Genomic DNA, 57332 nt, shown 5'->3' with positions numbered 1-57332 from the left:
TGACGGCACCAGATCGCCACCCAGAATCTTCATGAAGGTGGATTTTCCGCTGCCGTTCGCACCGATTAAACCGTAACGATTACCGCCGCCAAATTTCACGGAGATATTTTCGAACAGTGGCTTGCTGCCAAACTGCATGGTGATATTGCTGCTAACTAACACGGCATTGACCTTTGTGAAGAGAGTGGATGAAAAAACGGCGGCTATTATGCCAGATGTGACGCAGCGCACGCCAGCGCCACTCCCGCATAAGTGGCGGGGTGCTTGATAACCCGACAGAAATAAAAAAGCCGGCAGGCCCTGACGGCCCCCGGCTCCCACTTACAAGGAATGTGTTGATCAATCGATCAGGAAGCTGTCCAGGCTTTTACCGGCGTCCAGCGCTTTTTTAATCGCTGCCGGGGTACGGCCCTGGCCGGTCCATGATTTCTGCTCACCGTTTTCGTCGGTGTAAGAATATTTAGCCGGACGCGGCGCACGCTTGGTGCGTTTTTTTCCGCTTTCCAGCGCACCTAATAATTCATTAGGATCGATACCGTCGGCCAGCAGCATTTCGCGATATTTAGAGAGCTTTTCTTCTTTTTCACGATTCTGTGTCTCTTCCGCTTCTGCTTCTTCACGGCGTTCAGTAACAACAACTGTTAATTTTTCCAGGATCTCTTCAAGATCGCTCAGTGGCAGTTCACGAGCCTGGGCACGTAATGTGCGAATATTGTTCAGTACCTTAAATGCGTCACTCATCACAATGTCCTTGATTAAGGGGGGTTAATAAAAACTGTAGCGGCAAGATTACCTAATTCAAATAAAAAAATAAATTATTTTTACTCTACAGACAATTCTTAAGTTTTAATTCACTAATAAATTCAGTTTTAAAACCGGGTCTCGCTGACGGTTTATTAACGCCAAATTAACAACAAAACGCACTTTCTCTCCACCGCTGAAAACGATTTCAGACCGCTAATAGCGACGGCCGGGGGGGAAAAGCCGCCCAACAAAGTTGACTCTGAGATACCTTATTCAGCTGCACAACGCCGCCCACGGCTGATTAAAAATCTTTTCAGATAGCGATCTCAGTCACAATAGCTTACAGATTAAGCGTAAAAATTTATCCTGCCCGCCGCGAAATAGCACAGGTGCATTAACAGCTCGCTGATTCATTTATTAAGTTACAGGATCGCATATAAACTTTTTTACATCTGTCCGGCGGCTAACGAGTCAGATAATTCGCAGGTCGTTTAATCCTTCAATAACCCTGCTGCGCTGCGCAGCAGAACGCAGAGCGCAAACCCACTTCTCCCGCGAGCGGACCGGAAAAAGAGTCAATAAAAATAACGCGATAAAGATGACGGCGCTCAAATCCCTTAACGCTAACCTAAAGTCATCGTTGCGAAAAAATAACCGCGCGCGTCAGGCTGATGGGGAAAAGCAGAGAGAAAGGAGATGGCGGTCATCCTGTAAAAACAGTGACCGCCATGAGGATTAATTAACCTGCGTGGCCGGACCAAATACCGGATATTGCGGCATCTCAACGTTCTGATAGGTTTCCCAGCCGCCGCCCAGCGCTTTATAGAGCGCCACTAAATCGAGCGCACTCTGCATCCGCGCCTGGGTCGCCTGCTCCTGTGCCTGCGCCAGCTGACGCTGCGCATCCAGCACCTCCAGGAAGGTTGAAAGTCCCTGGCGGTAACTGTCGCTGGCGAGATCGAAAGCACGCTGGAGCGCGCCGGTGGTCTCATCCAGCGCGGTGACACGCTGCTGATCGGCACGGTAGCTGACCAGCGCGTTCTCCACATCCTGCAACGCGGTCAGCACCGTCTGCCGGTAGTCGAGCGCGGCGCTGGCCTGCTGCGCCCGCGCCAGTTTCACGCTCGACACCAGCTGCCCGCCCTGAAAAATCGGAATCGAAAGCGACGGCCCGAAGCTATAGAAGTGACTGCTCCAGTTATCGAGATAACTGACATCGGTGTTGCGCACCCCCAGCTGGCCGGTCAGCGACAGGCTGGGGAAGAGCTGGGCGACAGAGACCCCGATCTCCGCGGTTTGCGCATGCAGCGTCGCTTCCGCCTGACGAATATCGGGGCGACGACGCGCCAGGGTTGAAGGGATGCCGACCGGCACAAACTGCGGCAGCGATGGCAGCGCTTTCGGCGCACTCAGTTCACCATCCAGCGCGCCCGGCGTTTTACCGAGCAGTACCGCCAGGCCATTCATCGCCTGACGCGCCTGCGACTGATACTGCGGCAGCTGCGCCCGCAGGCTGCTGAGCTGGGCGCGGGCATTTTCCACATCGGTCTGCGGTGCCAGCCCGTTACGCTGCTGGCTTTGAGTCAGCTCGGCGGTCTGCTGCGCCACGTCGATCTGCTGTTGCAGAGTCTGAATGGTGCTCTGCGCCCCGCGCAGTTGCAGCCAGGCGCGCGCCACTTCAGCCTCCAGAGAGACCAGCGCATCGTTGCGCTGCTCAATGGCCGCCTGCTGCTGGGCATTGGCCGCCTCAATCTGACGGCGCACTCTACCCCACAGGTCGAGTTCCCAGCTGGCGTCGAAGCTGCCCTGATAGAGATTAACCGGCTGAGTCAGTCCATTAAGCTGACTGGCTACGTTACTGTCGAGCTGGTCGGTCGCGCCGTTGGCTTTGAGCAATCCTTCCAGACCAAGCTGCTGGCGCGTCACCTTAGCCGAGCCGTTCAGGCTGGGGAACAGACCGCCCTGCGCCTGCGCCAGTTGCTCACGCGCACCGGCGATACGCAGCACCGTCTGTTGCAGCGTCAGGTTGCCCGCAATCGCCCGCTCAATCAGGCTGTCGAGCTGTGGGTCGTTAAAACTGCGCCACCAGCGCGAATTGATGGCGGCGCTCTGCGGCTTTGACGCCTCCTGCGAATCCAGCGTGTGATAGCCGCCTGGCACCGCAGGCTGCGGGGCCTGATAGTCCGGTCCGACCGCACAGCCCGCCAGCCCGATGGCCAGCAGCAGAGTCAGGGGTTTCAGGCGATGAGAAGAGAAAACCTTCATGTTAGTGTGCTCCTGCACTGCCTTCGCTCTTAATCGGCGACAGCAGCCAACAAAATGGAATCAAAATCAGGGCGACAATACTCAGGCCTGAAAAGACATCGATGTAAGCGAGAATGCGCGACTGCGCAATCATCTCCTGATAGAGCTGACCGGTCGCCAGCGTCACCGGATCGCCCACCGCCGAGGTGAAGTCACGTATCGCCTGCGCCCAGTGCTGAAGCGTGAGGGTAAACTGCTCGTTCAGCGGCGTCATATTGTGCACCATGTGCGCCGACCGGACCTGCTCGCGTTCAGTGATGGCCGCGGTCGAGAGCGAAATGCCAATCGAACCGGCGACGTTGCGGAACATCGTAAACAGCGCTGAGGCGTCAGCATTGAGCCGCTGCGGAATCGTGATAAAGGCGATGGTGGTCAGCGGCACAAACAGGAAACCGAGCCCGATTGACTGCGCGCTGCGCATCATCACCAGGGTGGTAAAATCGACATTCGGCGTGAGCGTCGAGGAGTAGAGGAAAGCCAGAGAGAGGCAGCTGAATCCAAAGGCGATAATGTAGCGCGTCTGCACAATCGGCATCAGTTTCAGCACCAGCGGAATGGTCAGCACAATCAGCACCGCACCGGGAGAGAGCACCAGACCAGACCAGGTGGCAGTGTAGCCCAGATCCTGCTGCGCCAGCTGCGGTAACACCACGGAGCTGCCATAGAGAATCATCGCCATGCCGGCCATCAGCAGCCCGGCGACCCAGAAGTTGCGGTCTTTCATCACCAGAATATCGACCACCGGCTTACGGGCATACATCAGCCAGTAGATGGCCCCCACAATGCCGACCAGCGCCAGAATCGCGAACAGCACAATAAAGTGCGAAGCGAACCAGTCCTCATCCTCACCGCGATCCAGCATCACCTGCAAGCAGCCGAGGCCGAGGGTAATCAAGCTGATGCCGATATAGTCGATCTTCAGCTTCCCTTTCGCCCACTTACGCTCCCACGGCGGATCTTCCAGCAGCTGATAGATCGCCAGCACCGTCAGCACGCCGACCGGGATATTGATAAAGAAGACCCAGCGCCAGCTGTAGTTATCCGTGATCCAGCCGCCCAGCGTCGGGCCAATGACCGGCGCGACGATAATCGCGATCGAGGAGAGGCCAAACGCCTTGCCGCGATCTTCCGCCTTAAAGTAGTCGAGCAGTACCGACTGCTGAACCGGCTGCAATCCACCGCCAAAAAAGCCCTGCAACACCCGGAACAGAATGATCTGCCACAGTTCAGTGGCAATTCCGCACAGGAAAGAGCAGATGGTGAACATCACGATGCAGATCAGGAAAAACTGTTTGCGGCCAAACAGCCGGCTGAAAAACGCAGAGATGGGCAGCACGATGCCGTTCGCCACCAGATAGGAAGTGAGCACCCAGGTGGACTCATCGTAGCTGGAGGAGAGCGAACCGGCGATATGCGGCAGCGCCACGTTAACAATGGTGGTGTCGAGGATCTCCATAAACACCGCCAGCGTGACGGTGATCGCCACTAACCACGGATTGCTGGCCGGTTTCCAGCTCTGCGCCGTACTCATTGTTCCACCGTGACCTTGGGTTCAACCGACAGCCCCAGCGGCAGCGGATGATTGGGGTCCAGTCCCTTGTCGATGACAATTTTCACCGGCACGCGCTGCACGATTTTGACGTAGTTACCGGTGGCATTTTCCGACGGGAAAGTCGAGAAGCGCGAACCGGAACCCATCTGAATACTGTCAACGTGCCCTTCCAGCTTCATATCGGGCCAGGCATCCACGCTGATTTCCACTCTGTCGCCCGGATTCATGCGTTCCAGCTGCGACTCTTTGAAGTTGGCGGTGATCCAGATGTCCGGCGAGACCAGGGAGAAAAGCGCCGAGCCCGCCTGCACCAGCGTACCCAGCTGCACATTACGCTTGGTGATAAACCCATCATAAGGCGCGCGGACCTGGGTATAAGAGAGATTAAGATCGGCGGTGCTCAGCTGCGCTTTCGCCTGTTCCACCTGTTGCTGACGCGCTTCAACATTGGTTTCCTGCTGGCGGATCTGCAACGCGACCTGGGAAGCGACTTCAACCTGCGCTTTAGCGCTCTGAAGTTGCGCCTGCGCTGAACGTAACTGGGCCGAGGCGCTGTCGATATTGCGCTGGCTGGTGGCGCGCGGGTCGACGCCACGCTGACGGCGATAGTCTGACTGGGCGTTCAGCAGGTTCGCTTCCGCCTTCGCCTGATCCGCCAGGGCCTGATCGCGCTGAGCGGGATATTGCACCCGGGAAAGCGCCAGCTGCGCCTGCGCCTGATGCAGTTGCGCAACCGCTAAGCCGAGCTGGGCCTTAGCCTGTTCGCGCTGGGCCTGATTGTCGCTGGGATCAATCTCCACCAGCAGATCGCCTTTCTTCACCCGCTGATTATCTTTGACCAGCAGTTTCACCACGTAACCGGACGCTTTCGGCGCGATAGTCACCGCGTCACCTTCGGTAAAGGCGTCATCGGTGGTTTCCTGATTACGGGTTGAAAACCAGAACCAGAATCCGACAATCAGCATGATCACCACCACCACCGCCAGGATAATCAGCGGCTTTTTACCGGGGCGTTTGCGTTCAGGCTGCTGGTCGTTATCCTGGCTATCGTCCGACTGCTGCGGGTTATCTGGCGCATCTTCTGCGTCATGCTGGTGTGGATCGCGTTGGTTATTCTCGCTCATAGTTCCCATCACTGGCTAAGGCCCTAATTCCCGGGCATAAAAGGTCCAGTTAACATTAGATCGGAAATTGACAAATTCCAGCGTAACTTTACGAAAGCTGAGAAATGGCGCACGTCCTGCCACCTGTGCGGGTGGCAGGCGAAATCAGCGCTAGCTGAGCCACCGCAGCAGCAGCCAGCCGCTGGCCATTGACCAGGCGAGCAGCGGAAGAGAGAAGAGATGGAAACGCCACCAGACGGCGCGATCTTTCGCCATACGCAGGGCGATCAGGTTGGCGAGTGAACCGGGCAGCAGACCAAATCCGCCGATATTAACCGCCCAGGCAATGACCTCAGAAGGCGGCACTTTTTGCAGCAGCAGAATCGTCGCGGGCACGTTACTGATGATCTGCGACAGACCAATCGCCAGCAGATAGAGCTGTCCCTGGCCGAAGTGGGTGATGGCATCGAAGTGCGCCTGCATCACCGGCAGGCGCGTCAGCAGCCAGACATCGATAAACATGGCGATAAACACCGCCAGCAGACTCCAGTCGATGCGCAGCAGCACCGGACGCGCCATCACCAGGAAGGTGGCGAAAATCAGCAGCAGCACCCAGCCGGTGATCTCCAGCTCCAGTCCGGCGATAAACAGCAGATAGAGGATCACGCTGACCACAAACAGCGGCTTCTGCCACTGCGGCTGCTCAGGATTGTCGTGCTTATCGATTGACCGCTTCGAAAAGCTGAACCAGGTCAGCGCCATCAGGCTGAGCAGCAGCCAGCCGGCCAGCGGCAGCATCTGCCCGATAAAGGCGACAACGCTCAGCTTGCCGTGGCTCCAGAGTAAAATATTTTGCGGGTTGCCGACCGGGGTCAGCAGCGATCCGGCATTGACCGCCAGCGCCTCGAAGATGATCAGGCGGGAGATCGGCAGATGGGAAAATTTCCGCAGCGTCAGCGTCAGCGGCACCAGGATAAACAGCGCCACGTCGTTAGTCAGAAAGGTTGAAAGCAGCGCGGCAGCCAGCACCATAAACAGCGCCAGGGCACGTTCATGACGGAAACGGGCAATCAGTCGGCCACCCAGCACATCAAAATAGCCACTGGTTTCCAGCCCCTTGGTCAGGATCAGCAAACCGGTCAGCGTAATAATGGTGTGCCAGTCTACTGCGCCAGGCAGATCGGGCCAGCGGAAATCCGCCAGAAACACCAGAACAACCCCAATAACGATTAATAAATGCAAAATCGAGTCATGCAAAAAAGATCGAAGCAGTTGCGGCATAATGGCGGTGCGCCTTAGTGGTTAGCGGGTTTCACAAAATTTCTTAAACACGGCCAGAGTTTCATCACTGACGTGATGCTCAATACCTTCAGAATCGCGCCGGGCGGTTTCCGGGCTGATGCCCAACGCCAGCAGGAAAGTTTCAACAATGTGATGCCGGGCGCGGCTCTCCTCAGCCAGCTTCTCCCCTTCTCCGGTGAGAAACACCCCGCGGTAAGGCACCTGCTCCACCAGCCCGGCGCTGCCGAGTCGTTTCAGCATCTTTGCCACCGTCGGTTGCGAAACGCCCAGCCGGGCCGCCATATCCACCTGGCGCGCTTCACCAAATTCACCAATTAAATCAGAGATTAACTCAACGTAGTCATCAATTAATTCCCGACGATGTGCTTCGCGCACCTGCCGAAAACCCTCGACATGCTCTTCTATATCTTTCAGTGGTCCTTGCGGGGCAGAAACCACGCTTTTAGCACGACGACTCATTCAGCTTCCTCATTATTATTTCCCGCACGCTCACTGCCATACGGATTTAGCTGCGCTTATTGTAAACCAGCCGCAAAGAAGCTCAAATTTTTCCTCGTTAGCCTTGGCTAAAGGATATAGCCAGTGCTATATTTGTTGATAATGTAAGCAGCACACAGCGGATTGTGATCGATCCCCCCGATCGGGGTGAGTGAGATGAGAAGGGATCAGAGGCTGCCTGCTACCGCGTCGTCAATGATTGGGAGGTGATTCTATGAGCACCCTGAAATGTTGCGTAGATTGCAACAAATGCTTCCAGGCTGAAAAGCAGACAACCACGGAGTTAAAATCATGGCTGTGCCTGCTGACACGTTCCCCTTTCACGCTGCGTCTGATGTTGATCGAAAAACTACTGGGCCATAAGCCTGAAGATCGTCGCTGCCAGAATCTGATCTGGCGCGGCTAATCCCGCTTTCTGCGCCTTTCAGCGATCCGCTGAGAGGCTCACTCTTCTGAATCTGCGCGTTTCTCTTTCCTGTTGCCCATCACTGAATTTCAGGCGTTAAAAAACCTGTAACGGGTCGAATCGACGCAGCGCGGAAAGCGGTAGAACGAGGGAGAGAGTCAGACGGGTTAGCTGAACGCAATAAAAAACGGCCCATAAAGGGCCGTTTTTTGGCAGGTCAGCTAAGCTAAGTAAACTTAGAAGCTGTAACCTACGCCAGCAATCCAGGTGCCAACGTCAACGTTACGGATACGGCTCTGCTCGTAGCCCACGTCCAGTGCAACGTTTTCGATTGGGTTGAACTGCATACCTGCGCCGTAAGAGAAGCCTACGTCACTGGAATCAGATTTTGCACGATCTGCGGTTTCGTTCTGCTGGAATTTACCGTAGCCGATACCGACAACACCGTAGATGCTCGCCCAGTCATTCAGACGGTAAGCAGGACCACCGGTGAAACCGTAGTACTGGCCTTTGTTGTAGACGCCAGCTTCGGTACGATCTTTTTCAGTGTAGGTGAATGAACCGATCCAACCCAGTGGGTTAGAACCGTCTTCGTAGCGGTATTTCAGGTTGAAGCCGTTAGCTTTGTTCGCTACGCCCTGATAATCGCTCTGAGCATAGCCACCAGTTACGGTGCTCTGTGCCATTGCTGAACCTGCAGATACTGCCAGTACACAGGCTAATGCTGAAAGACATGCAATTTTTTTCATAACCACCTCAAATGTGAAAATACTTCTCTCCTGACAACGCTGAAAATATAACAAAAAATAGCGAGAAACTCTGCCCGGATTTTGTTGTCTAACAGAATGTTTGGTGTAACAGGAAGTTAATGCAACATCCTATGTCATTCATTTTACTTATAAAATCCGTCATATTCCTGCAACAATCCTTTCGTGCACATTTCGTGCTTTAAGTTAAATCCTAAAAAATCCTGACATTTCTTTACCTGAATGGGACTGATTCTGCGCAAAATTCGCTCAGTTAACGCAAATTAAAAACGCAGATCTGCACTTTTTCACGCCCCATATCCTTTACACTGGCTCACTCTTCAGGTGAACGATCAGGAATGGTAAACAGGATGTCAGCCCCTTCAGCTTCAAAAAACCTTACTCCGATAGTGATGCCGATTGCGGTTCTGTTGATTGCGATGCTTTCGCTCCAGGGCGGCGCTTCTCTGGCGAAAACGCTGTTCCCTGCGGTGGGAGCGACCGGCATTACCGCATTGCGCCTCGGCTTTGCCACGCTGATGCTGTGTGCGATTTTCAAACCCTGGCGTCTGCGCTTCAGCCGGGAGCAGCGTCTGCCGCTGCTGATGTATGGCCTGGCGCTGGGAGCGATGAACTTCATGTTCTATCTGGCGATTCGCACCGTCCCGCTGGGCGTCGCGGTGGGACTGGAGTTTACCGGCCCGCTGGCACTGGCGCTGGCGGGATCGCGACGGCTGCTCGATTTCGTCTGGATCCTGCTGGCGGTCATGGGCCTGTGGTTTCTGCTGCCGTTTGGCAATGAGATGGCCGCTATCGATCCGCTGGGCGCGGCGCTGGCGGTAGGGGCGGGAGCCTGCTGGGCTATCTACATTCTGGCGGGTCAGCGGGCTGGCGCGGAACATGGCCCCGCGACGGTGGCGATGGGCTCGCTTATCGCATCCGTCATTTTCGTCCCGCTCGGCCTGACCTTTGCAGAAAGCGGCATCTGGCACTGGGCGGTGATACCGGTGGCGCTGCTGGTCGCCCTGCTCTCAAGCGCCATCCCCTATTCGCTGGAGATGATCGCCCTGACCCGCTTACCGGCGCGCATTTTTGGCACCCTGATGAGTATGGAGCCGGCGGTGGCCGCCTTTTCCGGCATGCTGTTTCTCGGCGAGACCTTGACGCTGTTGCAGTGGCTGGCGCTGCTGGCAATCATCACCGCCTCCGCCGGTTCAACCCTCACCATGCGGCCAAAAAGCAATCAGCTGAGCAGCGTGGAAATAGCGGATAGCGAGCTGAAATAAGCGTAAACGGCCCGCCAGCACGGCGGGTAAATAACAATCATGCGCAATATGAGAATTATTCTTAACCGAAGCCGCATCTCGCCGGGCCTATTTAGCAGCAGTGACTGAGCTTTTATTTAACCTGCTGTTTAAGCTATTGATTTTAATGCGTATTATTACAGAAATATATTTTAACACGATGTTAACCCTGCCGGATGAAAGCTACACCCTCGCGAGCTGCACGCTATTTCAGCCATCGGCAAAGCCATCACTGCAAAGTTGAAAAGCGCTGCTATACTTATTCGGTACTTGATTAGGACAACCATCAAAGAGAGGACTGAAACGATGAGTACCGCTAAATTGGTTAAAACGAAATCTTCCGACCTGATTTACACCCGCAACGACGTGGCAGATGACGAAAAGAAAGCCACCATTGCGGTGCTGAACCGTCTGGTCGTTGAATTTATTGATCTCTCATTGATCACCAAGCAGGCGCACTGGAACATGCGCGGCGCTAACTTTATTGGCGTCCATGAGATGCTGGATGGCTTCCGCACCGCCATTACCGACCATCAGGATACCATCGCCGAGCGTGTGGTCCAGCTGGGTGGCGTGGCGCTGGGCACCGCGCAGGTGGTGAACGACAAGACGCCACTGAAGAGCTATCCACTGAACATTCACAGCGTGCAGGATCATCTGAAAGCGCTGGCGGACCGCTACAGCGTGGTGGCAAATGACACCCGTAAAGCGATTACCGAAGTTAAAGACGAAGATACCGCTGACATCTTTACCGCGGCGTCGCGTGACCTCGATAAGTTCCTGTGGTTTATCGAAGCCAACATTGAATAACAGTCAGTGCAGCTTATCAGGCGGGGAAACCCGCCTTTTTTACGTCTGTGTTATCTCTTTTTTATGACTCTGTTAACAGTTCTTCCTTCCTTCGCTTCACAGCCTTAACTTCCAGGGCAAACTACCACTGCACCAAAATAGCCATCTGCACCACCATAGAGCACCAAAAAGGTGCAATAGCAGAATTAACTGCAAAATCGTGTCAGCTGTGTTATTTAAACCGCTGATTTGGCAGATTTTGCAAAGTTGGCATAATTCTTTCATATGACAAGCCGCAAACACAGGCCCCTGCCGCCTGGTCGTAAAAAGGAAAAAATGATGAAGTCACTGTTAAAAGTTTCTGTGGCCGCGCTGGCGCTGGCCTTCTCCCTCTCTTCCACCGCAGCAGAAAAGAAGCTGGTCGTCGCGACCGATACCGCCTTTGTTCCGTTTGAATTCAAACAGGGCGATAAGTATGTCGGCTTCGATGTGGATCTGTGGGATGCCATCGCCAAAGAGCTGAAGCTCGATTACACCCTGAAGCCAATGGACTTCAGTGGCATTATCCCGGCCCTGCAAACCCGCAACGTCGATCTGGCGCTGGCCGGTATCACCATTACTGAAGAGCGTAAAAAGGCGATCGAGTTCTCCGATGGCTATTACAAAAGCGGTTTACAGGTGATGGTGCGTAACAACGAAAACAACATCAAAGGCATTAGCGATCTGGACGGTAAAGTGGTGGCGGTGAAAAGCGGCACCGGTTCGGTGGAATATGCCAAAGCCCACATTAAATCCAAAGATCTGCGTCAGTTCCCGAACATCGACAGCGCCTATATGGAGCTGGGCACCAACCGTGCTGACGCGGTGCTGCACGACACGCCAAATATCCTTTACTTCATCCACACCGCCGGTAAAGGTCGCTTTAAAGCGGTAGGCGATTCAATCGAAGCGCAACAGTATGGTATCGCCTTCCCGAAAGGCAGCGACGATTTACGTGAGAAGGTGAACGGCGCGCTGAAAACGCTGAAAGAGAACGGCACCTACAACACGCTCTATAAAAAATGGTTTGGCACCGAACCTAAATAATAATCTGCCCGACCCCCACTTTTCAGCAGGGAAACTTTTTCCCTGCTTTTTTCCATCGCAACTATCTGGAGTGACACCATGGAGTTTGACTGGAGCGTCATCTGGCCCGCCATGCCAGCGCTGCTTGAAGGCGCCAAACTGACGTTAATCATCTCAATTATCGGCCTGATTGGCGGCCTGTTTATCGGTCTGATCGCCGGTTTTGCCCGTGCTTATGGTGGCTGGATCACCAATAATATCGCGCTGGTGTTTATCGAAATCATCCGTGGCACCCCTATCGTGGTGCAGGTGATGTTTATCTATTTTGCGCTGCCGATGGCGTTCCCCGATCTGCGTATTGACCCGTTCAGCGCCGCGGTGGTGACCATCATGATTAACTCCGGCGCGTATATTGCCGAGATCACTCGTGGTGCCGTGCTGTCGATCAACAAGGGATTCCGCGAAGCCGGACTGGCGCTTGGCCTGTCGGGTCGCGAGACGCTGCGCTACGTGATTATGCCGCTGGCGCTGCGCCGTATGCTGCCGCCGCTGGGCAACCAGTGGATTGTCAGCATCAAAGACACCTCGCTGTTTATCGTTATCGGTGTGGCTGAACTGACACGTCAGGGTCAGGAGATTATCGCCGGTAACTTCCGCGCTCTGGAGATCTGGAGCGCCGTCGCGATCATCTATCTGGTGATTACGCTGGTGCTGAGCTTTGTGCTGCGCCGCATTGAGAAAAGGGTGAAAATCCTGTGATTGAATTTAAGAACGTCTCCAAGCATTTTGGCCAGACCCAGGTGCTGCACGATATTGACCTGAAGATTAACCAGGGCGAAGTGGTAGTGATTATCGGCCCATCCGGTTCCGGTAAATCGACCCTGCTGCGCTGCATTAACAAGCTGGAAGAGATCACCAGCGGCGAGCTGATTGTCGATGGGCTGCGCGTGAACGATCCGAAAGTTGACGATCGCCTGATCCGTCAGGAAGCGGGGATGGTGTTTCAGCAGTTTCATCTGTTCCCGCAAATGAGTGCGCTGGATAACGTCGCCTTTGGTCCGATTCGGGTGCGCGGTGCCAGCAAAGAAGCAGCACGCCAGCTGGCGCGTGAGCTGCTGGGCAAAGTGGGCCTCGCCGAGCGGGCGCACCACTTCCCGTCTGAGCTGTCGGGCGGCCAGCAGCAGCGCGTGGCGATTGCCCGTGCGCTGGCGGTTAAGCCAAAAATGATGCTGTTCGATGAGCCGACCTCGGCGCTCGACCCGGAATTGCGTCACGAAGTGCTGAAAGTGATGCAGGATCTGGCGGAAGAAGGCATGACGATGGTGATTGTGACGCACGAAGTGGGCTTCGCGCAGAAGGTCGCCTCACGGCTGATCTTTATCGACAAAGGCCGGATTGCGGAAGATGGCGATCCCGACACGCTGATCAGCAATCCGCCCAGCGAACGGCTGCGCGAATTCCTGCAACACGTCTCCTGATCACAACGGGCCGCATATCGCGGCCCGTTCTTTATCCCCTTCGCCCAGTTCAGCTTACCTGCGCAGCGCGCTGCCTCAGTTGCCCGGACGACTCAGCAGTTTACTGCGCTGGGCGGCGGGCATAAAACTCCACGCCAGAAAACGGCTCTGCTTCTGCCCCTGCGCCATGTTGACCACCCGCAGCTCCGCGACCTCCTGCGCCTGCAACTGCTTCTCCAGCGCCGGCAGATTCTCTTTACGCGACACCAGCGAGGTAAACCAGACCACCTGGCGACCCAGCGCCACGCTCTCGTCGATCATCCTGCCGATAAAGGCTTTCTCCCCGCCGGGACACCACAGCTCATTATGCTGTCCGCCAAAGTTGAGCGGCGCGCTTTTATCCAGTCCGAGATTGCGCACTTTACGCTGCGACCCCGCCAGCGCCTCTTCGGCGGACGCATGGAACGGTGGATTACAGATCACCGCGTGGAAGCGTTCATTTTTACTGACCACGCCCGCCAGCACCGCATCGCGGTTTTTCTGGCGGCGCAGGCGGATCTGGCGGGCCAGGCCCGGATTGGCCGCCACAATGCGGTTGGCCGCTTTCAGCGCCGCCTCATCAATTTCAGTGCCGGTGAAGCGCCAGCCATATTCCGCCGCGCCAATCAGCGGATAGATGCAGTTGGCACCGCAGCCAATATCGAGCACGTCCGCCGCCGGGATCACGCCATGGTTATCGAGCGCCAGCAGGTCGGCGAGATAGTGCAGATAATCTGCCCGTCCCGGCACCGGCGGACAGAGCGATCCGGGCGCCAGCTGCCAGTCGATATGGTAAAACAGCTTGATCAGCGCCTGGTTCAGCAGCATCACCGCCTCCGGGTCCGCGAAATCCACCGACTGCACGCCATAGCCGTTGGGCCGCACTTTGGCCGCCAGCGGCGGATGAGCGGCGGTTAAGGCGGCGAAATCGTACTCGCCCTGATGGCGATTGCGGGCGTGGAAGGGCGACGAGCTGGCTGACTTTTTCATACGTTCTCTCTGTTATTCGGGCGCGCGTACAATACGCTGGTGGCGACGGAAAATAAACCCGCACCATCCGCTTACCTCTTTCCGGTTCCGCCGGGCGATGCTGTCGGGCTAAGATAAATAAAATTCCCCTGCCGGAGACGTTATGACTCAGAAACGCTATTCCTATCAACCCCGTGCTGGTCACGGCCTGCCGCACGATCCGCTGAACGCCATTATCGGACCGCGCCCCATCGGCTGGATCAGTTCGGTCAGCCTTAGCGGTCAGCGCAATCTGGCACCCTACAGCTTCTTTAACTGCTTCAACTACCATCCACCGATTATTGGTTTTGCCAGCAGCGGCTGGAAAGACAGCGTACAGAATATTGCCGACACCAAAGAGTTCGTCTGGAACCTGGCGACCCGCCCGCTGGCCGAGGCGATGAATGAAAGCTCGGCGTCGCTGCCCGCCGATCAGGATGAGTTCGCCTTTGCCGGTTTAACACCGCTGGCGGCGTCGCAGGTCCGCGCCAGCCTGGTGGCCGAAAGCCCGGTTAACTTTGAGTGCCGCCTGACGCAGCTGATCCAGTTGCAGGATGCCAACGAGGAGCTGATCGACAGCTGGCTGGTGCTGGGCGAGGCGGTGGCGATCCACATCAATGAAAACCTGCTGGAAGAGGGGATCTACCAGACCGCCAAAGCGGAGCCGATCCTGCGTGCCGGCGGCCCCAGCGCCTATTACGGCATCAGCGAAGCGCAACGCTTTGACCTGGTCCGCCCGGACGCGCGCCGCAAGTAGCCCTGCTGGTTAGTAGAGTTTAGCCTGCGCCAGCATAGCCTGGAGCAGCGCCTTCAGCAGCGTTTGCAGTTTTGCGGCACGCGCCTGCTGCCAGGCGTAAGGCGGGGTTTCATCCATATAGTTAAGCTGCGCCAGCTCCAGCTGCACCGCTTCCGTCTGCTGCTGCGGCTGGCCGTAAGCGCGGGTGATGTAGCCGCCTTTAAAACGTCCGTTGATCACCCAGCTATAGTCCTGCTGCGCGGCACAGACCGCCTCAATCGCCCCGCTCATCGCCGGGCTGCAACTCGCCCCGTCGTTGGTGCCGATATTGAGATCGGGCAGTCGCCCGTCAAACAGGCGGGGAATTTCACTGGCGATGGAGTGCGCGTCAAACAGCAGCGCGTAGCCGTGCTGCGCCCTGAGCCGCGCCAGCTCCCGCTGAATCTGCTGATGATAAGGCTGCCAGATCTGATCGATGTAACCCTGTCGCTGCGCGGCATCGGGCGTTTTACCGGGCACAAAGGTCGGGGTGCCGTCGAACAGGGTTTCAGGGAACAGGCCGGTAGTGGCGCTGCTATAGAGCGGCTGATTGTCGGGCGGCCGGTTGAGATCGACCACAAAGCGCGAGTAGCGACCAATCAGCACGCTGGCCCCGAGGTCGCGGACAAAATCATACAGCAGCGGAATGTGCCAGTCGGTATCGGGCAGCGCGCGCGCGGCCTCACTCAGCCCGGCGTCCACCTCCGGCGTCAGCGCAGTCCCGGCGTGCGGAATGCTGACCAGCAGTGGCAGGCTGCCCTGGGTAAAATGGAAAGGGTTCATTGTACTTCTCCACGATAGATAACGGTACAGGGCAGCTCACCACCCAGCCAGTAAACCAGTTCCGCCGGACGGGCCAGCGGCCAGTGAACGAAGTTTGCCACTTTGCCCGCCTCCAGCGAGCCATGACTCTCCGCCAGCCCCAGCGCTTTAGCTCCCCACAGCGTCACCCCGGCCAGCGCCTCTTCTGGCGTCATACCAAACAGGGTACAGCCCATATTGAGCATCAGCCGCAGCGACAGCGCGGGCGAAGTGCCGGGATTGGCATCGCTGGCCAGCGCCATCGGCACGCCGTGGCGACGGAAGAGTTCCACCGGCGGGCGCTGGGTTTCCCGCAGCAGATAAAACGCACCGGGCAGCAGCACCGCCACGGTGCCATGCTGCGCCATCGCGCGGGCATCCGCTTCGGTGGCGTATTCAAGGTGGTCGGCAGAGAGTGCGCCGTAGCGCGCCGCCAGTGCCGCGCCGCCCAGCGCCGAGAGCTGCTCCGCGTGCAGCTTCACCGGCATCCCCAGCGCCACCGCCTGGTCAAACACCCGCGCCACCTGCTGCGGTGAAAAGGCGAGATGTTCACAGAACGCATCCACCGCATCGGCCAGTCCCAGCGCCTGCACCTGCGGCAGCAGGCGCTGGCAGATAATCCCGACCCAGCTATCCGGGTCGTGCTTAAACTCTGGCGGAAAGGCGTGAGCCGCCAGACAGGTGGCGCGCACATCGGCGGGCACGCACTCTCCCAGCTGGCGAATCGCCCGCAGCATCCGCAGCTCACTCTCTTCATCCAGCCCGTAGCCAGACTTGATCTCCACGGTGGTGACGCCTTCCGCCAGCAGGCGGTTGAGCCGCCAGCGCGCCGAGGCCACCAGCTCCTCTTCGGTGGCGGCGCGGGTGGCGCGCACGGTCGAGAGGATGCCACCGCCCTGTGCGGCAATCTCCGCATAGCTGACGCCATTCAGACGCTGCTCAAACTCCTGGCTGCGATCTCCGCCAAACACCAGATGAGTATGGCAATCGACCAGCCCCGGCGTGACGATGCCGCCCGGCAGACGATGATGGTGATCGGCAACGAACGCGGGCATCTCCGCTTCGGGGCCAACCCACAGCAGTTTGCCCGCCCTGACCACCAGCGCGCCCCCCGCTATCAGATGGTACTTTCCGTCGCGCATGGTGACCAGGTCAGCCCCGGTCCACACCGCCTCTACCCGCATATCTTCTGCCATCGCTCTCGTGCCTCCGCCGTTTACACGCTGCGTTAAAGTATGTATATGTATATACAACCACATCCGTTGAGGATCAACCATGGCGACTTTTTTTGCCCCGCGCGCGCTGCTGGCGGAGGGCTGGCAACAGCAGGTACGCATTACCGTTAATCAGGCTGGTTTTATCGACTCCATTACCCCGGAGAGCCACGCGGAGCAGGCGGTCCGGCTCAACGGTGAGGTGATCCCGGCCATCGCTAACCTGCATTCGCACGCCTTCCAGCGCGCGATGGCGGGCCTGGCCGAAGTGGCGGGCGATCCTCAGGATAGCTTCTGGACCTGGCGCGATTTGATGTACCGCATGGTGCAGCGCCTGACCCCTGAACAGGTCGGTGACATCGCCGCCCTGCTCTACATTGAGATGCTGAAAGGCGGCTATACCCAGGTAGCGGAGTTTCACTATCTGCACCACGACCCCAGCGGCAACCCCTACCCTGACGACGCGATGCTGCAACAGCTGATCCAGGCGGCGGAGATTGCGGGCATCGGCCAGACGCTGCTGCCGGTGCTCTACAGCTACGGCGGCTTTGGCAGCCAGCCACCGGCGGCGGGTCAGAAGCGTTTTATCCAGCAGGCTGACCACTATCTGCAACAGCAGGCGCGACTGGAGGCGTGGCAGCGGCAGCGGCCCCTGCTGAACCGGGGTCTCTGTTTTCATTCGCTGCGTGCCGTCAGTGAAAGCCAGATGCAGGATGTACTGGCGGCCAGCGATCCCGCGCTGCCGGTGCATATCCACGTGGCGGAACAGCAGAAAGAGGTCAATGACTCGCTGGCGTGGAGCGGCGAGCGTCCGGTGGCCTGGCTGCTGAACCGTTTTGCGGTGGATGGGCGCTGGTGTCTGATCCACGCCACCCATCTGGATGATGATGAACGGACGCGGCTGGCGCGCAGCGGCGCGGTGGCGGGCTTGTGTCCCACCACCGAAGCCAATCTCGGTGACGGCATTTTTCCGGCGGTGGAGTACATCGCGCAGGGCGGACGCTGGGGCATCGGCTCCGACAGCCACGTCTCGCTGAGCGCGCAGGAGGAGTTACGCTGGCTGGAGTATGCTCAGCGGCTGCGCGACCAGCGTCGCAACCGGATTACCCTGCCCGGCCAGCCGTCGGTCGGCGATCTGCTGTGGCAGCAGGCCGCGGCGGGCGGTGCGCAGGCGTGTGGCATTCAGCAGGGAACGCTGGCGGTGGGACAACGCGCCGACTGGCTGGTGCTGCGTGATGCGGCGTGGCTCGGCAGTGTCAGCACGAACGCCGTGCTGAACCGCTGGCTGTTTGCCGGGCAGCGCGATCAGATTCGGGACGTCTATGTGGCGGGCAAGGCGGTGGTGGAGGATGGCGTTCATCCGGCGCAGACGGCCTGTGCCGCCCGCTTTGCTCAGGTGATGGCGGCGCTGCGATGATCGCCCGGTTTGCGTACGCCGATCTGGCGGTCAGCCGCTGGCGGAACGGCGGCGGTGAGACCCGCGAAATCATCAGCTTCCCGCCCGGCAGTGACCGCTTCGGCTGGCGTGCCAGCATCGCAACCCTGGCCCAGGCTGGCCCTTTCTCCGCCTTTCCGGGCGTTGATCGGATTATCACCCTGCTGCATGGCGACCCGGTGCAGCTCACGGGTCCGGCGGTGCAGCACCGTTTGTTGCCGGAGCAGCCCTGGGCGTTTGCCGGGGAGTGGCCTCTGGAGGCGCGGTTGCAGGGCGGGGTCAGCGAAGATTTTAATATCATGACGCGCCGCGGCGAATGGCAGGCGACGGTGACGATTGTCACCGCGCCGGTCAGCAGCCTGCACGGTGTCGCCTGGGTGTTAGCCGGAGAGTGGCAATGCACAGAAGGGCAACGGCTGACTGCGCAGCAGGGCGCGTGGTGGGTGGATCAGGCGACTGAGCTTCGCCCCTGCGGTCCCCCTGCCCGGCTGCTGTTTACCCGCCTTAGCCGTGTCCCCTGAAGCGGCCCAGCAGTTTGTAACGGGAACCGGGATAGAGCAGCCGCGCATAGGTCACGATTTTGTTGTCGCTCCAGGTCTGACGGCGGATCAGCAGACAGGGTTCGTGCTCATCCAGCGACAGATATTTACGCTGACGCGCATCGGGCAGCACCGCTTCCACAATGTGCTCGCCCGCCGTCAGCGGCGCAACGCGCATCAGGTAGGTGTAAGGCGTCATCTGCTGATAATCCTGCGTCAGGTAGTCAGGTGCCATCAGCGGATTGACCAGCCGATCTTCCAGCTGCACCGGCAGATCATTTTCGTAATGCACAATCAGCGAATGAAACAGCGTCTGTCCGGTGGTCAGCCCCAGCACCGCCGCCTGCTCGGGATCGGCTTTATTCTGGCCGATGGCCAGGATTTTACTGCTGTGCTGATGACCGCGCTGGGCAATCTCATCGGCGATGTTATGCACCTCCAGCATGGCGGTGTAGCCTTTCATCTCCGCGACAAAGGTGCCGACGCCCTGCATCCGCACCAGAAAACCTTCGCTGGTGAGTTCCCGCAGCGCACGGTTAATCGTCATGCGGCTGACGCCCAGTTCATTCACCAGCTCACTCTCCGACGGGACGCGCTGATTCGCTTTCCATAATCCTTCACGGATCTGACTGATGATGGCCTGCTTCACCCGCTGATAGATCGGGGCGGGCTCATCGCTCATCGCCGCCGCCAGTTGTGCCAGTGCCGTATGCTCGACCATTTGCTGTTCCTTATGCTGATAATGCCCTGAGTTTACTGTCTCACGCGGTGGATGTATATACATCCAGTCGGTTGCACCCTGCACCGCGAGTGCAATCCGCGCTTCCTGATGGTGCAGCGTCGTCACCCTGTTTCACCTCTGCCCCGCAGCGGGCGGGCGATCGATTTTTGTGATCGATCTGGCACGGCGTTTGCTGGTTGTATAGACAAGAATAGACACTTATGTTTCACTCGCACTATCCCGCTGAGCCAGGGCAAGGAAAGCAGCTTCGCCACGTCAGCACACTTGTATAGACAGGAGTAAAGTATGTCAGGTTCTTTTCAGGCGTTGCGCCTGGTGCCGGGCGAGGTGGACCTCGCCACCTTACGCGCTATCTATCAGGGTCACGTTACGATCTCGCTGGATGACAGCGCCCGTCAGGCGATAGCCGCAGCGCAGCAAACGGTGGAGGCGATTGTCGCCTCCGGCAAGGTGGTGTATGGCATCAATACCGGTTTTGGCAAACTGGCTCAGACCCAGATTCCGGCCAGCCGGCTGGCGGATCTGCAACGTAATCTGGTGCTGTCACACAGCGTCGGGCTGGGCGATCTGCTGCCCGACAACGTCACCCGTCTGGTGGTCGCCACCAAAATCATCAGCCTGGCGCGCGGCCACTCCGGGGTGCGCATCGAACTGATTGAGGCGCTGCTGGCGCTGTTCAACGCCGGGGTGATGCCCTGCATCCCGGAAAAAGGCTCGGTCGGCGCGTCCGGCGATCTCGCGCCGCTGGCGCACCTGTCGCTGATGCTGCTGGGCGAAGGCCAGGTGCGGCTTAATGACGAGCTGATCCCGGCGAGCGAGGGGCTGGCCAGCGTCGGCCTGTCACCCTTTGTGCTTGGCCCGAAAGAGGGGCTGGCGCTGCTTAACGGCACCCAGGTCTCGACGGCGCTGGCACTGCGCGGCCTGTTTGAAGGTGAAAATCTGTTTGCCGCCGGTCTGATGGCCGGTGCGCTGTCACTGGAGGCGATCAAAGGCTCGCTGAAACCCTTTGACGCCCGTATTCACCAGGCGCGCGGCCAGCAGGGGCAGATTGCGGTCGCCGCAGCCGTCAGCAGCCTGATTGCGGGCAGTGAAATTGTGCTCTCCCATGCGCAGTGCGGCCGCGTTCAGGACCCCTACTCCATCCGCTGCGTGCCGCAGGTGATGGGGGCCTGCCTGGATAATATCCGCCACGCGGCGCGGATTCTGGAAATCGAAGCCAATGCCGCCTCTGACAACCCGCTGGTGTTCAGCGACAGCGGCGATGTGATCTCCGGCGGTAACTTCCACGCCGAGCCGGTGGCCTTTGCCGCTGACATTCTGGCGCTGGCGATTGCCGAAGTGGGGGCGATCTCCGAACGGCGACTGGCGCTGCTGCTGGACAGCGGCTTATCGGGTCTGCCGCCCTTCCTGGTGCGCGACGGGGGACTCAACTCCGGCTTTATGATCGCCCAGGTCACGGCGGCGGCGCTCGCCTCTGAGAACAAATCGCTGGCTCATCCGGGCAGCGTGGACAGCCTGCCGACCTCCGCTAACCAGGAAGATCACGTCTCAATGGCGACCTATGCCGCCCGCCGTCTCGGCAGCATGTGCTTTAACAGCGCCGCAGTGGTCGGTATCGAAGCGATGGCGGCGGCGCAGGGGATTGAATTTAACCGGCCGCTGAAAAGCTCGGCGCTGATGGAGCAGGCCATCGACACCATTCGCGAGCAGGTCGCCTTCCTTGAGGAAGATCGCCTGCTGGCCCCTGATATTGAGGCCATGCGTCAGTGGGCAAGTCGCGCTGACTGGCCTCAGCCATTAACCGCGCTGCTGCCGAGCATGCGCTCTGCTTCCTGAATTAAGGACACTGTCATGAACAAAACTCTTTCTCAGGCCGTGGCGCGCGAAATCCGTGCGCCGCATGGCACCACGCTGCACTGCGCCAACTGGCTGATTGAAGCGGCTTACCGCATGATCCAGAACAACCTCGATCCTGACGTCGCAGAACGCCCGGAAGATCTGGTGGTGTATGGCGGCATCGGCAAAGCGGCGCGTAACCAAGAATGCTTCGAGCAGATCCTGCGCTCGCTGCGGCTGCTGCAACCGGATGAGACGCTGCTGATCCAGAGCGGCAAGCCGGTGGGCATCTTCCGCACCCACGCCGACGCACCGCGCGTGCTGCTGGCTAACTCCAATCTGGTGCCGCACTGGGCCACCTGGGATCACTTCCATGAGCTGGATAAAGCGGGCCTGATGATGTATGGCCAGATGACCGCCGGTTCCTGGATCTATATCGGCGCGCAGGGCATCGTGCAGGGCACCTACGAAACCTTTGTTGAAGCGGGCCGTCAGCACTATAACAACGACCTGAGCGGACGCTGGATCCTCACCGCCGGGCTGGGCGGCATGGGCGGCGCGCAGCCGCTGGCTGGGGTGCTGGCCGGGGCCTGCGTGCTAGCGATTGAGTGCCAGGAGTCGCGCATCGATTTCCGTCTGCGCACCCGCTATGTAGACCATAAAGCCACCTCGCTGGATGAGGCGCTGGCGCTGATCGCTGAGGCAACGGCAGCGAAAAAAGCGATTTCGGTCGGGCTGCTCGGCAATGCGGCGGAGATCCTGCCGGAGCTGGTAAAACGCGCCAGGGCGGGCGGGCCGAAGCCCGATATTGTGACCGATCAGACCTCGGCGCACGATCCGATCAACGGCTATCTGCCGATCGGCTGGGATCTGGCGCGCTGGCAGCAGGAGCGCGTCTCACAGCCCAAAGCGGTAGAGAAAGCGGCGCGTGCTTCGATGGCGGTTCACGTGCAGGCGATGCTCGACTTCTGCCATATGGGCATTCCGACCGTGGATTACGGCAACAATATCCGTCAGGTGGCGCTGGATGAGGGTGTCAGCAACGCCTTTGATTTCCCTGGCTTTGTGCCAGCCTATATCCGTCCGCTGTTCTGCGAAGGTAAAGGTCCGTTCCGCTGGGTGGCGCTGTCAGGCGACCCGGAGGATATTTATAAAACTGACGCGAAACTCAAAGCGCTGTTCCCGCACCATAAAACGCTGCACCGCTGGCTCGATATGGCGCAGGAGCGCATCGCCTTCCAGGGGTTGCCAGCGCGCATCTGCTGGCTGGGACTGGGCGAACGTCATCTGGCCGGACTGGCGTTTAATGAAATGGTGCGCAACGGCGAGCTGAAAGCGCCGGTGGTGATTGGCCGTGACCATCTCGACTGCGGCTCCGTGGCCTCACCTAACCGTGAAACTGAAGCGATGAAGGATGGCTCCGATGCCGTCTCCGACTGGCCGCTGCTCAACGCCCTGCTCAACACCGCGGGCGGAGCGACCTGGGTCAGCCTGCATCATGGCGGCGGTGTGGGAATGGGCTTCTCACAGCACGCTGGCGTGGTGATTGTCTGCGACGGCAGTAAAGAGGCTGACGCGCGGCTGGAGCGGGTGTTATGGAACGATCCGGCCACCGGGGTGATGCGTCACGCCGACGCGGGCTATGAGCTGGCGCAGCAGTGCGCCGCCCGACATGGCCTCAATCTGCCGATGCAGAAGTAGTTTGCTGTCGGGGTAAGCGATGGCTTACCCCGCGCTTTCCCCGCCTGCCACTGACCGCACTTCCTTATTACTTATTCCATTTTGATTTAGCCAGCGGGGAGATTTAGTCCTGACAGCGATAGACGCCACGCCAGCCGACCACTAAAGTGAAATCTTCTCATTCTGTATGGAGCGCGACTCTGCATGACCCTTTCCCCTGCCCTGCTTGAAGATGCCCTGCGCTGGCGCCATCAGTTTCATCGTCACCCTGAACTCGGCTACCAGGAACAGCAGACCAGCGAGCTTATCGCCACTGAATTAGCGCGGGCGGGCTTGCAGGTGTTTCGTGGCCTGGCGGGAACGGCGGTGATCGGCACGCTGGAAAATGGTCCCGGCCCGGTGATTGGGCTGCGCGCCGATATGGATGCGTTGCCGATCACCGAAAAAGGTGACGTGGAATGGCGCTCCGCCACGCCAGGGGTGATGCACGCCTGCGGCCACGATGGTCACAGCGCGATGCTGCTGGCCGCGGCGCGACAGCTGGCGGCGACGCGCCACTTCAGCGGCACGGTGCACTTTATTTTTCAGCCTGCCGAGGAGAATCTGGGCGGCGCGCGCAAAATGGTGGAAGAGGGACTGTTTCAGCGCTTCCCGATGGAGGCGATCTATGCGATGCATAACTGGCCGGGGCTGCCGCTGGGGTCACTGGCGGTCAATCCTGGCGCGATGATGGCGTCACTGGATTCGTTTGAAATTACCCTGCACGGTAAAAGCTGCCATGCGGCGATGCCGGAGAGCGGTGCCGATCCGATGGTGGTGGCCGCCGAGCTGATTCTGGCGCTGCAAACCATCCCGTCGCGCCGCCTCTCGCCACTCGCCTCGGCGGTGGTCAGCGTGACGCAGATCCACGGTGGCGAAGCGATTAACGTGATCCCCGAACAGATTGTGCTGCGCGGCACGGTACGCTGCCTGCAAACCAGCGTGCGCGATAAAGTGCGCGGCCTGATTGATGAGTTTGTCGCCACCCTGCCGCGTCCGTTTGGCGTCAGCGGTGAGATTGAGTGGTTGCCCGGCTATCCGGTGACTGCCAACCATGCCGCCCCGGCTGAGCAGGTGCGTGCGGTGGCACTGGCGACGCTGGGCGCAGAACAGCTTCACTGGCAGGTGAATCCCTCGATGGCGTCGGAAGATTTTGCCTGCATGCTGGAAGCCTGTCCCGGTGCCTACTTCTGGCTCGGGGCGGACGGCGCGACGCCCTCCGCCCCGCTGCACAACGCCCGCTATGACTTCAACGACGCGCTGCTGCCGATTGGCATTCGCTTCTGGCAGGATCTGGTTGAGCAGGCGCTGCCAGTCAATTGAGTCAGTAGCCGGCGGCGCGGATGCGCTGCTCCGCCGCCGCCAGTGAGTCACACTGCCCGCTGGCGCGCAGGCAGCAGGCGAGTTGCAGCCGCAGCGACTCCGGCACCGGACGCTGCTGATTCAGCACCTCTTCAATCCAGCGCGCGGTCACCGCCGCCGTCTTGTCGGCTGGCAGTTCCACCGCCACCTCAGGCTGACGTTCAACCCACACTTCTGCTTCCGATCCCGCCCCCTGAACCAGACTGATCGCCGGGCAGCGCTGCGGATTGGCATAGACCTCCCCTTCGGTGCCATTCAGCAGCAGCGCCGGTGCATCGATGTCGCTGAAGAATTTCGCCACGCGCGGCACATACTCCGGGTGCGACACGCTCGACAGCCGCAGCGCCGCTCGTTCGGCAAACGGCGTCGCCAGCTTTGCCAGGGTATGCGCGCTGTTACGCACCCCCATGCGCCAGCGCAATGAAAGCTGTTTCGCCATCGGCGGGCAGAGGTGATCGATGGTGATAAACGCCAGTTCGCCCCGATCGAGTTTCGCCTGCGCCGCTTCCGCCGTGGTGACAGGGGCGATGCCGAGAGCGGCAAACACCGCTTCGCTGGTGACGCGGGTGGCGTCGTCGCTGACGCCATGCACCAGCACCGGAAAGCCGAGTTTCACCAGCAGCAGCGCCAGCAGTGGCGTCAGGTTGCCCTGGCGGCGCGCCCCGTTATAGCTGGGGATAACGATTGGCATCGGCCGGTTTTCCGGCGCGCGCAACGACATCATCTGCGCCTGCATCGCCTGATAAAAGCCGCGCATCTCCGCTTCGCCTTCGCCTTTAATGCGCAGCGCAATCAGAATGCCGCCCAGCTCCAGATCGGGCACCTCGCCTGCCAGCATCGCGCCGTAAAGCGCCACCGCGCTGTCAAAATCGATGTCACGGGCATGATTTTTACCCCGGCCAATCTCTTTAATGATTTTATTCAGTTCCATCACTCGCTTCCGGTTAAGTGCGCGGCTTAACGCCGCGTGGGACGTCGTTTGCGCACGGTGTGCTTTGGCACCACGCTGGCCGGTATCGCGGCCGGCTCGGGCGTTGCGGGCTGCTCAATCGGGAAGATCGGCAGCGCCGCCAGCAGCCGGCTGCCGTAGGCTTTGCTCAGCAGACGGCGGTCGTAGATGACGATTTCGCCATAACATTGATGGCTGCGAATCAGGCGTCCGACCTGTTGAATCAGGGTAAACGAGGCGCTGGGTAAGCTCTGCACCTCAAACGGATAACGTTTCAGGCTTTTCAGCCATTCGCCTTCGGTCAAAATTACCGGACTGTCTACCGGGGGAAAAGCGATTTTATGAATATGCACCTGACTCAGCAGATCGCCTTTCAGATCCAGCCCTTCGGCAAACGACTGAAGGCCAATCAGAATGCTGGTTTCGCCTTTGACGACCCGCTGACGATGCAGATCGACCAGACGGCTGCGCGGCTGATCGCCCTGCACCAGCATCGACAGCCGCAGGTCGGGCAGACAGGCGACAAACTGTTGCATCGCCCGGTTGCTGGCAAACAGCACCAGCACCCCTTTGTGCTTTTTCTCCGCCATCTGCTGACGGAAAAAGCCGGCCATCTCGGCGATGTGCTCCACCTCATGACTCATCAGCGGCTCATAGCGCATCTGCGGGATCACCAGCTTGCCCTGCTCGACGTGGTTAAACGGCGAGTCGAGGGCGATAAAGCGGTCGCCCGCCTTTTCATTCAGGCCGGACATCTCCTGCAACCGGTTAAAGCTGTTGAGCGAGCGCAGGGTGGCGGAAGTGACCACCACATGGGGGATTTTACGCCACAGCATTTTTTCCAGCTGATCGCTGACCCGGATCCCGGCGCAATGGAACAGCAGATGCGCCTGGCCCTCGCGTAGCTCGCGGCTGATCCACTTCGACACCGGCGCGCCAGAGGCTTTCTCCATTGCCGCCAGCCGCCACAGTTTACTCACCGATTCAAACCAGCCGAACTGGCGATTGAGTTGCAGCAGATTGCGATGCAGCCGCACCACATCGACTTTGCCGGTCTGCTCGCTGAGCGCGTTGATCAGCCCTTCACTCAGCCCGCGCAGCGCGTCGCTGAGTTTAAACAGCCGGGCGCAGAGATCCAGCAGCTCCTGCGGCAGCGCGCCCAGTACAAAACGAAACTCTCCCGGCTGATTGTCGGGCGGCAGCAGCGGATTCAGCGCCTGGCTGGTGATGGTCAGCAGTTCACGCAGCTCGTCGCAGTGCGCTTTCAGACGCTCAGGGTTGGCCAGCGGCGGCGGCGATTTAGGCCGCATCTGCGTCATGATGCTCTCAACCAGCCGGATAAAGAGATCGAGTTGCAGGCTGCTCCAGCCTGGAGTGATGTCGGCGCTCATCTCCAGCGCGTCACGCGCCACTTCCGGCAGATGGTGCCCTTCATCCAGCACCAGCATCAGATTTTTCGCCGGTGGCAGCACCGATTCATTCTCCATCGCCGCCATCACCAGCGCGTGGTTGGCCACCACCACATCGACCTGCTCGATCTCACGCCGTGCCACAAAAAACGGGCATTCACGATACCAGCGACAGTGCGCCCCGAGGCAGCTGGCTTTATCGGTCGAGAGCCGCTGCCACAGGCTGTCGCTGACATTCTCCTCGCTGTGATCGCGCAGACCATCCCACTGATAGCGATCCAGTGACTTCTGCAACCGGCCGCACAGGGTCTGCTCCTCTTTGGTGCTGCTGACCGCCTCATCGTCCAGCCACATCAGCAGATCGCCCTGCTGATCGTCATCCGCCGCCAGCGCCGCCAGATTACGCGGACAGACATAGCGCCGACGACCAAAGGCGGCGGTAAAGGTAAGGTCGGGAATGATTTTCTTTAGCAGCGGCAGATCCTTGCTGAAGATTTGATCCTGCAACGCCACGTTGGCGGTACTGATCACCAGGCTCTTCTCCTGGGCGCGGCTGGCCGCGATGCCGGGGATCAGATAAGAGAGGGTTTTTCCCACGCCGGTCGGCGCTTCCACCGCCAGATGACGGGCATCGTCGCCCGCCAGACATTTCGCCACTTCGGCGATCATCTGGCGCTGCGGCGCGCGCGGGATAAAATCAGGCACCTGCTGCTGTAGCGCTTTATACCACTGCGCAATCTGGCTTTTTACTGCGGCTGTCAGGGCCATTGTTAGCGTTACCACACCGAAAAAACGACCTGTATTTTTACACAGTATCCCGGCGGCGTCAGCTTCCGGGCCGATTTTTTCGTGCCGCCTCGCGAATTTCCCGCGGCGAGCTGCGCGTCACGCCAGCACTTTATACAGAATGGTGGTGGCATCCAGCTCGCCCGTGGTGGATTCCGCATAAAAGGGGATCGAACCGGCGACCTGCCAGCCCAGCGCGCGATAGAGATCGCTGGCGACATCGCCGCGGCGGGTATCCAGCACCAGCAGGGTTTTGCCCAGCGCCGCGGCCCGCTGCTCGGCGCGCAGCATCAGCTGGCGGGCGATGCCCTGACGACGCGCCCGCGGATGCACCAGCAGTTTGGCGATCTCCGCCCGGTGGCGGCCATTGGGCATGGCGCTGCTGTGGATCAGCACCGTCGCCACAATGCTGCCCTGCCAGGCAGCGATCAGCAGTTCGCTGTCGCCACTCGCCAGATTGCCGATCTGCCGCTGCCAGAACTGAGTCATCGTCAGCCTGTCGGCCGGGTCGGTGAAGCCGACGCTGGCATGATCGGTGACGCAGGCCTGGAGCACGTCGGTGAGCCCGGTCAGCTGCTGTTGTGCCTCAGCCGCGCTGAGCTGTAAGTAATCGATCATGGTTTCGCCACCACCAGCAGATAGCGCGCGCCGTCGGTGAGGTGCGCCTCAAACGCGGATTTGCCGATCAGATGAAAGCGTAAACAGTCACCGGGTTGCAGGGTCCACTGCTGTGACGCCACGCTGACGGTCAGCCCGCCCTCCCGCAGCCAGATATGCTGCTCCAGCCCATGCACCGGCGGCGCCTCATAATCGATGCGCGCGCCAGGCCGTAATTTGCCCTCTACCAGTTCGCATCTAAAATGAGTAGCAGGCGGTGAAACATTGCGGCGCTGAAAGCCGCTGGCGTCATCCTGCCACACCGGCTGTTGATCGGCGCGAATCAGCAGGCTGGCCTCCTCTTCCACCTCGCTGAGCAGCCGGGACATGGTCAGGCCGTAGGCGACACACAGGCGATTAAGCAGTGCGGCCGTTGGGCTGGTCTCGCTTCGCTCAATGCGCGATAATGACGCGCGACTGATGCCGGTCGCGACGGATAATTCATCCAGCGACCAGCCGCGTTGCAGGCGTAATTCTGCAAGGCGGGCGGCCAGTCGTTGCTCGGTATTCAGATCCGGCATGGCGCTTTCTCATATGTGGGATTTAATCTCATAAATGAGATATAGCGCAGAAAAGAGGCAGCGGTCAACTTGTACATTGAAAAATCTATTGTACAACTTAGCCTGCCTGGTTATGGTGTTTGCACTCAGATCAATCGAAAGAGGAATTTATGACCTTATACAGTATCGGTGACGTCGCCGAGCGCTGTGGCATAAACCCAGTCACCTTGCGCGCCTGGCAGCGTCGTTATGGCTTGCTGAAGCCGCAACGTACTGAAGGCGGGCATCGTCAGTTTGATGAAGAAGATGTTCAGCGTATTGAAGAGATTATGCGCTGGATTGAAAGCGGCGTGCCGGTTGGCAAAGTTAAGGCGCTGCTGGAAGGGGGCGATGTTGACGCCCATGATGGCTGGACCACCCTCCAGGATGAACTGATCAGCGTTTTACGCCACGTCAGGCCCACCAAACTGCGTAACAAAATTGCGGCGATTGGCCGCGAACATCCGGTTGACGCACTGATCGACCACGTTTTCATGCCGGTACGTCAGAAGCTCAGTCTGGATCAGAACACCGCCCGCACCATGTGCAGCCTGCTGGATGGTCTGCTGATTGATTACGTGGCCTTCTGTCTGACCGGCAGCCGTAAAAAAGCGGGTAAAGATGCGCTGATTATTGGCTGGGGCATCGACGATCGCACCCGTATCTGGCTGGAAGGCTGGCGGTTGTCGCAGCACGGCTGGCGGATTGATGTGCTGGCGGAGCCGCTGGATGTGCCGCGCCCGGAACTGTTTCCCGGCATGAACATGTTTGTTTTTACCGGTAAAAAACTGACCCGTCGCCAGCAGGAACAGCTGTCACACTGGCAGGAGCAGGGCTACTCCGTGCGGTTGCACGAACCCGCCTGATAACAAAAACGCACGCCGGGCGCTTTGCCTGCTGCCTTGCGCGCGCTATTATCCCCGCCCGACTGTTCAACACGCTCAGGTTTTCTCATGAACTGGAAAAAAGCCTTTTTCGCCACGCTGTTTTTTATTATGGCTGCCGGCGGCACCAGCGGACTGATGCTGGTGGGATATTCACTCATCGTGCACTCACGCTAAGCCGCCGTTGCAGGCGCTCAAACAGGCGATCGCTGACGATGGCCAGCAGCGCCACCAGTAACGCCCCCTGAATTACATAGGCTGTGTTAAAGCCGCTTAAGCCGATAATCACCGGCGACCCCAGACTTTTCGCGCCAACCGTCGAGGCAATGGCCGCGGTACCGATATTAATAATCACCGAGGTGCGTATGCCGGCGATAATCACCGGCGCGGCCAGCGCCAGCTCAATCTGCCACAGACGCTGCCAGCGACTCATGCCGAGTCCGGTGGCGATCTCCCGGCTGCTGGCCGGCACGCTATCAATCCCGGCCAGCGTGCCCTGTAATATCGGCAACAGCCCGTAGAGCAGCAGCGCCACCACCGCGGGCCAGGCCCCAAACCCCATTACCGGCACCGCAATCGCCAGCACCGCCACCGGCGGAATGGTCTGTCCGGCGGCCACGATGGTCTCGATCAGCGGCCGGAAAGCCCGACCGGCCTGCCGCGTCACCAGCACGCCGCTGCCGATACCGATCACAATCGCCAGCAGGCTCGCGGTGATCACCAGAAACAGATGCGCCAGCGTCAGCTGCCAGAAGGTCTCCTGCTGATAGAGCGGCCGGGCCAGTTCGGGAAACCAGTGGTGAAACAGCGGCCCGCTCAGGGGCAGCAGCGTGAGCAGCGCGCCATAGAGCAGCACCAGCCAGAGCAGCGGATCTTTCAGCCAGCGCATGTCAGCTCCTCATCCAGCCGCAGCAGATCGCCGAAATGAAGCACCCCGAGCGGCTGCTGCCGATCGTCAATCACCGGCAGTCTGTCAGTGCGGCGGGTAATAAACTGCGACAGCGCATCACGCAGCGTCAGCGAGGCGGCAATCGGTTCCCCCGCCAGCCACTCACCGCGCCGCACGGCGTTGCCCACCTGCCCCAGCGACAGCAGTCGCACGCCCATTTCGCTGCGGCCAAAGAAGTCGCGGACAAACTCATTCTTCGGCTGGGTCAGCAGCTCCACCGGCCTGCCCTGCTGGACAATCTCGCCGTTATCCATCAGCACAATGCGGTCCGCCAGCATCAGGGCTTCGTCAATATCATGCGTCACCAACACGATGGTCCGCCCCGAGAGACGATGGATGCGCAGCATCTCCTGTTGCAGTACGTCACGGGTGACCGGGTCGAGCGCGCCAAAAGGTTCATCCATCAGCAGCACTTCCGGGTCGGCCGCCAGCGCCCGCGCCACGCCCACCCGCTGCTGTTGCCCGCCGGAGAGCTGATGCGGGTAACGCTCCAGCAGATCGGGGTCGAGGTTCAGCAGTGCCAGCAGCGCGGTGATGCGTTCAGCGACCTTCGCTCGCGGCCAGCCCAGCAGCGCCGGCACCGTGGCGATATTTTTGCGTACCGTCCAGTGCGGAAACAGACCAATCGACTGGATGGCGTAGCCCATGCGCCGCCGCAGGGTGCGGGCATCAAGCTGGCGAATCGACTCCCCGGCAAAGCGGATCTCCCCCTGGTCAAACTCCACCAGCCGGTTAATCATCTTCAGGGTGGTCGATTTGCCCGACCCGGAGGTGCCGAGCAGCACACAAAACTCCCCTTCCGCCACCCGGAGCGACAGATCGCTGACCGCCGCTTTGCCGTTAAAGGCGCGGGAAACGCGCTCAAACTCAATCATCTTTTCTCTCCAGCAGGGAGATCAGCAGGCGGAACAGCGCATCGACAGTGACCGCCAGCGCAATCACCGGGATCACCCCCAGCAGCACCAGATCCAGCGCACTGCTGAGCAGTCCCTGAAAAATAATCGCACCGAAGCCGCCCGCGCCAATCAGCGCCGCGACCACCGCCATGCCCAGCGTCTGTACCACCACCACCCGCAGGCCCGCCAGCCAGACCGGCAGCGCCAGCGGAATATCCACCGCGAAAAATTGCTGCCAGCCGCTCATGCCGACGCCCCTGGCGCTCTCCCGTACCTCCTGCGGCACCTGTTGCAGACCGACGACCACGCTGCGCACCAGCGGCAGCAAGGCGTAGAGCACCAGCGCGATCAGCGCGGGCGCCATGCCGATTCCGCTGACGCCCCAGTTCGCCAGCCACGGATAACGCTGCGCCAGCCCCGCCAGCGGCGCAATCAGCAGGCCAAACAGCGCCACCGACGGCACCGTCTGAATCACATTCAGCACGCTGAACACGCTGCTCTGCCAGCCCGGCCGCCGGAACAGCAGCATCCCCAGCGGCAGCGCGATGAGCAGCGCGGGCAGCACCGTACCGGCCAGCAGGGTGAGATGGCGGCTCAGCGCCGCGTCAAACACCGCCTGGCGGTTGGCATACTCTTTCAGCAGAGAGAGATCGTTGAGCTGACCGCTGAGCAGCAGCAGCCCCGGCAACAGCCAGACCTGCACGTTAAGCAGCAGCTGCGCCAGCCGGTGGCGGGTCAGCATACGCACCCGATCGGTGATCAGCAGCAGGATCAGTGCGCCGCTGCACCACAGACCGCTGGCAAAGCTGGTCCGCGCCAGCCGGCTGCCCTGCTGGCTGAGCAGCGTCGCCTGATGGCCGCTCAGCCAGAGGATCGCCGCCAGCAGCAGTTCCGCCAGCAGCAGCGCCAGCAGCAGCGTGACGCGCGTCGGCTGACGCCACAGCAGCAGCCACAGCGCCGCCAGCGGCAGCAACAGCACGCCGAACCCGCTGAGCTGCCAGCCCATCAGCGGCTCTCCCGCCACCAGCCGGTTAGGGGCGTAGTTCAGAAACGGCAGCGCCGTCAACGCCAGGCTCAGCAGCACCAGCAGCAGCAGTGCTACCGGCTGCTGGCCCGGACGGCGTATCGCGTCCCGCGATATTCCCATCGGTTACAGCAGCTTTTGCTGTTGCAGCCACTCTTTCGCCACGCTGCTGGCGTCCTGGCCATCCACCGCGATTCTGGCATTAAGCTGTTGCAGCGTCTTTTCATCAAGCGCGCTGAAGACCGGCTTCAGCCAGTCGGCAATCTGCGGATAGGCTTTCAGCACCGACGCCCGGATAACCGGCGCTGGTGCGTAAACAGGCTGCACGCCTTTGGGATCGCTCAGCGTTTTTAAGCCCAGCGCTGCCACCGGTCCGTCGGTGCCGTAGGCCATCGCGGCATTCACCCCGGAAGTCTGCTGTGCCGCCGCGCTGATGGTGACGGCGGTATCCCCGCCCGCCAGCGACAGCAGCTGATCCTGCTTGAGGTTAAAGCCATACGCCTTTTCAAAGGCGGGCAAGGCGTCGCTGCGTTCGATAAATTCCGCTGACGCCGCCAGTTTGAAGGTGCCGCCCTTTTTCAGCCAGGCGCTGAGATCGGCCAGCGAGCTGAGCTGATTTTTTTCGGCCAGATCGTTGCGTACCGCGATGGTCCAGGTGTTATTGGCGGGCGCAGGCGTCAGCCATACCAGCTGGTTTTTCTCCGCATCGAGTTTTTTCACTTTCTCGTAGCCTTCACGGGCATTCTTCCAGGCACTCTCTTTTTCATCGTTGAAGAAAAAAGCGCCGTTACCGGTATATTCCGGGTAAATATCCAGTTCGCCCGCGATGATCGCGCCGCGCACCACCTGCGTGGTGCCGAGCTGGATTTTGTTAACGGTTTTCACCCCGTGCTTCTCCAGCACCTGCATAATGACATTGCCCAGCAGTGAGCCTTCGGTATCAATTTTGGAGCCGACCCGCACCGGATCGGCGGCCTGTGCCATTCCCATACTGAGCAGCAAGGCGCTCGCGCCCACCCAACCCCGAATTCTGACCATGACCTTTTCCTTATCGCGTGTTCGCGTGTTGTTATTACGTCGTGTTTCGCGTGACGTCATCGCGGCGCCCGACTGTTCAGCTGACTGCCCGACCGGCTGACGGCAGCGTCAGGGCGATGCGCTCTGGTGATCTGCTTTAAAAGCGTAGCCTGGCGCAGCGGCGATGGCGCTGAGTTTCTCGCAGATTAATAACGTTTTAAGACAGGCAGATTATTTTATATAACCCAAATGAATTTACGTCTGGGCGTCTGAACGGCTATCCTTCCAGACCTGTTTTCATAAAAAAAAGAATCATAACATCATGACTGACCTGACCTCTTCCGCCCATGTGGCAACAGCAGGGAGTTCGCCGGGTGGCGAAACCGCGTGGATTCGTAGCGCGGCTGACGTCTCACGCCTGGTAAACAGCGGTGACAGCGCCCGCAACAACGCCCGCATCGTGGTGGCGATTGCGCTGGGTGGCGTATTCCTCGACGCCTACGATCTCGGCGCGCTGGCGTTTGGTATTAAAGATGTCACGCGCGAATTTAATCTCACCCCCACCGGCACCGGCATGGTCGCCTCCGCCATCACCTTTGGGGCAATCATCGGTGCGCTGCTGGGCGGCTACCTCACCGACAAAATTGGCCGTTATCGGGTCTTTATGGCCGATATGTTCTTTTTCGTGGTGGCGGCTATCGCCTGCGCCTTTGCACCAAATGAATATGTGTTAGGCGGCGCGCGGTTTGTGATGGGGCTGGGCGTGGGGATCGATCTGCCGGTGGCGATGGCGTTTCTGGCGGAGTTTTCGAAGCTGCGCGGCCAGGGGAATAAAGCGGCCAGCGTGGCGATGTGGTGTCCGACCTGGTACGCGGCGATCAGTATCTCCTATCTGCTGGTGCTGCTGCTCTACGCGGTATTGCCGGAGAGTCACACCGACTGGTTATGGCGGTTGATCCTCGGTTTTGGAGCGGTTCCGGCGATCATCATCATCGCCATCCGCAGCCGTTATATGAGTGAATCCCCGGTCTGGGCCGCGAATCAGGGGGATCTGAAGGGCGCCGCCGCGATTTTGCGCAGCGCGTGGAATATCAATGCGCAGGTCGCGCCCGACGCCGCGCTGACGCCCGCCACGCCGGTGCGCAAGGCGAGCTGGCGTAACTATGGCGCGCTGTTGCAGGGCGTCTATCGCCGCCGAACCCTGCTGGCGACCATCACCTCTATCGCCTCGTCGTTTGCCTACAACGCGGTGGCGTTTGGTCTGCCGGTGATCATCACCAGCTTTTTTGCCCAGTCGATGCTGACCACTATTCTGGTGTCGCTGGCGCTGAATCTGCTGTTCGCCTTTGTGGGCGGGATCCTGGCGGTGCGGCTGGTACCGCGCCTCGGGGCCTGGAAGATGTCGGTGGCGGGTTACGCCTGTCAGTGCGTGGCGCTGCTCGGGCTGGCACTGATTGGTCGCCCGGAAGGCGGTCAGGAAGCCGCGCTGGCGATTGCGATGCTGGCACTGTTCCTGTTTGGTCAGGGCTTCGGGCCGGGTTCGCATACCATGACCTTTGCCTCGCTGAGTTACCCGACCTCGCTGCGTGGGGTGGGCGTCGGCTTTAACCAGACCCTGATGCGCGGCAGCTCGACCCTGTCGCTGTTTCTGTTTCCGGTGCTGGTGGCGGCGCTGGGCACCGGCGTGTTCTGGGTGATCTTCCTGGCTCCGCTGGCGGGCCTGCTGGCCCTGCTGGCGATCCGCTGGGAACCTTCCGGGTATGACGTTGATGCGGAGGATTTTGCGGGGCGGGGGTAGGCAAAAGGCGATCACACGGCGCATCAAGCGGTTTTACAGTAAGGCGGCGCGCTTTGGGTTCCCGGTCTATATCCTGTGTTTCGCAGCTGATGGGCAGCCACCATCCGGCCCAATCGATTGACGATATGCTCAAATTTGAGTAATCTGAATTCAGAGCGAGAAGCCAACTGCATCAGGGTGCAATAGTTGGTGGAAGGACCCCATAGAATCCCTGAATTCTGTGTCAGGGTGAGACCTCTCACCTCCCGCCTGAAGGTGTAAAATAAACAGGCTCAAATGCTACACAGGCCGCCATTTCACAATGGCGGCTTTTTTAATGCCTTTTGTACACTATTTTGCCATGGCGATGTTTATTGAGGCTTTTGGCATCAGTGTGCATAAAATTCCAGAGCACCCTCCCTTTCCAGGGCGCAACCACTACCAGCATTTGACGTTTTTGGCTGTAAGTGCCGATAAAGAGATACCTTATCAGATCGTCGTCATACATGGCCTCCCATACTTCGTAGGGATTTTTTAGCGTATCGAGTGCAAGATGAATATAGCGTTCGCGGGCATCAAGGCGCTTTTCTACAATGTGTTTAAGGCTTTCACGCATAATATTGATTGTGCCAATCGGCGTGATCTTTGTAACAGTCAACATGTCGGCATCTAAAAAGCCTATATGTCTTTCCAGTAAGGCGATGGCATCTTCCAGACTATTTGCCTGCTCAATTTCAGGAATATTTTCACGCCGAAATTCGGCAGGCAGTTCCCTCAGGTCCGGCAACCCTAACTCCCTGAATTGAGTCAATCCCTGTATGACCTTTGCCACCATTTTGTCTGGTCCTTAACAGCAAACTGCGGAAGATTTTATCACATTGCATCGGATCCCATTATCCTGCTGAAGTGTTTGTGTCAGGTTCGCCAGGCATAACGTCAGTAATCACTTCTTATTAAGTGACCCTGCGCTATCTGACCGATGACTGTTTACCCGTTAAAGCAACATAATATGGAGACGTACCGTTCATGATCTTTTCACGGTATCGGCATTAGCTTTATTAAAAGCGATAATAGCCCCCCTCCGCACAGGTAAACCAAAATGTTAAAGGTCACCAGCAGTAAACCGGTGACCTTTATACTCTTTCCTGACTAAGCCGGTTTTTATGCCGGAAAAGCAAAATCATCAAGATAGTCGGGGATACGCGGGAACGTATGCAAAAACCACGGGGTAAATTGCTGCGGCTGCTGCTGCATCTGCTGTTCAATCAGCGCCATCGGGCGATAATCCCAGGCATCGGCCTCCTGTGGATTAAGCTGCGGCAGCGTGTCGGAGACGGCAAAAAAAACATGCCCATATTCATGCTCGGTCAGGCCATTGCTCAGCTTCAGGTTGTAACTCAGCTCAAACACCGGCGTGAGCGTCACATCCATCCCCATCTCTTCGCGCAGACGGCGTTCAGCGGCGTCGCGGGTCGACTCATGCGGATAGGGATGTCCGCAACAGGTATTACTCCATAAGCCACCGCAATGATACTTATCGCTGGCGCGCCGCTGTAACAGCAGTTCCTGCCGGGAATTGAAGATGTAGACCGTCACCGCACGGTGCAGTAATCCTTTTTCATGCACTTCCAGCTTTTCCATTTTGCCGGTGGGACGATCGAGGTGGTCAACGAGGATAACTTCAATAGCAGACATGGCGTTTCCTTGAGATTATTCCCAACTATTCTGGCACAAGATTGGTCATTTGGGCGGCTTAACAGGGATTTTTTGCCAGCGGACAGGCTGAGGCAGGAAGATGACGCCGGAGAAAATCAGGCCAGCGGTGCTGGCCTGATGCGGTATTACAGTCGGAAGCTCTGAACCACCCGCTCAAGCTGGGTGCTCTGTACCTCCATCGCCTGCGCAGCGGCAGAAACCTGCTCCACCAGCACGGCGTTCTGCTGTGTGGTGCCATCCAGCTGAGTAATCGCCACGTTAACCTGCTCAATGCCCATACTCTGCTCGCGGCTGGCTGACATGATTTCACTCATCAGAGTGGTGACGCTGCTGACGCCCTGCATCAGCTCATCCATCGTCTGCCCCGCCTGTTCTACCAGCGCGCTGCCGGTATCGATGTTCGCTACCGACTCTTCAATCAGCTTTTTAATCTCACGCGCGGAATTGGCGGAACGCTGCGCCAGGTTGCGCACCTCCGAGGCGACCACCGCAAAACCACGTCCCTGCTCGCCAGCGCGCGCCGCTTCTACCGCGGCGTTCAGTGCCAGGATGTTGGTCTGGAAGGCGATACTGTCGATCACGCTGATAATATCGACCACTTTGCGTGACGACTGATGAATCTCACCCATGGTGCTGACCACCTGACGCACCACTTCAGTTCCGCGTGCGGCAACCTGTGAAGCGTCACCCGCCAGCTGGTTGGCGTGGGTGGCGTTGTCGGCGTTCTGACGGACGGTGCCGGTCAGCTGCTCCATCGAGGCGGCGGTTTCCACAATCGAACTGGCCTGATCTTCGGTCCGGGAGGAGAGATTGGCGTTGCCGCTGGCGATTTCCCGCGACGCCGCGGTGATCGCCAGCGCGCTGTCGCCCACCTGCTGCATCAACCCTTGCAGGTAGCTGATAAACTGGTTAAAGCTCTGCGCCACCGCGTTGAATTCCGGGCTGTTGCTGGCAGGCAGACGTTGAGTCAGATCCGCACCGCCGGTCGACAGCGCTTCAATGTTGCTGTTGAGCAGCTTAAGGCGCTTCATCATGGCGCGGACAAAGCTCAGCGACACCAGCAGCAGGATCACCGCCAGTGGGATCTGGACCAGCCCGAGGCGGGTCAGCATGTTGTGTGACTGCGCTTTCAGCAGGCTGGTTGGCAGGCTGCTGGCGAGATACCACGGGCTGCCGGGGATCGCCTGCAACAACAGCGTCTGCTCACCGTCACCGCTGTCATAGGTAGTTTGCTGCGGCTGGCTGCCTGCGCTGCTCAGCAACGCCTTCAGCGGGGCCGCCATCGGCGTTTGCAGATCCGCCAGGTTCTCCAGCTTCGGTGCGGCGTTAACCAGCGCACCATTGCCGACCACTTTGCCGTCGGCCTCCACGATCAGTACGTTGCCATGAATGGCCTCGCCCATCTGCTTCGCCAGCTGGTTAAAGAATCCCAGGGTCACGTCGATAGTGGCCACGCCCCAGGCGGAGCCGTTGCGGTAGATCGCCATGGCACAGTTGGTACGCGGCTGCGGGCTGGCGGCATCCTGATAGGCTTTCGCCCAGGCACACTGACCTTTAGCGGCGGCCAGACCATCTTTGTACCAGGGCTGCTCCCAGTATTTGTCCGCGGCGTCGGAGTTCCAGTAGGTGTTGACCTGGAGTTCATTGCTGGCGTTACGGGCAAAAAAGCTGCTGTCTTTCTCTTTGGCGGGATCACGACGGTTCGGCAGTGGCCAGATACCGCCGCCAAAGACGTTGCTGTCCTGATACTGGTTAACCAGCGTCGGCAACAGGGTGTCGATGGTGGCGCTGTCCATCACCGAGGCGGCTTCGGTGATGGCGCGCTGCTGGGCCTGAACCCGGTTCATCTGTTCAACAATGCCGGAGGCCAGCGAATCCACCTGATACCGAACCAGTCGGCTCTCGCTGTCAACCAGTTGTGGCGCGACAAACTGGTTAATGACCCAGACAGTCACGAGTAAAAGCGCAACAAAGAACGCTATCAATGTTGCGGTAAAGCGGGATTGTGTTGTTTTAAACATCTTTGTTCCCCTGAACCTGGTGCGGCGCGATTGCCTGATCCGGGTTAACGGCGTGGTTAAGAGGAACTTGAGAGGATAAAGATCACATATTTGATAAATGTATAATTTATGTAAAAATTTAGTTCCGCAAGGGAACTATCACCGCCATGACGATGCCGCGAAGCGGTGCGCGACGGCAAAACTACTCTTCTGTATCAACCACCTGCTGGCGCGGACGGAAAATATGGCTGTTGCCTCCGGCGGTTAACAACTCACGTAAACGCTGGCCGCCATGCTCATCGGCCTGCGCAAATTGCCGCTCCGCTTCTGTTACCGGCGTGGTCCACAGCAGCGTCGGACGATCGCCATCGCGCTTTGGCAGCTTGAGCTGCGCCTGCTCTGTTGCCAGTTCGCTGGCCAGCAGGAAACTTTCAAAGCCCACCGGTGCCACTTCGGACGCCAGCGTATGGCCTTCGCCCAGCCAGGTGAGGCGCGCCCACGGCAGATGAACGAACTCCGCCAGCGCGCTGGCCATCTGCACCGCATTGCCTTCGGTCATCACCTCACCGTCAACCGCCATTCCCAGTTCGATGCGCCGATACTGCGGTGCCAGCTCATCAAACAGATAATCGACCTGCGGCATCGGACGGATGCTCATACCGATCGTCAGGAAGTACCAGACGCCCTGATGCCAGTGCTGAGAAATCGCCATCGGCGGCCAGCTGCCCTGATCGATGGCGTAATATTTCACCGACTCGCCAAAGCGGGCCTGATAGCAGGCCATCAGATCCTGCTGGACCTTATCCCACTCGCTGCCGTCGTGCCATTCACGCCAGAACTGCCGCTGGTGCTCCGCGCGCGCATAGTAATCATTGGTCGACGCCGAGCCAAGCGGCGCTGTCAGCCGGTTTTTCTTGATGCAGCCGGCAGAGAAGCTGACCTGTTTATCCTGATAGAGACTCCAGCCGGGGATCACCGCCAGCAGCTGGCCGTAATACCAGAGCGCCGCGCCATCATCGCTCGGTTCCCACAGGATTTGCAGCCCGGCAGGATCAAGCTCAGGCTCCGCTTCGAGGTTACGGCAATACTCCGCGCTGAGCAGCGGCGCAATGCCCTGCTCCATCGCCGCGCGATCTTCCTGCACCGGCGCGGGCAGCAGGTTGCGTAGCCAGCAGCCCCGCACCGCATACTGACTGCGGAACAGGTCGGTCGGCCAGATGTAAAAATAGGCAGTGCGCGCATCCTGCTCGACAATCGCGGTCAGGGTGCGCTGCTGATTGTGGACTTCAGCAATCAGGGATTTGTACGTCATAGTGCCTCGACAAAGCCTGGAGGAATCCATTTTCCCCGAGAATAGAGCAGGATCCTGGCTGGCGCACGCTGAGGCAAGGGTAATAGTCTCAAAGTCGATCGGAGCGACAGGAATTACGCCGCCATCGTGATGCCGTTTCGGCTCAGATCGCCCGGCTGTCGGCTCCTTAAGCAGCGGGTCGGGCGACGCTGACACGACCTTTCCTGGGAACAGCTAACCGTGAAGAGTTGAAATATCGATCAGAATCAGCTTTTAGCGAGGCAAGGTTATTTCCCTGTTATTTCTTTGGGAAAAAGAGCCCTACGCCTGGGGCGTAATGACTTTGCCCCGCCATAGCGCAGCTTATTTATTTTTCCACACCGAAATATATTTTTTGCGCTTTTCAGATAGGTCACCAGGAGATTCACCCAGCAGGATATGAATTTAATCCATTGATTTCATTATTATTAAAATAATTTTATTTACCTTATAAAAGCCTGCCGCTGAAAGAAAAGAAACCTGGAGAAACATATCTTTACACTCCTGAGATTAATTACTCAGCGTCAGAGTTAAGAAAATAATTCTATTTTGTGCGGCTTAATTCTGAAAAGGGTATCTGAATTTTATTCCTGGCAGACGAGAAATCCCGCCATATACTGAAAGCATATTCTTTACAGGAATATACTCATCATTAACAAAATTGACATAATGGCAGCCCAGCGGGCGCATGAATGATGTCTCAGCTCAGGAGAAATGAATATGGATAGAACCGCATTTATGATCGGGTTTTCGATCATGGCCATTGCGTCACTGGTTATTTACGCCACGGGTGGCAAAAAATTCCCCGCCCGCCACCATACGCTGATGCACGCATCAGTCCCTTTTATTGCCGCTACGGCTTATCTGGCCATGGCGTTTGGGTTTGGCAATCTGATACTGAATAATGGCGTTACAGTCTATCTGGCACGTTATGCTGACTGGTCAATCACTACCCCTATTTTGCTGGCCGGGCTGGTGATGCTGGCGTTTAGTGAAAACAGTAAACCGGGTGAAATGGGCGGTTTTCTGACCGCTATTATCGTGCTGGATGTGATGATGATTATCACCGGTCTGGTGTCGTCACTGGCTGAAAGCGTGACCGCAAAATGGGTCTGGTATCTCTGGTCCTGTGCAGCGTTTCTGGGGGTGGTTTACCTGCTATGGGGCCCGCTACGCACGATAGCAGCAGAGCGTGGCAACGCGCTGGCTGGTGCTTATAACAGGAATGTGGCATTGCTGACCGTCGTCTGGTTCATCTATCCGATTGTGTTTCTCGTCGGCCCTGAAGGATTGAAAATCATCACCGATCCGGTAACGATCTGGGCATTTTTAATTCTGGATGTTATTGCCAAAGTTTTCTATGCGTTTTACGCCGCGGCTAATCTCGAAAAAGCCCTCTCTCACACCCCACGTGTGGGTGCCGTCAGCAGATGATCCCGCGACAGCGCGTCGGATGGACAGGATTATGGGGGGCAGCGCTTGCTGCCTCATTTAGTCCGCTTCGCGTACAGTTGCTATTCGCGATAGTGGCGATTGGCATTATCGGTATGGCACATGGTGCCAGCGATCTGGAGGTGGTGAAGCGCGAGCGTCAGTTGCCGTTTCTTACATCTTATGGGCTGGTGATTATCGTATGCCTGATCTGGTGGCACTGCGATCCGACCCTGGCGCTGCCCGGCTTTTTGCTGGCGTCAGCTATACACTTTGCTGTTGAAGACGCACCACAGGGACACCTTGCCGAGCGTCTGGCGCGCGGTGTTAGCATGATAGCGGCCCCTGCCACCCTGCATCTGAGTGAGTTCAGAACGATTCTGCACCAGGCAGGGCTGTTCTCCGCGCTGCCCGACGCTGCCGCTTTGGCTATCGCCGTCGCCGGAGGCGTCTGTGCTATCAGCCTGATCATCGCCGGTGTTATCCGTCACGACCTGCGACTCACAGGCGGAATGCTGGCATTGCTGCTCCTTCCGGCTTTCGTGGGCTTTTCCATGGGATTCTTAATCATGCATGCGCTGCCACAAACCCGGCAGCGGCGCGATCGGCTGGGCTGCACAGGTTACATCGGTTATCTGCATGCCACCTGGCCAGTACTGACCGCTGCCATCATGCTGGCAGCGGTAACCACCTTTATGATGCTGCCCGCTGATAAAACAGGTATTCAGTCCCTGTTTGCGGCGCTGGCTGCGCTTGCAGTTCCGCATATGCTGATTACGCCCTGGTTTGAGTCACGGCATCACGAGTAAATATGCAGGCTGAATGACTCGTCCGCCTGGAGCCGACTATCAATGAGAAATGGGCATCCGCCTGGAATGCCCGAACCTGGAGCAACTAATCCGCAGCGAGTGGCCTACTCCTTCACCCGCCTTCCTGTTTCATCTGTCACTCTTTCCCCATCCTCTTTTGTAAAAGCGCCTTTCTGCTGTTCTGGCAGAATATCCAGCACGACTTCTGAAGGACGACAAAGGCGTGTGCCAAGCGGTGTCACCACTATCGGACGATTAATCAGGAGCGGATGCTCGAGCATATGATCGATCAACTGCTCATCCGTGAACCTGTCGTCAGCCAGCCCTAACAGCTCATAAGGCTCAACGTTCCTGCGCAGCAACGCCCGCACTGAAATGCCCATAGCAGCAATTAATTTTTTCAGTTCTTCACGGGCGGGAGGAGTATCAAGATAATAAATAATGTCAGGTTCATGACCGCTGTTACGGATCATCTCCAGCGTGTTACGCGAGGTGCCGCAGGCCGGGTTGTGATAAATAGTAATGTTGTTCATCTCAGTCTCTCATTACAAAGTGGCAGTCAGCCGCCATGCCAGCGCGGCCAGAGTGACAAACAGTACGGGCAGAGTCATGATAATGCCGGTACGGAAGTAATATCCCCAGCTGACGGTCATGTTTTTCCGGGCAATGACATGCAGCCACAGCAGGGTTGCCAGGCTGCCAATCGGCGTGATTTTCGGCCCTAAATCGCAGCCAATCACATTGGCATAGATCATCGCTTCTCTGACCACGCCGGTCGCATGGCTGCCATCAATCGACAATGCGCCAATCAGTACCGTCGGCATGTTGTTCATCACCGATGACATAAAAGCGGTAAGGAAGCCGGTGCCGAACGCCGCTGCCCATACGCCTTTATCTGCCAGCAGATTCAGCACCTCTGACAGATAATGAGTGAGACCAGCATTACGCAGGCCATAGACCGTCAGATACATGCCCAGCGAGAAAATAACGATCTGCCAGGGCGCGCCACGCAACACCTTTCCGGTGTTAATCACCTGACCTCTTTTCGCTACCGCCAGCAATAAAACGGCGCCCGCCGCGGCTATGGCGCTGACAGGGACCCCCAGTGGTTCCAGTATGAAAAAACCGATAAGCAGCAGCAACAGGACAATCCAGCCAGCCCGGAAGGTTGCCGGATCCTTTATCGCACTGGCAGGCTCGCTCAGCCGCGCGACGTCATACCTCGCCGGAATATCCCGGCGGAAGAACAGATGCAGCATCAACAGCGTGGCTGCAATAGCAGCCATATTCACCGGAACCATCACAGACGCATACTGCCTGAAGCTCAGATGGAAGAAATCAGCCGAGACGATATTCACCAGGTTAGAGACGATCAATGGCAGACTGGCGGTATCGGCAATAAAACCCGCCGCCATGACAAAGGCCAGCGTTGTCTCCCGGCTGAACCCCAGCGCCAGCAACATCGAAATCACAATCGGTGTCAGAATCAGCGCAGCGCCGTCGTTAGCAAAGAGCGCAGCGACCGCGGCACCGAGCAGAACTATCCAGCTAAACAGCAGGCGTCCACGTCCATTACCCCAGCGTGAGACATGTAGCGCGGCCCATTCAAAGAAACCTGACTCATCGAGCAGCAGGCTGATAATGATCACCGCAATAAAGGCGGTCGTCGCATTCCAGACCATGTCCCAGACGACAGGAATATCGCCGATATGAATCACGCCGCTACTCAGCGCCAGCACGGCCCCGATAGTAGCGCTCCAGCCGATACTGAGGCCTCCGGGTTGCCAGATCACCAGTATCAGAGTTAAAAGAAAAATAGCGCCAGCCAAAAGCATTCCCGCCCCCTTTACATATGTTTTTACGAATATATCAGACGTTTCAGCAGACGGTGCTGGCGGCCTTTTTCAGCCATGTCCGCACCTCCTCCCGCAGACACTGCCAGGAAGTGGTGATGGTTTCAGCGGCCCAGGCTGGCATGTGGGGTGACAGCCGATAGTAGATCCATTTGCCTTCCCGACGATCCAGCACCAGGCCAGATTGGCGTAAAATCGCCATGTGACGCGATATTTTAGGCTGTGAAGCAGCGGTGGCTGCGCAAAGATCACAGACGCAGAGTTCACCAGCCTCGCGGAGTAACATGACAATAGCGAGCCGGGTTTCATCCGACAGCACTTTGAAAAGCTGAACAGGTTGTCGCATTTTTTACCCCATTCCTTTTAGAATACACATATGTTAAATCATATTTGTTAAATTGAAAGTTATCCGCCTGTTTCGGAGGAAAAAATGGAGCAATTCCCAGCCCTGGACGCTGAATGTTTTGACCAGCACATCGGTCAGCGTCTCTCTTTGCAAACACCGCCACGAATTCTGATCCTCTATGGCTCAGTAAGAGAGCGCTCCTACAGTCGCTTTGCCGCGCAGGAGGCTGGCCGTCTGCTGACGGCGATGGGTGCAGAGGTAAGACTGTTTAACCCCTCGGGTTTGCCTCTGCCGGACGACGCCCCGGCTACCCACCCTAAAGTCGCCGAGCTGCGCGGTCTGGTCAGATGGTGTGACGGGATGGTGTGGAGCTCGCCGGAGCGGCATGGCGCAATGAGTGCAATTATGAAAGCGCAGATAGACTGGATACCACTGAGTGAAGGTGCGGTTCGCCCGACTCAGGGCAAAACGCTGGCGGTGATGCAGGTCTGTGGCGGGTCGCAATCCTTTAACGCGGTGAACCAGATGCGTATTCTGGGGCGCTGGATGCGGATGTTCACTATTCCCAATCAATCTTCAGTGGCAAAAGCCTGGCAGGAATTTGATGAGAGCGGACGGATGAAACCCTCTTCCTGGTACGATCGTATTGTCGATGTCGCTGAAGAACTGTTTAAAATCACCCTGCTGCTCAGGGGGCAAACCGATTATCTGGCCGATCGCTACAGTGAACGAAAAGAGAGTCATCAGGCGCTTTCAGCCCGCGTCAATCAGGAGAAAATATAACGCCGCATCGATTTATACTGCGGCTCTGTTCATCCGCGTCCGCGCCTGGCGGCAAGGGCTTTTACCCGCGGATGAACACCCTCACCCTACCTTCCTCCCCATCCTCACCATCGCCCGATACCAGGCCCCGCGCTGAATCGACCAGCGTAAGCCAACGGCGATGGTATTAATCTGTTGATCAATCACCGCCTGCTGCCAGCGGCCCATCGCCCCGCCCGACATCGCCTGCGCCCAGTCTGGCATCAGCCCGAATCCCGACTTCAGCATCACCTTCATTACCGGTTTCGCCTGCCAGCTCGGTGCGGGCGCATTCATCAGCAGGCGCGTCACTTCGGCGGTACGCTGATCAAAGCGCAGTTCGGCCCGCATCCGTTGCAGATAGGCCGCGACTTCGGTCACGCTTTTCGGCACCTGCTCCGCCCCCAGCGCTTCGGCAATCAGCGCCGCTTCCTGATAGTACTGATCCTGTTCGGCGCGGCTGAGCCGGGGGTTTTTGTAACGCAGATGGGCGGCGAGAAACCGGCTGGTCTCCGCCACATGCACCCAGGTCAGCAGATGCGGATCGCTGGCGGCATAGGGTTTACCTTCACTGTCCACACCGCTGACTTTAAGGTGAATACGCTTCACGCGGTCAATCAGCGTCTGCGCATCTTCACGGTTGCCGTAGGTGGTCACGGCGATGAACTGACTGGTACGCCGCAGGCGACCCATCATATCCTGGCGGAAATTGGAGTGATCCCAGACGCCCGCCAGCGCCGCCGGATGCAGCATCTGGAGCAGCAGCGCGCTGATCCCGCCGCACATCATTGAGGTGAAGTCACCGTGTACCCGCCAGATCACGCTGTCCGGGCCAAACAGGCCGGGATCGCCGGGCGGCTGAGAGAGGTCAAATTCATTCATAGACAGGCCATTAAGGCGGAAGACCTGCTGCTGAATGCGGTCACGCAGATTGATCATAGCGGCTCTGATAGTGAATATGATGCGCCGCGCCGCAGCAGGACGCTGACAGCGCGGCGCATCACCCTCCCCTGCATTCAGGGGAGAGAGTGGCGGTTAGAGATAATTAAACTGTGCATCCTGAGTACGGACCGAATCAAGCCCAATCATCACGTTGAACTTGCCGGGCTCTGCCACATGCTGCATCTGCTGGTTCCAGAACTTCAGGGCATCCACGTCGATTTTAAAGGTCACGGTCTGCGACTCGCCCGCTTTCAACATAATGCGCTTAAAGCCACGCAGCTCCTGCACCGGACGGCTGATGGAAGCGACCGGATCGTTCAGGTACATCTGCACCACGGTCGCACCGTCGCGCTGTCCGCTGTTGGTGACGGTGACGCTGGCCTCAACCGTGCCGTTACGCGGCATGGTGGGCGACGAAAGTTTTACCGGCGATACAGTGAACGTGGTGTAACTCAGGCCGTAACCAAACGGATAGAGCGGACCGTTAACCGCGTCGTAGTAGTGCGACGTGTACTTGTTCGGCTTCGCGAAGTTGTAAGGACGACCGGTTGGCAGATGGTTGTAGTAGATCGGAATCTGACCCACCGAACGCGGGAAGGAGACCGGCAGTTTGCCCGACGGGTTATAGTCACCAAACAGCACATCGGCAATCGCGTTACCGCCTTCAGTGCCGCTGAACCAGGTTTCCAGCATTGCGTCGGCCATGCGATCTTCATTTACCACCGCCAGCGGACGACCGTTCATCAGCACAATCACCAGCGGCTTACCGGTGGCTTTCAGTGCGGCTAACAGCTTCTGCTGGCTCGGTGGGATCACCAGGTCGCTGCGGCTGGAGGCTTCGTGCGCCATCCCCTGCGCTTCGCCGACGGCGGCCACTACCACATCAGCCTGTTTCGCTTTCGCCACGGCGTCATCGATCAGCTGCTGCGGTGAGCGTGGATCGACCGATACCGCCTGCTCATAGAGATTGAGGAAGTCCTGAATCCCTTTGTTGTCGGAAACGTTGGCCCCTTTCTCATACAGCACTGTCGCTTTGCCCTCGGTGGCATTGCGCATCCCCTGAAGCAGAGTGACCGATTGCTTCGCCACACCCGCCGCGGACCAGCTGCCCATGATGTCGCGCTGACTGTCGGCCAGCGGACCAATCAGGGCGATGGTGCCCGATTTTTTCAGCGGCAGCGTTTCCAGCCGGTTTTTCAGCAGTACGATACTTTTACGTGCCACATCGCGCGCTTCCGCCCGGTGCAGGCGGCTTTCCGCGTTGGTATCCTGCGGATCGCTCTCTTTCGGACCGAGATGGCTGTAGGGATCGTTAAACAGGCCCATGTCATATTTAACGTTGAGCACGTGGCGTGCCGCGTCATCGATTTCAGCCATGCTGACCTGGCCGCTCTTCACCAGATCGGGCAGGTATTTGCTGTAATATTCGTCGCTCATGCTCATATCGACGCCTGACTTCAGCGCGATACGCACCGCATCCTGCGGATCGCTGGCGACGCCATGTTTGATCAGCTCTTTAATCGCGCCGTGATCGCTGATGGTGATGCCTTTGAATTTCCACTTATCGCGCAGCAGATCTTTCAGCAGCCAGCTATCGGCGGTGGCCGGTACGCCATTAATGGAGTTGAGCGACACCATTACGCCGCCGCTGCCGGCATCCAGTGACGCCTTATAGGGCGGCAGATAATCCTGGAACATACGCTGCGGGCTCATGTCGACGGTGTTGTAATCGCGTCCGCCCTCTACCGCGCCATAGAGCGCGAAGTGCTTGACGCTGGTCATGATGTGGTAACGATCGGCAGCGCTTTTGCCCTGCATCGCCTGCACCATGCTGCGACCCATCTCGCCGGTGAGGTAAGTGTCTTCGCCAAAGCCTTCGGAGCCACGACCCCAGCGCGGTTCACGGCTGACATCCACCATCGGTGCCCAGGTCATATTCAGACCATCGTCAGCCGCTTCATAGGCGGAAACCCGTCCCACTTCCTTCACCGCATCCAGATCCCAGCTGGCTGCCAGGCCCAGGGGGATCGGAAAAATGGTGCGCTGGCCGTGGATCACGTCAAACGCAAAAAACAGTGGGATCTTCAGGCGGCTGAGCTGCATCGCCTGATCCTGCATGGCGCGAATATCCTGACGGGTCACGGTGTTAAAAATCGCGCCGACCTGACTTTTCTGGATCATATCGCGAATGGCTTCTTTCGGATTATCCGGTCCGACACTGATTAAACGCAGCTGGCCGATCTTCTCGTCCAGCGTCATTTTTTTAAGCAGTTGGTTAACGAAGGCATCCCGCGCCTGTTCGGTCATCGGGTGGTTACCTGACACTGACTCCGCCAATGCCGGTTGCATTGCAAGGGAGACAGCGAGACTAACAGAGTAAATCCATTTCATCAGTTTGGGTTCTCTTAAGTAACTGCGCAATATCGTATTAACAGGCGGCAGTGTGCCACAAGATGAGAATAGCAGGTAGCGTGACTGTGTCACACTGCGTTGCTGTGCGTTGACGTGCTACAGTTAGGGCGCATTGACAAGACAAGGGAATTGCCCATGACACAGACCTCTGCCCTGCTTTCTGATTTACGCCGCCTGGTCGGCCCCACCCATCTGCTGACTGAACCTGAACAGACCGCCCGCTACCGTAAAGGCTTTCGCTCCGGCGAAGGTGACGCGCTGGCGGTGGTGTTTCCCGGTACGCTGCTGGAATTATGGCGGGTACTGCAAACGCTGGTCAGCGCCGATGTCATTATTCTGATGCAGGCGGCGAATACCGGCCTGACCGAAGGCTCGACGCCGCACGGCAGCGATTACGATCGCCCGCTGGTGATCATCAGCACCCGGCGGCTGGATAAGCTCCAGCTGATCGATCAGGGCAGGCAGGTACTGGCGTTTCCTGGCAGCACGCTCTATCAGCTGGAGAAAGTGCTGAAGCCGCTGGGACGGGAGCCGCACTCGGTGATTGGCTCCTCATGTATTGGTGCCTCGGTGCTGGGCGGCGTCTGTAACAACTCTGGTGGATCGCTGATTAAGCGCGGTCCGGCCTACAGTGAGATGGCGCTGTATGCGCAGATCGATGCGCAGGGCAAACTGAAGCTGGTCAACCATCTCGGTATCGATCTGGGCGCGTCGCCGGAAGAGATTCTGGGACGGCTGGATGACGATCGCTGGCAGCCAGACGATGTGCAGCACGATGGCCGTCACGCCTCCGACCATGAATATGCCGATCGGGTTCGCGACGTGGACGCGGATACGCCCGCCCGCTATAACGCCGATGCGCGCCGTCTGTTTGAGGCCTCCGGCTGTGCCGGTAAGCTGGCGGTGTTTGCCGTCCGGCTCGATACCTTTGCCAGCGAACCGCAACAGCAGGTGTTCTATATCGGCACCAACGATCCCGCGGTGCTGAGCGATCTGCGCCGCCACATCCTGGCGCATTTCAACCATCTGCCGGTGGCCGGTGAATATATGCATCGCGACATCTACGACATCGCGGAGGTTTACGGTAAAGATACCTTCCTGATGATCGACAAACTCGGCACCGACAGGATGCCGCTGTTTTTCACCCTGAAGGGGCGGATAGATGCCTGGCTCGGCAAGCTCTCCTTTGTTAAACCGCACTTCAGCGATCGGCTGTTACAGCGCCTGAGCCGGTTGTTTCCGGCGCATCTGCCCAAACGGATGAAGCAGTACCGCGACAAATATGAACACCATCTGATGCTGAAGATGTCCGGTGAGGGCGTCGCGGAAGCGCGTGACTATCTGCGCGACTACTTCCGCGAAGGCGGCGGTGAATTCTTCGAGTGTGAAGGAAAAGAGGGCGCACACGCCTTTCTGCATCGCTTCGCGGCGGCGGGCGCGGCCGTGCGCTATCACGCGGTTCACGCCGATGAGGTCGAGGATATTCTGGCGCTGGATATTGCGCTGCGCCGCAACGATCCCGACTGGTTTGAAACCCTGCCTGACGCTCTTCAGGCGTCGCTGAGCCACCGTCTCTACTATGGACACTTCTTCTGTCATGTCTTTCATCAGGATTACATCGTCAGGAAAGGGGTCGATGTGCATGCGTTGAAAGCGGAGATGCTGGTGATTTTGCAGGCGCGGGGCGCGGAGTATCCCGCGGAGCACAATGTCGGCCATCTCTACCAGGCGAAACCGCAGCTGGCGGCGTTTTATCGCCAGCTCGATCCCACCAACAGTTTTAATCCGGGGATTGGCAAAACCAGTAAACAGAAGGGATGGGCGGTGAAGCAGATTTAAGCCTGACCGCGCTGTCATCTTCCCGCCTGCTTCCCGGAGCAGGCGGGCCACAGCGGGTTACAGCTCACCATCCTTTACAACAACCCACCCCACATCAGATAACATCTCTCCCAAAAACAATTCATCTACTTTCCCAAACTGCCATCTCTTAATTATTCACGCTCAGGTTCTGCGTAACCTCTCACAAATGATCGCGTTGCAGATTGATAATTCGCGTCGCGAAAAATAGATTAGCAGCAGAAAAATTCGGAGCAGTCATTTGCGCAATTCATTCAGGGAGGAGTGGTATGCGTCGCATTAATTATGCGTTAACGTTACTGGAAATCATCACGCTGACATCCGTGCCGTCGGCACTTAATTTATCGCCCGCTTATGCGGCTGGCTTTATCGACGACTCAACGCTTAGCGGCAATATATTTTACTGGCAACGCCAGCGCGACAGAAAAGAAACTGACCCGGCAAATGGTCAGTCAGGGAAATATCACGCCAATCTGCATCACGCCACGCTTAACAGTAATCTCGATTATCAGTCAGGCTATGCCGCCGAGTGGATTGGTCTGGATGTCGCGCTGTTTGGCGCGGCTGAACTCGCCCATAGCGGGCCGGCCGCCCCTAATGAAATAGGCTTCAGCAAGGCACGCACCCGCTGGGATGAAAAATGGAATGGTGACGCCAGCGGTGCCGCAATCTATAAAGCGGCGCTGAAAATGAAATACAGCGATTACTGGTTGCGGGCCGGATATATTCAGCCCAGCGGTCAGACTTTAATTGCCTCGCACTGGAGTTTTCTGCCAGGCACTTATCGCGGAGCCGAAGTGGGCGCGCTTTATGATTTTGACCAGGCCGGTGCATTATCTTTTTCCTGGCTGTGGAGTGATCGATATAAAGCGCCCTGGTATCGTGATCTCTATCGTTTCCGCCAGGCCGACGGCGAAACCCATATCCGCTACCTGCACTCCTTCGGCATGAAATATGACTTTAAAAATAATCTGGTGCTTGAAGGCGCTTTTGGTCAGGCCGCCAGTTATATGGACCAATATTTCGCTAAAGCCGCCTGGTCAGCCCGCGCGGACGGTGAAGGGCTGCGTACCAGCTATCAGTTTTACGGCGCGCACGACAACGTCACCGGGGGTGCCAGCAATGCGCGCGATGTCTACGATGGCCTGGCCTGGTTACAGGCGCTGACTTTCGGCTACACCCGCGGACCGGTTGATCTGCGGCTGGAGGGAACCTGGGTCAAAGCGGAAGGCAACCAGGGCTTCTTTCTGCAACGCATGACGCCAGGCTACGCCAGCTCCAATGGACGACTCGATATCTGGTGGGATGCCCGCTCTGACTGGAACGCCAATGGCGAGAAAGCGGTTTTTGCCGGTGCCATGCTCGACTTATCGCCGTGGCAGCTGGCGGGATGGAAAGTGGGCGCCTCTTACGTCTGGGGCTGGGATGCGAAACCCGCCACGCTCCCTACCGTTGACCAGAGTCAGCGGCTGAAAGAGTCCGCCTGGAACCTCGATCTGGCCTATCAAATCCAGCAGGGTCGCGCCAAAGATACCCTGTTCAAACTGCACTACACCCGCTACGACAATCACAGCAATCTGCCCAGCTACAGCGGCGGCTACGGCAACATTTTTCAGGATGAGAAGGACATTAAATTTATGGTCATTGCGCCCTTTACTCTGTTCTGACGCCGTGACGCGGCCCCGAAAATCTCTTCAGCAGCAAGGATGAACACTATGTCACGATTAAGCCTTATAGCGCTCAGCTTACTGGGCGCTGCCCTGTCAAGCCACGCCAGCCTCTCCGATCAGCAGCTGGTCGATCAAATCAGTCAGTTCGGCGTCACCTATCAGGTCACCGACAATCAGGCCGCGCTGCACGGCGTCGACTGCGCCGCGACAGGCGCCGACTATGCCGCCTGTAACCGCGCCACCATTACCCTGACCAACCACGGTCCGGCGCTGACCGACAGACACTGGGCGATCTACATGAGCAATGTCCACCAGACGCTGCGCGTGGATAACGATCAGTTTAAGATGACGCACGTGGTCGGCGACTTAACCCGGCTGGAGCCGACTGAAGAGTTCACCGGTATCGGCGCGGGTGAATCGGTAGAGATCCCGATTATCAACGAATACTGGCAGCTGTTTATCACCGATGTGATGCCGCGCTGGTATGTCACCGCCGGAGAGGCCGCGCCGCAGATTATCGCCGCGACCGATCACGAAGATCTCACCCGGTTTGTGCTGCCGCTGGGAGATAACTGGCGGCGCAGCGCCGACGATCAGAACATCCTGATGCAGCCCGTCAGCCGTTTTGACAAGAACAGCGATGTCGCCACCCTGCCCGCCTCCGCACTGCGCGGCCAGATCCTGCCGACGCCGCTGGAGGTGAAACTTCGCCCGCATGATGCCGACCTCAGCCGCGGCGTGACGCTGTCGCTTAGCGGGCTGACTGACGCCAGCCGTGACGCGGTGCAGCAGCGTCTGACCCTGCTCGGCCTGCCACAGCAGCCTGGCGGCTATGCCATCACCACAGAGGTGCGGCCAGGCCGCTTCAACGGCAAGCGGGCGCTCCCCGGGGCGTACGATCTCGACATTACCACCCGCGGCGCTAAGGTCGTCGGCTACGATGCCGCCGGAGCCTTTTATGGTCTGATGTCGCTTCTCTCACTGGTACCGGCAGAGGGAACGCCACGTATCGCTACGCTGGAGGCGCATGATGCGCCCCGCTTCGCCTGGCGCGGTGCCTTTCTCGATGTCGCCCGCAATTTCCACAGTAAACAGGCGATATTCCGGCTGCTCGACCAGATGGCCGCCTGGAAAATGAACCGCTTTCACTTCCACCTCAGCGATGATGAAGGGTGGCGGATTGAAATTCCGGGCTTACCGGAACTCACCGGAGTCGGCGGCAAGCGCTGCCACGATCTGACCGAACAGCGCTGTCTGCTGCCGCAGCTCGGTTCCGGCCCGTTCAGCGACAACAACGGCAGCGGCTACTTTAGTCGGGCCGACTACATTGAGATAGTGAAATACGCCCAGGCCCGTCACATTACGGTGGTGCCGGAAATCGACATGCCAGCGCATGCGCGTGCGGCGGTGATCTCGATGGAGGCGCGCTATCAGCGCCTGATGCAGGCGGGCCAGCCGGATGAGGCGAATCGCTATCGCCTGCTCGATCCCACCGACGATTCGAACACTACCTCGGTCCAGCTCTATGACCGCACCAGCTATCTCAATCCCTGCATTGAAAGCGCACCGCGTTTTGTCGACAAGGTAATCAGTGAGATCCAGGCGATGCATCAGGAGGCGGGACAGCCGCTGACGATCTGGCATTTTGGCGGCGACGAGGCAAAAAATATTCGTCTGGGGGCGGGCTACTCAGACCTGCGCGATCCGAAACCGGGCACCGGGCTGCGCGACTGGCGTAAAGAGGATCAGCCCTGGTCGAAATCACAGGTCTGTCAGGCGCTGGTGAAGAGCGGCAAGGTGCAGGATCTGTCGCATCTGCCGAGCTATTTTGCCCTGAAGGTAAGTGAGATTGTCCACCAGCATGGCATCCACAAAATGCAGGCATGGCAGGATGGGTTAAAAGAGGCAAAAGATGCGCAGGCTTTCGCCACGCCACGGGTCGGAGTCAATTTCTGGGACACCCTCTACTGGGGCGGGTTTGACAGCGCCAGCGACTGGACGCAGAAAGGCTACGATGTGGTGATCTCCAGCCCCGACTACCTCTATCTCGATTTCCCGTCGGAGGTTAACCCGCTGGAGCGCGGCTACTACTGGGGCACCCGCTTCAATGATGAACGCAAAATATTTGGCTTCGCCCCCGATAACCTGCCGCAGAATGCCGAAACCTCGGTGGATCGCGATGGCAAAAACTTCAGCGCCAAATCAGACAAGGTCTGGGGCGGCGCTTACGGCATATCGGCCCAGCTCTGGAGTGAAACCGTGCGCACCGACGCCCAGATGGAGCAGATGATCTACCCCCGGCTGCTGGCGGTCGCCGAACGCAGCTGGCACCGCGCCAGCTGGGAGCTGGATTACCGGGCAGGCCGGGAGTTCAGCGGCGGCGTGACCCACCATGTCGACCAGCAGGCGCGCCTGCGTGACTGGCAGCGATTCGCCAACCTGCTGGGCCAGCGCGAGCTGGCGAAGCTGGATAAGGCTGGCATCGCCTATCGCCTGCCGGTGCCTGGGGCAAAAGTGGTGGCTGGCGTGCTCTCCATGAACGCGGCGTTACCGGGTGTCGCGCTGGAGTACAGTCTGGATAACGGGGCGAGCTGGCAGCGCTACGACGCCAGCCAGCCGCCCCAGGTCAGCGGTGAGGTCGCGATCCGTGCAGTCAGCCGTGACGGCCAGCGCACCAGCCGGGTAGAAACCCTGTAAGCCGGGAGCCGCCTATCCGCTGTGGCGGCACGGACTCAGCCAAAAAAAAAGGCCGACATCTGTCGGCCTGTTATCGTTAAAGCGGTTTAAAGCGGTTTAAAGCGGTTTCTCTTCGGCGTCCGGCTCCATCGCCAGTTGCTGACGGCGCTCGATAATCATGGTCTGCGGCGTCGACAGCAGAATGCCCTCTTTGCGCAGGCGCGTCAGAATATCGAACAGCAGATCGCTTTTCGCGCCAGAAATCTGCCGCTGACCCGCCACGTTACCGGTGACGCTCAGCACAATCCCCTGCTGCGTCAGATCCTTAAACGAGACCGACGGCTCCGGCGTCTCCAGAATGCGTTCGTTCTCGTTATAGACCTCCAGCAGAATATCGCGCACTTTCACCGGGTCGATATTCAGCGGGAAGGTGAGCGTAATAGTGACGACGCCCTGGGCATTGCCCATGGTCGCATTGCGCACGTTCTGCGAGATAAACTGCGAGTTAGGCACTATCACGGTCGATTTGTCGCCCAGCTGGATCTCGGTGGCGCGCACATTGATGCGGCGAATATCCCCTTCAATGCCGCTGATGGTCACCAGATCGCCCACTTTCACCGGCCGTTCGGTCAGCAGGATCAGCCCCGAGATAAAGTTCTTCACAATCTCCTGCAAGCCAAAACCGATACCGACCGACAGGGCGCTGACAATCCAGGCCAGCTTATTCCACTGCAACCCCATAATCGACAGGGTCAGCAGGATAACCAGCACAAAACCGATGTTGCTGAACAGCGTCACCAGGGAGACCCGCATCCCCACATCCATGGTGGTTTTCGGCAGGAAATCGCTGTCCAGCCAGCGGCGTACCGTGCGCAGCACATAGATGCCCACAATCAGGCAGATCAGCGCATTCACCATGTGCGCCGGCACAATATTCAGTGACTCCAGTCCTTTACCGCCCCAGAACTCAATCACTTTTTGCAGCAGTTCAATCGGCGTTGAGGAGGCAAAAGTGCCGTTGAGCAGCGCCAGCACCACAAACAGCACCAGCACGGTTTTACCGAGCGCCGTCAGCAGCGTGGCGGTCTGTTGCAGATGACGCTCATTGATGTTGAGCGAACTCTGAATGCGCCGACCGGTGGCGTTACTGGTTGAGAAGAGGCTCTCACAGCCGTCACTGAGCAGATGGCTGAGGAAGTAGAACGAGCCAAACAGCAGGCCACACCAGATCACCTCATAACTCAGGAAGCGCGCCAGCGTGACATAGCCGATCAGCAGCGACACCAGGATGGCGATGGCCGTCAGGGTCAGGCCCATCTGAATCAGCCCGACCAGGGTCGAGCGGGCCTCCGGCGGCGTGCCCGCCTGGGTCAGTCGGCGGCGCACCCGGTTGGTCCGCATGCTGATCGCCAGCGCGGTGGAACCAATCAACAGAGCGGTCAGGCCGTTAGCAAAAATGGTGGTGTTAAGGCTGGTGCCCACGCTGTAGTTGAACGCTTCCACCGTCTGGAAAATAAACACCAGCACCGCAGTAATCGGTGGAAAGGGTTTCAGCGCCATCGCCACTTCATTGGAGATGGTCGGCAGGCGCCAGCTGGGACGACGGGTGGAGAGGAAAGCCCGCCCCAGGCCCGCAATCAGACCGCAGAAGACGCTGAGCTGCACCAGGCGATCAACGAAATCCTGAACGTTTTCAGAGACCTCATCGCGGCGGGTAAAGGCCAGCGAGATAAAGTTAAAGGTCAGCACCACCGCCGCCAGCGTGGTGAGCGCTATCGCCGCCGCCAGAAAACTGCGGCGTAACCGCCCTTCCGGCAGTTTGTGGATGCTGACCCAGGCGAGAAACTCCTCGCCGTAGCGAC

The 57332-nt window shown here is 58.5% G+C and carries 50 protein-coding genes (2 of these 50 cut by a window edge); 20 read left to right on the top strand and 30 right to left on the bottom strand.

The genetic code is table 11. From position 1 onward, the window contains the following. The 7 genes from ACCW71_RS00530 to mntR all read right to left on the bottom strand — a co-directional run. A protein-coding gene (locus tag ACCW71_RS00530; RefSeq protein WP_436368898.1) for an ABC-F family ATPase crosses the window boundary here: on the bottom strand, positions 1-162 show its 5' end (the start). It extends 1431 nt beyond the left edge of the window; 162 of the gene's 1593 nt are visible here — the first part of the coding sequence; the start codon lies at positions 160-162; its stop codon lies beyond the left edge, outside the window. Between the two features lie 177 nt (positions 163-339). Further along, positions 340-741 (bottom strand): H-NS family histone-like protein, encoded by a 402-nt coding sequence (locus ACCW71_RS00525; protein ID WP_436368896.1) that lies wholly within the window; start codon positions 739-741, stop codon positions 340-342. 738 nt (positions 742-1479) lie between these two features. Further along, positions 1480-3009 carry an efflux transporter outer membrane subunit gene (locus ACCW71_RS00520; protein WP_436368895.1) on the bottom strand — a complete coding sequence of 510 codons (1530 nt, stop codon included), beginning with the start codon at positions 3007-3009 and terminating at the stop codon, positions 1480-1482. A 1-nt stretch (position 3010) separates the two neighbouring features. Then, positions 3011-4579, bottom strand: a complete 1569-nt coding sequence (locus ACCW71_RS00515; RefSeq protein ID WP_436368893.1) for a DHA2 family efflux MFS transporter permease subunit — start codon at positions 4577-4579, stop codon at positions 3011-3013. Continuing rightward, positions 4576-5724, bottom strand: coding sequence for an HlyD family secretion protein (locus tag ACCW71_RS00510; protein WP_436368891.1), 1149 nt, complete (start codon positions 5722-5724; stop codon positions 4576-4578). Before ACCW71_RS00510 ends, ACCW71_RS00515 begins: the two co-directional genes overlap by 4 nt. A gap of 150 nt (positions 5725-5874) precedes the next feature. Beyond that, positions 5875-6984, bottom strand: a complete 1110-nt coding sequence (locus tag ACCW71_RS00505; protein WP_436368890.1) for an SLC13 family permease — start codon at positions 6982-6984, stop codon at positions 5875-5877. A gap of 21 nt (positions 6985-7005) precedes the next feature. Then, positions 7006-7464 carry a manganese-binding transcriptional regulator MntR gene (gene mntR / locus ACCW71_RS00500; protein WP_436368889.1) on the bottom strand — a complete coding sequence of 153 codons (459 nt, stop codon included), beginning with the start codon at positions 7462-7464 and terminating at the stop codon, positions 7006-7008. 253 nt (positions 7465-7717) lie between these two features. Here mntR and ACCW71_RS00495 point away from each other — a divergent pair, with 253 nt between their 5' ends. Beyond that, positions 7718-7909, top strand: coding sequence for a hypothetical protein (locus ACCW71_RS00495; protein ID WP_436368888.1), 192 nt, complete (start codon positions 7718-7720; stop codon positions 7907-7909). Positions 7910-8145: 236 nt separating this feature from the next. On the opposite strand, the gene ompX is transcribed toward ACCW71_RS00495, so the two are convergent. After that, on the bottom strand, positions 8146-8658 hold the full coding sequence (gene ompX / locus ACCW71_RS00490) for an outer membrane protein OmpX (RefSeq protein WP_436368887.1): 513 nt from the start codon (positions 8656-8658) through the stop codon (positions 8146-8148). A 368-nt stretch (positions 8659-9026) separates the two neighbouring features. On the opposite strand from ompX, the gene rhtA reads away from it, so the two are divergent. The 5 genes from rhtA to glnQ all read left to right on the top strand — a co-directional run bounded on the left by rhtA (position 9027) and on the right by glnQ (position 13291). Beyond that, the gene (rhtA, locus tag ACCW71_RS00485) at positions 9027-9941 is read left to right on the top strand and encodes a threonine/homoserine exporter RhtA (protein WP_436368885.1); all 915 of its coding nucleotides are present in this window, start codon (positions 9027-9029) and stop codon (positions 9939-9941) included. A gap of 324 nt (positions 9942-10265) precedes the next feature. Beyond that, entirely contained in the window at positions 10266-10769 is a 504-nt protein-coding gene (gene dps, locus ACCW71_RS00480) for a DNA starvation/stationary phase protection protein Dps (RefSeq protein WP_436368884.1), read from the top strand. A gap of 318 nt (positions 10770-11087) precedes the next feature. After that, positions 11088-11834, top strand: a complete 747-nt coding sequence (gene glnH, locus ACCW71_RS00475) for a glutamine ABC transporter substrate-binding protein GlnH (RefSeq protein WP_436368883.1) — start codon at positions 11088-11090, stop codon at positions 11832-11834. Between the two features lie 78 nt (positions 11835-11912). Beyond that, positions 11913-12572: a glutamine ABC transporter permease GlnP gene (gene glnP / locus ACCW71_RS00470; protein WP_436368882.1), complete on the top strand. Its 660-nt coding sequence runs from the start codon at positions 11913-11915 to the stop codon at positions 12570-12572. Beyond that, entirely contained in the window at positions 12569-13291 is a 723-nt protein-coding gene (glnQ, locus tag ACCW71_RS00465) for a glutamine ABC transporter ATP-binding protein GlnQ (protein WP_436368880.1), read from the top strand. Before glnP ends, glnQ begins: the two co-directional genes overlap by 4 nt. 75 nt (positions 13292-13366) lie before the next feature. Here the strand turns inward: glnQ and rlmF are convergent, their stop codons facing one another. Continuing rightward, positions 13367-14299, bottom strand: a complete 933-nt coding sequence (rlmF, locus tag ACCW71_RS00460; RefSeq protein ID WP_436368878.1) for a 23S rRNA (adenine(1618)-N(6))-methyltransferase RlmF — start codon at positions 14297-14299, stop codon at positions 13367-13369. Positions 14300-14441: 142 nt separating this feature from the next. Between rlmF and ACCW71_RS00455 the strand changes: the two genes are divergently transcribed. Further along, on the top strand, positions 14442-15074 hold the full coding sequence (locus ACCW71_RS00455) for a flavin reductase family protein (protein ID WP_436368877.1): 633 nt from the start codon (positions 14442-14444) through the stop codon (positions 15072-15074). A gap of 9 nt (positions 15075-15083) precedes the next feature. Here the strand turns inward: ACCW71_RS00455 and hutG are convergent, their stop codons facing one another. Together hutG and hutI are read right to left on the bottom strand one after the other, a co-directional pair. Next, the gene (gene hutG / locus ACCW71_RS00450; protein WP_436368875.1) at positions 15084-15875 is read right to left on the bottom strand and encodes an N-formylglutamate deformylase; all 792 of its coding nucleotides are present in this window, start codon (positions 15873-15875) and stop codon (positions 15084-15086) included. Further along, positions 15872-17089, bottom strand: a complete 1218-nt coding sequence (gene hutI, locus ACCW71_RS00445) for an imidazolonepropionase (RefSeq protein WP_436368874.1) — start codon at positions 17087-17089, stop codon at positions 15872-15874. The genes hutG and hutI overlap by 4 nt, the downstream gene beginning before the upstream one ends. A gap of 79 nt (positions 17090-17168) precedes the next feature. On the opposite strand from hutI, the gene ACCW71_RS00440 reads away from it, so the two are divergent. Then, positions 17169-18524 (top strand): formimidoylglutamate deiminase, encoded by a 1356-nt coding sequence (locus ACCW71_RS00440; protein WP_436368872.1) that lies wholly within the window; start codon positions 17169-17171, stop codon positions 18522-18524. Then, positions 18521-19063, top strand: a complete 543-nt coding sequence (locus ACCW71_RS00435) for a HutD/Ves family protein (protein ID WP_436368871.1) — start codon at positions 18521-18523, stop codon at positions 19061-19063. Before ACCW71_RS00440 ends, ACCW71_RS00435 begins: the two co-directional genes overlap by 4 nt. Here ACCW71_RS00435 and hutC read toward each other — a convergent pair. Beyond that, positions 19047-19802 carry a histidine utilization repressor gene (gene hutC, locus ACCW71_RS00430; RefSeq protein ID WP_436368869.1) on the bottom strand — a complete coding sequence of 252 codons (756 nt, stop codon included), beginning with the start codon at positions 19800-19802 and terminating at the stop codon, positions 19047-19049. The two genes, ACCW71_RS00435 and hutC, sit on opposite strands and share 17 nt — an antisense overlap. 306 nt (positions 19803-20108) lie before the next feature. On the opposite strand from hutC, the gene hutH reads away from it, so the two are divergent. From hutH to ACCW71_RS00415, 3 genes are all read left to right on the top strand, one after another. Then, entirely contained in the window at positions 20109-21659 is a 1551-nt protein-coding gene (hutH, locus tag ACCW71_RS00425; RefSeq protein ID WP_436368868.1) for a histidine ammonia-lyase, read from the top strand. Positions 21660-21674: 15 nt separating this feature from the next. Continuing rightward, positions 21675-23360: a urocanate hydratase gene (hutU, locus tag ACCW71_RS00420; protein WP_436368867.1), complete on the top strand. Its 1686-nt coding sequence runs from the start codon at positions 21675-21677 to the stop codon at positions 23358-23360. Between the two features lie 183 nt (positions 23361-23543). Then, entirely contained in the window at positions 23544-24701 is a 1158-nt protein-coding gene (locus ACCW71_RS00415) for a M20 aminoacylase family protein (RefSeq protein WP_436368866.1), read from the top strand. 1 nt (position 24702) lies between these two features. On the opposite strand, the gene ybiB is transcribed toward ACCW71_RS00415, so the two are convergent. The 4 genes from ybiB to ACCW71_RS00395 all read right to left on the bottom strand — a co-directional run bounded on the left by ybiB (position 24703) and on the right by ACCW71_RS00395 (position 29062). Continuing rightward, positions 24703-25671 carry a DNA-binding protein YbiB gene (gene ybiB, locus ACCW71_RS00410; RefSeq protein WP_436368864.1) on the bottom strand — a complete coding sequence of 323 codons (969 nt, stop codon included), beginning with the start codon at positions 25669-25671 and terminating at the stop codon, positions 24703-24705. A 26-nt stretch (positions 25672-25697) separates the two neighbouring features. Next, positions 25698-27866: an ATP-dependent DNA helicase DinG gene (gene dinG / locus ACCW71_RS00405; protein ID WP_436368863.1), complete on the bottom strand. Its 2169-nt coding sequence runs from the start codon at positions 27864-27866 to the stop codon at positions 25698-25700. A gap of 117 nt (positions 27867-27983) precedes the next feature. After that, positions 27984-28502, bottom strand: a complete 519-nt coding sequence (locus ACCW71_RS00400; RefSeq protein ID WP_436368861.1) for an N-acetyltransferase family protein — start codon at positions 28500-28502, stop codon at positions 27984-27986. Beyond that, complete coding sequence (locus ACCW71_RS00395) at positions 28499-29062, bottom strand: helix-turn-helix domain-containing protein (RefSeq protein WP_436368860.1); 564 nt, start codon at positions 29060-29062, stop codon at positions 28499-28501. The genes ACCW71_RS00400 and ACCW71_RS00395 overlap by 4 nt, the downstream gene beginning before the upstream one ends. A 149-nt stretch (positions 29063-29211) precedes the next feature. Here ACCW71_RS00395 and ACCW71_RS00390 point away from each other — a divergent pair, with 149 nt between their 5' ends. Then, complete coding sequence (locus tag ACCW71_RS00390; RefSeq protein WP_436368859.1) at positions 29212-29946, top strand: MerR family transcriptional regulator; 735 nt, start codon at positions 29212-29214, stop codon at positions 29944-29946. 175 nt (positions 29947-30121) lie between these two features. Here ACCW71_RS00390 and ACCW71_RS00385 read toward each other — a convergent pair whose 3' ends face one another. Genes ACCW71_RS00385 through osmF form a run of 4 tightly spaced genes read right to left on the bottom strand, consistent with a single transcriptional unit; the run spans position 30122 to position 33871 of the window. Beyond that, entirely contained in the window at positions 30122-30853 is a 732-nt protein-coding gene (locus ACCW71_RS00385; RefSeq protein WP_436368857.1) for an ABC transporter permease, read from the bottom strand. Next, a complete protein-coding gene (locus tag ACCW71_RS00380) occupies positions 30841-31788 on the bottom strand; it encodes an ABC transporter ATP-binding protein (protein ID WP_436368855.1) in 948 nt (315 codons plus the stop codon). Before ACCW71_RS00380 ends, ACCW71_RS00385 begins: the two co-directional genes overlap by 13 nt. Then, positions 31781-32956, bottom strand: coding sequence for an ABC transporter permease (locus ACCW71_RS00375; protein ID WP_436368854.1), 1176 nt, complete (start codon positions 32954-32956; stop codon positions 31781-31783). The genes ACCW71_RS00380 and ACCW71_RS00375 overlap by 8 nt, the downstream gene beginning before the upstream one ends. 3 nt (positions 32957-32959) lie before the next feature. Beyond that, a complete protein-coding gene (gene osmF / locus ACCW71_RS00370; protein WP_436368852.1) occupies positions 32960-33871 on the bottom strand; it encodes a glycine betaine ABC transporter substrate-binding protein OsmF in 912 nt (303 codons plus the stop codon). A 301-nt stretch (positions 33872-34172) separates the two neighbouring features. On the opposite strand from osmF, the gene ACCW71_RS00365 reads away from it, so the two are divergent. After that, a complete protein-coding gene (locus ACCW71_RS00365; protein WP_436368850.1) occupies positions 34173-35648 on the top strand; it encodes an MFS transporter in 1476 nt (491 codons plus the stop codon). 313 nt (positions 35649-35961) lie between these two features. On the opposite strand, the gene ACCW71_RS00360 is transcribed toward ACCW71_RS00365, so the two are convergent. From ACCW71_RS00360 to ACCW71_RS00345, 4 genes are all read right to left on the bottom strand, one after another. Continuing rightward, positions 35962-36462: a PBECR2 nuclease fold domain-containing protein gene (locus tag ACCW71_RS00360; RefSeq protein WP_436368849.1), complete on the bottom strand. Its 501-nt coding sequence runs from the start codon at positions 36460-36462 to the stop codon at positions 35962-35964. 326 nt (positions 36463-36788) lie between these two features. Beyond that, on the bottom strand, positions 36789-37322 hold the full coding sequence (idi, locus tag ACCW71_RS00355) for an isopentenyl-diphosphate Delta-isomerase (protein ID WP_436368847.1): 534 nt from the start codon (positions 37320-37322) through the stop codon (positions 36789-36791). A gap of 146 nt (positions 37323-37468) precedes the next feature. Continuing rightward, complete coding sequence (locus ACCW71_RS00350; RefSeq protein ID WP_436368845.1) at positions 37469-39364, bottom strand: methyl-accepting chemotaxis protein; 1896 nt, start codon at positions 39362-39364, stop codon at positions 37469-37471. A 181-nt stretch (positions 39365-39545) separates the two neighbouring features. Then, positions 39546-40655 carry a suppressor of fused domain protein gene (locus ACCW71_RS00345; protein ID WP_436368843.1) on the bottom strand — a complete coding sequence of 370 codons (1110 nt, stop codon included), beginning with the start codon at positions 40653-40655 and terminating at the stop codon, positions 39546-39548. A 738-nt stretch (positions 40656-41393) separates the two neighbouring features. Here ACCW71_RS00345 and ACCW71_RS00340 point away from each other — a divergent pair. After that, a complete protein-coding gene (locus ACCW71_RS00340; protein ID WP_436368842.1) occupies positions 41394-42107 on the top strand; it encodes a bacteriorhodopsin in 714 nt (237 codons plus the stop codon). Beyond that, positions 42104-42913 (top strand): Brp/Blh family beta-carotene 15,15'-dioxygenase, encoded by an 810-nt coding sequence (locus ACCW71_RS00335; protein ID WP_436368840.1) that lies wholly within the window; start codon positions 42104-42106, stop codon positions 42911-42913. The genes ACCW71_RS00340 and ACCW71_RS00335 overlap by 4 nt, the downstream gene beginning before the upstream one ends. A gap of 104 nt (positions 42914-43017) precedes the next feature. Here ACCW71_RS00335 and arsC read toward each other — a convergent pair whose 3' ends face one another. From arsC to ACCW71_RS00320, 3 genes are read right to left on the bottom strand one after another with little or no spacing between them, the layout of a single operon-like run. Continuing rightward, a complete protein-coding gene (arsC, locus tag ACCW71_RS00330; RefSeq protein ID WP_436368839.1) occupies positions 43018-43446 on the bottom strand; it encodes a glutaredoxin-dependent arsenate reductase in 429 nt (142 codons plus the stop codon). 12 nt (positions 43447-43458) lie between these two features. Next, positions 43459-44748, bottom strand: coding sequence for an arsenic transporter (locus ACCW71_RS00325; RefSeq protein WP_436368838.1), 1290 nt, complete (start codon positions 44746-44748; stop codon positions 43459-43461). A gap of 43 nt (positions 44749-44791) precedes the next feature. After that, positions 44792-45112: a metalloregulator ArsR/SmtB family transcription factor gene (locus ACCW71_RS00320; RefSeq protein WP_436368837.1), complete on the bottom strand. Its 321-nt coding sequence runs from the start codon at positions 45110-45112 to the stop codon at positions 44792-44794. Positions 45113-45196: 84 nt separating this feature from the next. On the opposite strand from ACCW71_RS00320, the gene arsH reads away from it, so the two are divergent. After that, positions 45197-45895 (top strand): arsenical resistance protein ArsH, encoded by a 699-nt coding sequence (gene arsH / locus ACCW71_RS00315; RefSeq protein WP_436368836.1) that lies wholly within the window; start codon positions 45197-45199, stop codon positions 45893-45895. An 81-nt stretch (positions 45896-45976) separates the two neighbouring features. On the opposite strand, the gene ACCW71_RS00310 is transcribed toward arsH, so the two are convergent. Together ACCW71_RS00310 and bglX are read right to left on the bottom strand one after the other, a co-directional pair. Continuing rightward, complete coding sequence (locus ACCW71_RS00310) at positions 45977-46852, bottom strand: oxygenase MpaB family protein (protein WP_436368834.1); 876 nt, start codon at positions 46850-46852, stop codon at positions 45977-45979. A 96-nt stretch (positions 46853-46948) separates the two neighbouring features. Then, positions 46949-49246: a beta-glucosidase BglX gene (gene bglX, locus ACCW71_RS00305; RefSeq protein ID WP_436368833.1), complete on the bottom strand. Its 2298-nt coding sequence runs from the start codon at positions 49244-49246 to the stop codon at positions 46949-46951. A 156-nt stretch (positions 49247-49402) separates the two neighbouring features. Here bglX and dld point away from each other — a divergent pair, with 156 nt between their 5' ends. The 3 genes from dld to ACCW71_RS00290 all read left to right on the top strand — a co-directional run bounded on the left by dld (position 49403) and on the right by ACCW71_RS00290 (position 55491). Continuing rightward, positions 49403-51106 carry a D-lactate dehydrogenase gene (gene dld / locus ACCW71_RS00300; protein WP_436368831.1) on the top strand — a complete coding sequence of 568 codons (1704 nt, stop codon included), beginning with the start codon at positions 49403-49405 and terminating at the stop codon, positions 51104-51106. 287 nt (positions 51107-51393) lie between these two features. Next, complete coding sequence (gene chiP, locus ACCW71_RS00295) at positions 51394-52791, top strand: chitoporin ChiP (protein ID WP_436368829.1); 1398 nt, start codon at positions 51394-51396, stop codon at positions 52789-52791. Between the two features lie 48 nt (positions 52792-52839). Then, entirely contained in the window at positions 52840-55491 is a 2652-nt protein-coding gene (locus tag ACCW71_RS00290) for a beta-N-acetylhexosaminidase (protein ID WP_436368828.1), read from the top strand. Between the two features lie 96 nt (positions 55492-55587). Here the strand turns inward: ACCW71_RS00290 and ACCW71_RS00285 are convergent, their stop codons facing one another. Next, positions 55588-57332, bottom strand: partial view of a DUF3772 domain-containing protein gene (locus ACCW71_RS00285; RefSeq protein WP_436368827.1) — the 3' portion only. 700 nt of this gene lie beyond the right edge of the window; only the last 1745 of its 2445 coding nucleotides appear in the window; the start codon falls outside the window, past its right edge; its stop codon occupies positions 55588-55590.

This window comes from Pantoea sp. C2G6 (genome assembly GCF_051336815.1).
In the GTDB taxonomy this organism is placed as follows: Bacteria; Pseudomonadota; Gammaproteobacteria; order Enterobacterales; family Enterobacteriaceae; genus Pantoea.
This window is presented reverse-complemented; position numbering and strand designations above follow the sequence as displayed.

Excerpts from the sequence above, each read along its gene's own strand:
- ACCW71_RS00525 (WP_436368896.1), bottom strand. The coding sequence starts at position 741 with ATGAGTGACGCATTTAAGGTACTGAACAATATTCGCACATTACGTGCC.
- ACCW71_RS00520 (WP_436368895.1), bottom strand. The coding sequence starts at position 3,009 with ATGAAGGTTTTCTCTTCTCATCGCCTGAAACCCCTGACTCTGCTGCTG.
- ACCW71_RS00515 (WP_436368893.1), bottom strand. The coding sequence starts at position 4,579 with ATGAGTACGGCGCAGAGCTGGAAACCGGCCAGCAATCCGTGGTTAGTG.
- ACCW71_RS00510 (WP_436368891.1), bottom strand. The coding sequence starts at position 5,724 with ATGAGCGAGAATAACCAACGCGATCCACACCAGCATGACGCAGAAGAT.
- ACCW71_RS00505 (WP_436368890.1), bottom strand. The coding sequence starts at position 6,984 with ATGCCGCAACTGCTTCGATCTTTTTTGCATGACTCGATTTTGCATTTA.
- mntR (WP_436368889.1), bottom strand. The coding sequence starts at position 7,464 with ATGAGTCGTCGTGCTAAAAGCGTGGTTTCTGCCCCGCAAGGACCACTG.
- ACCW71_RS00495 (WP_436368888.1), top strand. The coding sequence starts at position 7,718 with ATGAGCACCCTGAAATGTTGCGTAGATTGCAACAAATGCTTCCAGGCT.
- ompX (WP_436368887.1), bottom strand. The coding sequence starts at position 8,658 with ATGAAAAAAATTGCATGTCTTTCAGCATTAGCCTGTGTACTGGCAGTA.
- rhtA (WP_436368885.1), top strand. The coding sequence starts at position 9,027 with ATGTCAGCCCCTTCAGCTTCAAAAAACCTTACTCCGATAGTGATGCCG.
- dps (WP_436368884.1), top strand. The coding sequence starts at position 10,266 with ATGAGTACCGCTAAATTGGTTAAAACGAAATCTTCCGACCTGATTTAC.
- glnH (WP_436368883.1), top strand. The coding sequence starts at position 11,088 with ATGAAGTCACTGTTAAAAGTTTCTGTGGCCGCGCTGGCGCTGGCCTTC.
- glnP (WP_436368882.1), top strand. The coding sequence starts at position 11,913 with ATGGAGTTTGACTGGAGCGTCATCTGGCCCGCCATGCCAGCGCTGCTT.
- rlmF (WP_436368878.1), bottom strand. The coding sequence starts at position 14,299 with ATGAAAAAGTCAGCCAGCTCGTCGCCCTTCCACGCCCGCAATCGCCAT.
- ACCW71_RS00455 (WP_436368877.1), top strand. The coding sequence starts at position 14,442 with ATGACTCAGAAACGCTATTCCTATCAACCCCGTGCTGGTCACGGCCTG.
- hutG (WP_436368875.1), bottom strand. The coding sequence starts at position 15,875 with ATGAACCCTTTCCATTTTACCCAGGGCAGCCTGCCACTGCTGGTCAGC.
- hutI (WP_436368874.1), bottom strand. The coding sequence starts at position 17,089 with ATGGCAGAAGATATGCGGGTAGAGGCGGTGTGGACCGGGGCTGACCTG.
- ACCW71_RS00440 (WP_436368872.1), top strand. The coding sequence starts at position 17,169 with ATGGCGACTTTTTTTGCCCCGCGCGCGCTGCTGGCGGAGGGCTGGCAA.
- ACCW71_RS00435 (WP_436368871.1), top strand. The coding sequence starts at position 18,521 with ATGATCGCCCGGTTTGCGTACGCCGATCTGGCGGTCAGCCGCTGGCGG.
- hutC (WP_436368869.1), bottom strand. The coding sequence starts at position 19,802 with ATGGTCGAGCATACGGCACTGGCACAACTGGCGGCGGCGATGAGCGAT.
- hutH (WP_436368868.1), top strand. The coding sequence starts at position 20,109 with ATGTCAGGTTCTTTTCAGGCGTTGCGCCTGGTGCCGGGCGAGGTGGAC.
- hutU (WP_436368867.1), top strand. The coding sequence starts at position 21,675 with ATGAACAAAACTCTTTCTCAGGCCGTGGCGCGCGAAATCCGTGCGCCG.
- ACCW71_RS00415 (WP_436368866.1), top strand. The coding sequence starts at position 23,544 with ATGACCCTTTCCCCTGCCCTGCTTGAAGATGCCCTGCGCTGGCGCCAT.
- ybiB (WP_436368864.1), bottom strand. The coding sequence starts at position 25,671 with ATGGAACTGAATAAAATCATTAAAGAGATTGGCCGGGGTAAAAATCAT.
- dinG (WP_436368863.1), bottom strand. The coding sequence starts at position 27,866 with ATGGCCCTGACAGCCGCAGTAAAAAGCCAGATTGCGCAGTGGTATAAA.
- ACCW71_RS00400 (WP_436368861.1), bottom strand. The coding sequence starts at position 28,502 with ATGATCGATTACTTACAGCTCAGCGCGGCTGAGGCACAACAGCAGCTG.
- ACCW71_RS00395 (WP_436368860.1), bottom strand. The coding sequence starts at position 29,062 with ATGCCGGATCTGAATACCGAGCAACGACTGGCCGCCCGCCTTGCAGAA.
- ACCW71_RS00390 (WP_436368859.1), top strand. The coding sequence starts at position 29,212 with ATGACCTTATACAGTATCGGTGACGTCGCCGAGCGCTGTGGCATAAAC.
- ACCW71_RS00385 (WP_436368857.1), bottom strand. The coding sequence starts at position 30,853 with ATGCGCTGGCTGAAAGATCCGCTGCTCTGGCTGGTGCTGCTCTATGGC.
- ACCW71_RS00380 (WP_436368855.1), bottom strand. The coding sequence starts at position 31,788 with ATGATTGAGTTTGAGCGCGTTTCCCGCGCCTTTAACGGCAAAGCGGCG.
- ACCW71_RS00375 (WP_436368854.1), bottom strand. The coding sequence starts at position 32,956 with ATGGGAATATCGCGGGACGCGATACGCCGTCCGGGCCAGCAGCCGGTA.
- osmF (WP_436368852.1), bottom strand. The coding sequence starts at position 33,871 with ATGGTCAGAATTCGGGGTTGGGTGGGCGCGAGCGCCTTGCTGCTCAGT.
- ACCW71_RS00365 (WP_436368850.1), top strand. The coding sequence starts at position 34,173 with ATGACTGACCTGACCTCTTCCGCCCATGTGGCAACAGCAGGGAGTTCG.
- ACCW71_RS00360 (WP_436368849.1), bottom strand. The coding sequence starts at position 36,462 with ATGGTGGCAAAGGTCATACAGGGATTGACTCAATTCAGGGAGTTAGGG.
- idi (WP_436368847.1), bottom strand. The coding sequence starts at position 37,322 with ATGTCTGCTATTGAAGTTATCCTCGTTGACCACCTCGATCGTCCCACC.
- ACCW71_RS00350 (WP_436368845.1), bottom strand. The coding sequence starts at position 39,364 with ATGTTTAAAACAACACAATCCCGCTTTACCGCAACATTGATAGCGTTC.
- ACCW71_RS00345 (WP_436368843.1), bottom strand. The coding sequence starts at position 40,655 with ATGACGTACAAATCCCTGATTGCTGAAGTCCACAATCAGCAGCGCACC.
- ACCW71_RS00340 (WP_436368842.1), top strand. The coding sequence starts at position 41,394 with ATGGATAGAACCGCATTTATGATCGGGTTTTCGATCATGGCCATTGCG.
- ACCW71_RS00335 (WP_436368840.1), top strand. The coding sequence starts at position 42,104 with ATGATCCCGCGACAGCGCGTCGGATGGACAGGATTATGGGGGGCAGCG.
- arsC (WP_436368839.1), bottom strand. The coding sequence starts at position 43,446 with ATGAACAACATTACTATTTATCACAACCCGGCCTGCGGCACCTCGCGT.
- ACCW71_RS00325 (WP_436368838.1), bottom strand. The coding sequence starts at position 44,748 with ATGCTTTTGGCTGGCGCTATTTTTCTTTTAACTCTGATACTGGTGATC.
- ACCW71_RS00320 (WP_436368837.1), bottom strand. The coding sequence starts at position 45,112 with ATGCGACAACCTGTTCAGCTTTTCAAAGTGCTGTCGGATGAAACCCGG.
- arsH (WP_436368836.1), top strand. The coding sequence starts at position 45,197 with ATGGAGCAATTCCCAGCCCTGGACGCTGAATGTTTTGACCAGCACATC.
- ACCW71_RS00310 (WP_436368834.1), bottom strand. The coding sequence starts at position 46,852 with ATGATCAATCTGCGTGACCGCATTCAGCAGCAGGTCTTCCGCCTTAAT.
- bglX (WP_436368833.1), bottom strand. The coding sequence starts at position 49,246 with ATGAAATGGATTTACTCTGTTAGTCTCGCTGTCTCCCTTGCAATGCAA.
- dld (WP_436368831.1), top strand. The coding sequence starts at position 49,403 with ATGACACAGACCTCTGCCCTGCTTTCTGATTTACGCCGCCTGGTCGGC.
- chiP (WP_436368829.1), top strand. The coding sequence starts at position 51,394 with ATGCGTCGCATTAATTATGCGTTAACGTTACTGGAAATCATCACGCTG.
- ACCW71_RS00290 (WP_436368828.1), top strand. The coding sequence starts at position 52,840 with ATGTCACGATTAAGCCTTATAGCGCTCAGCTTACTGGGCGCTGCCCTG.